A 42,802-nucleotide genomic window follows, 5' to 3' on the forward strand; every position below is an offset into this window, starting at 1 on the left:
AACAAAAACAATAAAACGCAACAATCATTAGGCCGCTGACGGTTGTTATGTAGCCGCTGTACTGAACGCCGACTGCGCTCGGTAGTTGCCCTGTGCATGTGAAGTTTGCGCTTTTTCCTTTATCCGTACCGCTAATTACTGTGGCAGTCGCGTGATGCTTGAGCTTGAGAACGTTATTTGTACTGTATCATCAGCGCCTGCCGATATTGGCAGTGGGTTCTGACCAGACGCTAAACTCCATCTCCTCGGGCTTGAACCCTCCTCTCCACGGCATTATCCTTGTTGTCATAGGCTCGAAACCGCTTGGGTAGGGCGTTATCTTCGTGAATATTATGGGTACACCAACCTCCTGGCAGCGCTAATGGCGGTATTCAGAGCCTCTGAAACTCATCCTTATTGAATATGCCGTTAAACAATGCCCTATGCACATCCCAAACCACAAGGACTGAATTACTCGGTTTCAGTAATTCCCTGAGTACGTCAGGGCTAACCATACATCACCCATAATCAAACCTCGGATTTAAACATTGCCCACTCAATTGCCGTGTGTAGTAAGTTTAATTACTCAATGCGCGGGCAGTAGAGTTACAGGCATGGGCCTGATTGAATGCATAATTGTTAATGCACTGAGGAGGCTTGGCAGGGTGAGCATGGATAGGCTGGCCAAGATAGTATTCCTCATAGATAGGTTGGGGGGATTCGAGGTATTTAATTGGGATAGGATTGACCTGGTCCTAACGAGCCCAGAGTTCATAAGCGTTATTGAGAGACTAACAAAGACGGGTGTTATTAAGACCGTGGGTGACTTCGTAATTCCCCCGGATAATAACTACGACCCAGGGTGCGGCTGGCTCGAGAACTCTGTGAAGTCCGCAATTGAATACGTGATTAATAAGTATGGTGGGTTAAGTGATGGTGAGTTGGATGACGTTATTGACTCAATAATGGAGGGTGTCTATTAATGACGCTGGTGCTTGGCATCGAATCCACGGCACACACCTTCGGCGTTGGGATTGCCAGTGAGGACGGGGTGTTAATCAACATTAACGATACATACACGCCGCCGCAGGGCGTGGGCATACACCCGAGGGTTGCCGCTGACCACCACGTGGTGGTGGGGCCAAGACTACTCAGCGAGGCCCTGAGGAGACTTGGCATTGGTATTAGGGACATTGATGCCGTGGCCTTCTCCATGGGCCCAGGGTTAGGCCCAGCCTTAGGTCGGTGCTACCCTGGCGAGGGCAATAGCCATTAAGTACGGCAAACCACTGGTTCCGGTGCACCACGGCGTTGCGCATGTCGAGGTAGCCAGATGGTCGGTCAGGTTTAGGGACCCGCTGGTCCTACTCGTGTCTGGCGGGCACACAATGGTCATCGCACACTCTGGGAGGACTTACGGGGTTTTTGGTGAGACGATAGACATGGCCGTGGGCAATGCCCTAGATTACTTCGCGAGGAGTGTTGGTCTGCCAAACCCCGGCGTGCCACATCTGGAGGAGTGCGCGGAGAGGGGTAGTAGGTACATACCACTCCCATACACTGTTAAGGGGCAGGACGTATCCTTCTCCGGGCTAGTGGAGGAGGCCCTAAGACTCGTTAGGAGGGGCATCGCGCTGCCCGACGTGTGCCTAAGCCTAATCGAGACCGCGTACTCAATGCTAGGCGAGGTTGTCGAGAGAGGACTAGCACTGACAGGTAAGAAGGAGCTACTACTGGCGGGTGGCGTGGCAAGGAGTAAGAGGCTTAGGTCCATAATGGAGTGGATAGCCAATGAATTTAACGCAAAACTAGGCATAGTACCGCCAGAGTACGCGGGGGACAACGGAGGAATGATAGCATTAACTGGGTTACTAGCTTACAAAAGCGGAATCACCATAGACCCAACCGAAGCAGTGACAAAACAAAGATGGAGACTAGACGAAGTAAAGACACCTTGGTTCGGAAACGAACCCTGGTTCAACAAATAACCACAAAACATCAAAGCGAGAGAACAAATGATAAAGAAAAATAAAGGAATCGAAATTTTAACGAGACCTTTTAAGGCATTAAGCTCATTATGAGCTTGCCGTTACTGTGAATGGGTATGTCTGGCCACTGACCGTAGTTATGTAACCGCTGTATTGAACACCAACCTGGGCGGCTTGATAGCCGCTACATGTTGATGTTAACGACTGTGAAGCACCATTTAGATATACTGCTGATACGCCAGTGAAGTTGCCATTAGCTATACTTAATATTATCTTTACTTGCACTCCCTGTGTACCAGCAGGTATCTGAAGCGGGCTTGAGAATACGCATGATAGGCTTCCAAGTGTGAAACCGTTAATGCCTATGCCGCTGCTCGATGGATTACTAATCAAAAGCGTTAAGTTAGCAGAGGTACCAGAGCTAACGCCAGTAAGGCCAACAGCCTGTACCTGTAGTGTTGCTGTTTTGCTTGCTGAGCCTGCTAGTCCGAAGACCCACACTGCGACTGCCACGGCTAGTGCTATTGCCACGGCTATGAGTATTATTGTTGCTACTACGTTGGAGATACCCTTTCTATTCATTTTTGTTGTCATACGGCATAGCTTCTTTCAACTACTTAATAAGTGCTCACAGGCGTGTGGGTTAATACTTTCTATTCCAGAAAAACTCTTTCTACAGCCATAGAATCACGAAATGCCCAATAAACCAATGTATTGGCTTCACGGGTCTGCCCCTTCTTTGTGTTGATTAATTCATTATTTGGTTTCAATTACTTCTCCCCATTTAATTCAATTTCTTAACTAATATTTAAGGGAATTAATTAGTAACCGGCTCATTGCAGGATTGTGTTGTTAATGCCGTAGAACCCCATCGACGCGGCTATATTACCGACCACAGCCATGAACTTCATGATTATGAAAACCGCCATAAACCACCTGAGCATTGGGAACCTAAGCATTGCCAGGTATATGCTGGCCACCGCGGCTCATAGGCGATGAAGGCTAGGGCTGCCGCCAGGTAATTGCTGAGGTGCATGGCGGTTGCGTAGTAATTGAGTTCTTGAAGCCCGAACAGGGAGAATACCAAGTAACTCGTTGCGAGGTCGAGCGCGTTGGCGAGCGTGGCCATGAGGAATAGCTCTACCTGCCTATCAACATTCATTATCGCATTCTCTTTCTACGCGCGAAATATAAAAGACTTGTTGAGAAGTTATGAGTAATTACGTTGTTAGTTCTTTGTAGAATTGTTGAGAAGAGATAGAAATCATGGAATAGAAAAAGAAACACAGCTAGACCATTTTGGAGCACGCCCAATGCTTAAATCCCTGGCCTAACCACGGGCTTACCAGGTATGTGGGCTGTTGGTTTCGAGAAACATGGAGACCCCGGCGTACTTAAGGTCATGGAGCTTCCAGACCCCAGGCCAGGGCCTAGGGAGGTCATTATTAGGGTTTTGGCGACCTCATTAAATAGGATCGACACCATTGTACGTAGGGGATACCCGGGTATACCCGTTAAGCTACCTCACGTACCCGGCGCCGACATAGTTGGCTACATAGAATCCGTAGGGCCTGACACGGACCTTGGTGAGTTTAGGGTTGGGGACTTGGTCCTGGTTAGTAATGTGTGGGGTTGTGGTTCGTGTAGGTTCTGTAGGGTTGGTATGGAGGACCACTGCCAATCATGGACCATGCCTGGATTCCACGTTTGGGGTGGTTATGGGGAGTTGGTTAGGGTCCCTGTTAGGGCCCTGGTAAGGGCGCCCAAGGAGATGACCATTAATGAATTGGCCGTACTACCGCTGGCCTATGGTGTTTCCTGGAAGGCCCTGAGGGTTGCCAATGTCGGCTCTGGCGACTGGGTGCTGGTGTTGGGAGGCTCGGGTGGTGTTGGTACGGCATTAACGATACTGGCCAAGGCATTGGGTGCCAGGGTAATCGCGGTCACTACAAGGCCCAGCCTACTTAAGTCCCTGGGCGCGACGTGGTCGTCGGCTATGATAGGGAGGAGTTAATGAATGCTGTTAATGAGAATACTGAGGGTGGCGTCGACGTTGCCATAGACAGTATTGGCGATACCCTGCATGGCCTTGGACGCCATTAGGCCGGGGGGTACGGTAGTCACGTTTGGGGTTCTTGGGAGGTCATCCACTCTACAGATCGACATTAGGAAATTCTACCTAAGGCACACGCGGTTGATAGGCATTCACAATGCGGCTAAGTCCTACCTTAGGGAGGCCATTGAATTCATGGTTAGTAGGGGTGTGAAGCCATTCATAAGTAGGGTGGCCACGGTTAAGGAGGCGCCATCACTCCATGAGTTAATGGAGAGCAGGGGTGTGGTTGGTAAGGTGGTGATGATTCATGAATGGGACTAGGGCTAAGACCGTGGTTTACGCAGTGCTACCCCTGGTCCTATGGCCACTTTCCTTCGATGTGTTTAGTAGGTACTTCGTCTATGGCATGGCACTATCAACGTTACTTCTTGGCTCACTGTCCCTTTTCTGGTTCAGGGATAGGCTTCGGTGGTTTAGGATTAACGTTGCAATGGCCATAATCCTCGGCCTCCTCATGTCCGGAATTCTGTACGTAATATTCATCGGCGGTTACGCAATGCTTAGGTACATGGGCCTCGCCGGCTATGTCGTTCTCGTTTATAAAATGGTTAGGGAAATGACCAATGCCTATGCCTTATCCATTGCCCTGGTGCTCATTGGATTCATGGAGGAGGTCTACTGGAGGGGTGGTCTTCAGGAGTTGGCGAGGGGCTTGGGCAGGGTCTTTAATAGGGAGCCCTGGGTAGCATCAATGATTTATTACACGCTGGTCCACATATCCACGCTAAACCCAGCCTTAATCGCCGGGGCATTCGCAGTTGGGTTGGTTAATGGTGTACTCGCCGATAAGGCCGGCCTCGCGACATCAATAATTACGCACATACTTTGGCTCGAGCTAATGATGGTCCTCCTCCCGCTAGTTCCGTAACAAGCAGTTATAGTTATTTTACTTAATATAGAAAATAATGCTTTTAAATAATTAATAATTAAATTGAATATTAATGAATAAGGGCGATATCCTCGGACTCATTAGGCCTGGAGCCTATTAATGACTGTAGCGATATCCCTAGTTGGCATTGGCTATGCTACTACCTTGGGCTTTACCACGGCCTGAGGATCATGTACTCAATATTGGCTGTGACGGGTGTATTACTGCTTCATGCCAGTGTTAACGTGCTTAATGATTACTACGACTTCATGCACGGCGTTGACAGCCCCAATTCACCAACGGCCGTTTATAGGCGTCAGCCGTTGGTCATGGGTACCGTAAGTCCATCATTCGTTAGGAACCTTGGGTTTTCATTAATAATCGCTGGGTCCTCAATCGGCGTGTACCTAACGATAATGGAGGGCTACTTAATATTGGTGCTTGGCCTTCTCGGTGTGTTCCTACTATATGCATACATCGGTCCGCCATTCACGCTTAAGTATAGGGGGCTTGGTGAATTATCCGTGGCACTCACCTGGGGCCCATTACTAGTCAGTGGCTTCTTCGTGGCCGCATCCGGCGGCTCACTACCACCCAGCACGCTCTTAATATCACTGCCGCCACTCTTCATAATGTTCTCGATAATATACGCAAATAATTATAGGGATAGGGAGTACGATGCCAAGGCCGGTATTAAGACACTGGCCATGCTAACGGCTAGGCATGGTTACGGAATTTACCTAGGCTCATTAATAACCGCGTACGTGATCAACGTGGTACTGGTGATCATGGGTGTAATACCATTCACAACGTTGGCCACGTTATTAACCATAGCCCTAATACCAGGGCTCGCCAAGGCGTTCAGGGGCAATGCCCATGACATAGACGCGAAGACAGGACTACTATACACAATATACTGCCTAATATATGGAGTAGCCCTAATGATGCCGAGGTAGGGTAACGAAGCCCAATAAAAACTTAATATATTCCCAAAAATAGTAATCTTCGGCCCGTAGCTCAGCCCGGTAGAGCGGCGGCCTCCGGAGCCGTAGGTCGTGGGTTCAAATCCCACCGGGCCCGCCACTTTCCCATTCAATCTCTAATTAATCATCACCATAATCATTCCCGATACCCATGTCAGCCATTCTCGGAAGACTTAAATACATGCTTGCCAGCCAATGAGTGGCAGGCCCATGGTTGATTGCCAACACATTGCCATTGGGGAAATTAACAACGAGCAGAGGCTATTAATCCTTAATTACTTAATTAACACTAAGGGCGTTAAGCCCGTGACCTCGGCGTCACGCATGACTATATTAGCAAGGTTAGGCGCGGCGCCGCTAGGGTCGGTGATGGCTTATTGTGCTCAATGCTCAAGTTACTAACGATTGAGGAGCTGCAGGCATTGCTCAGGGGCTGGGTACCTGAGAAGAGGGCCACACTCAGTGATGCCCTTAGGGTCATAATAACGGCTAGGGAGGACCCAAGCTTCAGGGAGCAGTTCCTGGCCTTGTTGTCGAGGTATCTTGGCGATTATGTTCAGAGCCTGGGCAAGACTTGGCACGTGACTCAGGATGATGTTGAGGCTTATGTCAAGGCAATGAGGCTCAAGGGAGTCAAGGAGAAGACGCTTCGTGACAGGCTTTACTACATCCAGCGGGCCCTGTCCGAGTTGGATTGGGTCCTTAGCCCCGAGGGTATTCGTGATTACCTTGCCGAGGTTCTCGAGGAGGATGGGCATAACGTGGCCAGGCACATCTCGGCAAGCCTAAAGTCCCTACTGAAGAACGTCCTACAGCCAAAGGACCCAGGACTATTCGGCATCCTCTATAACAGCTTCAAGGTCATTAAGTCCAGGCCCAGTAATAGGGCCAGGCTACCAACAATTGAGGAATTAAGGCAGATACTCCAGGGGATTGAGTCAATTGAGGCTAAGACATACTTCATCATCCTTGCGGAGACTGGACTAAGGCCAGGAGAGCCCTTCTTAGTTACAATGGATGACGTGGATCTTGAGCATGGTAGCTACGCATTGGCAAGGTGACTGAAACTAAGAGGGCTTTCGTGGCATTCCTGAGACCAGAAACCCTCGAGTTCATTAAGGGGCAGTACCTGCAGGCGTGAGCGATTCCTAGGCAGTATTGAGAATGCATGGCGCGCAACGCCATGGATGAATGATGAGCCATAGCCAGGGCAAAGAGCAAGTTCCTACCCTTCGACCAATCAAGCTTAGGAGGGAGATTAAGGAGGCCGCCAAACAAGTCCTTAACAGGGATTTTGAGCTTTACGAGCTGCGTAAGTTCTTCGCAACCTGGATGATAAGCCAGGGAGTGCCCGAGTCGATTGTGAACACCCTGCAGGGAAGGGCACCACCAACCGAGTACCGAGTCCTCATTGAGCACTACTGGTCACCGAGGCATGAGGAGTTGCGCCAGTGGTACCTCAAGCACGCACCATGCCTATTATGCTAGCCTCTTCAGTCCTCGAGGCCAAGCCTCCTCAAGGTCTGCCTCGAGAATGCCCAGTATAAATCACGCTCATCAAAGCACTTGACGCTACCCCTATCCTCAATGGGCTTTACCACCCTAGCCAGCGCCCTAGCCTCCTAAGTCGGGCTTGGTTAATGGCGTTAGCCACTTGAGCCTCAACCTCATCGAGCCATTTCCTAAGTCCCTCAATGTCATTCCTCATGAGGTAATCCCTCACGGTTTTAATAATCGATAGCCTATCCATCATTACCCCATTGGGGCAGTTTTTAATTAGAATGGCTTCCTGAGGGGTAGCCTTGGAGCCTGCCTCTGGGCCCTCGCGACTTCGTACTCATTCCTCGCAATCGCCACAATAGTCTCACGCCACTGCCTAAAGAACTTGTCCTGGGGCACGTCATACTTAATGGCTAGGTCCTTCATGTAGTCAGTAATGTAGTGGACTGCTGGGGAGTAAGGCAATACGTAGGTCCCCCTCATTGGGGCTCCCCGGGACTTCAACTCATTAGCCGTGTTATCACCGGGCAGTGCCTGGCTAACTATTAGGAAGACGTCAGGCGTGGGCACGCCCATTTGGGCTCGTTGGTTAATCACCGCACTCACTAGCTCGAGCACCTCCATTGCCTCGTCCTGGTGCGTCGAGCCAGCCTTAACGACTACATTCACGACCCTAGCCATCATTAGTACTGCCCATGCCAGGGGCTTGAATATCGTGCTTGGCACGTCAATCATGACTAGGCTTGGCATGTAACGGCCTAGCCTGTTAATAATGAGCTCGGCAACATCATTATACAGTGCCCACCCAACCTGTCAGGGTCGTTACCCATTTTCGAGAGTAGGTAGGAGAGTGCCCAGTCAATGCGGTGCGCCTCAATGGTCCCAGAGGGTATTAGGGCTATTTGCTGGACTAGGCTTGGCGTGATGTCAGGGCTCGAGTCCTGGTACGGGTAGTACTTAGCAGTAATGTAATTCCAGAAGCCGTTAGTACGCAGTGGTGGTACGCCGAGGAGTTTTGATAGTGTACTATTGGCTCCATAGGCGAGGTCGATGAGGCCAATAGTCCCGTAGGCACTGCCCGCCTGGCCGAGGCGTAGGCCATATTAGCCGTAACCGTGCTAGTCCCAACCCCACCCTTACCACCGGCCAGGTTCACAATGATTGGAATATTGATCGCCAGCTCCACGGTTGGTCGGCTTGAAGGGCTTTTTAATTAGGGTGGTGGGGAGGAAAAGAAAAGAGGAATTGATTGTTTTTAAGGGGCATGCCCCGCCCTAAAGGGCCTTACCCATTAATATAGCCCGTGAATGACTTGCCACTGGGGCTTGTGGCAATGACCTCATAGGCACTGCCCAAGCCGCAGGTGCCAGTTAGTTGTATTGTGACGGCGCTCCCTGGGTTTATTACCTGCCTACCCCAGCTCGTGAATGAGCCACTGGAGTTGTAAATCGTTAGGGAGCAACCAGTGGGTAGTGTGCCTGGTAGTGCTAGTAGCTTGTTACCGCTTGGGTCGTAGATTGTTACGCTCGTTATCGTCACCGTACCGCCACTGGCCGTTAGTTGTATATTGGCGCCCTGGGTGCCGATTAGGTTACCGCTTATCGTCACCGTACCCATGTTCGCCACGGTCCTCGACATTGGCCCATAGACCAGGAACGCGATTACCAACCCTATAACCACCACTACGACACCGACTATTAACCACAGCATGTTCCCCAGTTCACCAGCCCTCGCCCTATCGACCATATTGGTCGATTACGGAGACCCAAACCCCTTAATTAGGCCCCCTCAATCTTAGTGCCGGCACGACATTCCTAGCGTCAGTGACCGTGAAGGAGCCCCTCAGGGGCTCTAGGTTAAGGGCTAGGCGAGCATAATCAATCACCACCTTCGAGAGGCTCCCCCTCAATTCACCACTCCATTGCCTCGGGTCCTCGGTGGTTAGGCGTACGAAGGCGTACATGTAGGCTAGAACAACCTCGGGCATTATGCCGAGGCTTAAGCCCCACTTGATGGCGTCCTCAATACTATCCTCACTGAAGTAGGGGCTTAATAGCCTAATTAATTCCTCGCAAACGCGCTTATTCTCCCTACCACAGTACTTTGCCAATCGCCTCGTATTAACCCTTACCGGCTTTAGGCGTAGCCTGAGGCTAGTCCTTCTTAACCTACCATTGGCTAGCATGCCGGCGACTTGCTCAATGCCTGTGGCGTATTGGGTGATTACCCGAAGGGCCCTCTCATCAAGCCCCGCCATTGCCGGCAATAGCCGGCAATGCCCTAATTAGGGCTGGTACTTACTCCTGATGACTCTTACCCAGGGGTTGTCCTCAAAGGGCATTGCTTCATTTTGGCTTGGCCTCTGGGGCTCTGGAGTGCCAGAGCCAATTGGCACTGGGGCGCTAGTGGCTTGTGGCGCCGGGCCTCTGGAGGCTAGGTAAGCTTCCAACGCCTCATTAATAATGTCGCTAATCGTCCTACCCTCATTGAGGGACTTTAGTACCAATGCCGTGTAGAGGCTTGGCTTGACATAGACTCGAACAAGCCTGTAGCCGAGCTTTTTATAACCACGCCTGGGCATGCCCTCACCTTGGGCAGGACACTGAGAGGCTCCCGCTTGGAGCCAGGTAGGCTAGGCAGGGCCCGCACTGGTAGACGCCGGACTCATTCGCCGGTGTTATAATATACCCCTGCGGGCACTCCAGAGTATTATTGACTATTGGTGGCGACCAAGACCTAATAGCCGATGCCCAGGCCCTCGCCTGGGCAGTCCCAATGTAAATCATCATCATGTAGGCTAGGAGGGCTATTGTAATGGCTAGGAATACCAAGCCAACAATTAGGGCTAGGCTCGCCATCGCCTGACTAGGGCTTGAGGGCTTTAATTAGTGCCCCGCTAATAGCGGGGCTTAGGTCAGTACACCAACGGGCGGACTTGGAGTATTAACAATATAGATGCAGTACCTATAGGGCGCTGGAACTGTGCCGACACCGCATTGGTACGGGGCTGGTGGTGGTACGGCCTGGCCATTGGCGAGTACAATGGCTTGATGGGTGTTGGAGCCCAAGTCCAGACGACCTCGACATAGTACTCATCACCACTCGTGTGTAGTACGGCAACCATTGTTGTTTCCACCCTAGTCATTGCCAGGACGCCACCAATACTACCACTAATCCCCCTGGCAATCCCAATGAATAGTATCCCAAGGATTATTATTAGGGCCATACTAAGGACTACCCAGGGGATGAACTCGCTAGGCATTTAATCACCTAGTTGAGTTCGTACTATTCACTGCCATTATTAACGCCCTGAGTAGGGCATTATCCTCGTTTAGGGTCTGGTTCACCGCCCTTAATTCCCAAGCCACTTGATTCATTAATTCATTATTCACTACCAAAGTCTGGTTAAGGCTAGTAATGACTTGGCCAGTCTGGTTGAGGGCGTAGGCGTTGATTAGTGTTGCATTCCCAAGCCACTCAATAATGCCCAGAGTCCTATTGGCTAGGGTCGTATAATTCCTTGCCAGGGCATTGTACTGGCTAATACAGAATATTGTGGTAGTCCTGTAGTACATGGCGATATTATAATTCGCGAGGCTTGAGGCCAAGCCTATAATGGCTAGCACCCAGCCTAGGACGGCTATTCCAACCAGGAGCCATGCCCTGGCTCCATAGAGCTCCATACTGATCGTGTTATTGCCGGTAACGACTTAATTAGGCCCGCCATAGCGTGGTCCTCCAGCATTAATGACCTGGCACTGCGCCAGGCACTCGATTGAGCCGGTCTCCACCACACACCTCGTGTCAGCCCACATTCGGGTGATTAGGCTATAGTCATCGGGGTTGATTGCCAACTCCCCTAGGTAGTTCAGGAATAATTCAGGGAGTGGCCTTGTAAAGTCAGCCCTCCTCGGCACGTGAACCTCCACGACCCTCTTATTCTCCATCCTCACTGCAATAATGAACTCCCTAACCAAGTAATCAGCCCTCTTGACGCCAAGCCTCTCGAGCCTATCAATAAGCTCCTCGAGGCTACCAGCGTGTAGGTTCGTAGCCCCACCATGACCACTCGTCACGGCCCTAACCCAGGCTTTAGCATCCCCTGGGTTCAGGACCTCATTCACAAAAATGAACTGGGCCCCAGTCCTCATGGCGTCGGCAATCAACTCGGCTTGGTAATGGCCCTAGCCCCAAGGCCCGTGCTAGCCTAGTATTGAGGACGTTGAACGTCCTGTTTGGCAGTACCCTGAACTCATCAACGTCCTGTACCGCCACTACCCTCACCCAGGGTGGGTAGGTATTCATTATGGCAGCCGTTAGTGTGGTCTTCCCACTACCCATTGGCCCGTAGACTAGCACGCCCCTCGGCTCCCCATCAATCGAGTAGGGCTTCACGCCTAGTGAAGCCAGGAGTATTTTACCGGCGAGCTCGGCATCAATACTGCCACTCGAGATTAGCCTGCCCAAGTGCCAGGCTTCTCCGGGTGCTTCCTGAAGGCCAATGTGTAGCCCGAGACTGGCTTTGCATGCATTGTTACCCTAAGCCTAAGCCCAGCGTCAGTTGCCATTCCCCTTGGATTAAATGCCGTGACTGGAGTCCCAGTCCTCTCGCTAGCCCTATTCATTATGTAGGCATTGAATGTGAGGGCCTCCCCACTGGACTCACTAACCTCCCCAGTGAGGAGGCTTATGATTTTGGCAGGCCTAGTCCTCGCCTCGGCTAATTGGCACTTGTTTGGCGTGATAATTACTGGGTGGTAGCGTCCCCAAAGCCCCTGGCCCTAATGAAGACCCTTGGCAAGCCTCATTATCGGCCTCGTCAATGACTAGGTCCTGTAGTTCATCCCAGGCTAGTAGTGGCGTTATTACACCGTACTCCAGGATGAACCTCCTGGCAATGGCCAGGGCCTCGGTGGTTAATGCCTCAACATCCATGCCCCTCCCCAGCCTTGGGAGTGCCCTCAGTATTAGCCTTGGATTAGCCTCCAGTTTTCGCCAGGTCAAGCCCCTACTGAACCACTCCATGATTTTAGCCAAGTCAAGGCACTCGAGGTATTCTGGGTAGTTTAGGACGTCCCTCAGGTAGAACCTAACACCCTCTGGTTGCTCGATATAGAGTACTTCAGTCGCCACGCCACTTGGCGTGGCGATAGTGCCTAGCTATTAAGCCCCATTACACTGGGCCTATTGATTTTGAAGTCGAATGCCGTGTACATGGTAATCACCCTAAAGCGTGAAGAATGCGTGTAATAAGGACCAGGCGATAATGCCGGTAATGCCGGCTAATAGTGAGGCTGTCCTGTGGTCGAAGAGGCGTAGCCACCTGCAAACCCACTACCAATGATGGCGTAGTAGGCCTGTAGTGGTATGCCAGCGAGGGCCAAGCCGGAGTACTGGCTAGCCATAATGAGGGCTTTACTAGCACCACTCGTTATTATGGTACCATTATGTACCAGGTCAGGAAGCCACTGAAGCCGAGGCTAATACCGAGCATTAGGAGGGCGTAAACCATTACCAACCGCCTAGTACTACTGACAGCCGTTATGTAGAGGCCAACTAGAGTATTAGCCAGGAGACGTACTTCGGGGCACCAAGGCTCTTTGCATCAATCCATAACGGCCTTAGTAGCGCCTCGATTGGGGATAGATTCCTAAGTGGCGTGGGGACGGGCTTTGTGAGGAGCTCATTAAAGCTTGTGATAACCCTCAAGCAACGCTTGAGGCTAGGCGATAGTCACTAATGGTCCTGGGTAGTACGGCCAAGCCGTAGCTAATAAGCCAATTGGGTAGGCGAGGTTTGGGTGGCCGGTATAAGCCATTACCAGGCCAAGCCCGATGCCGAGGATTATGCCGATAATATCGAGTAGTGTGAGGCTTAGCCAGTGGTCTTTCGGCATTAGGAACCAGAGGGCGAAGCTATCAAGCCAAGCCCTAGTATTGTCAATGGGCCTATTTGGGCTAGGCCGAGGCCGGAGAAGACTATGAAGACTATGCTAATCATTGAAATAGCCTCCGCAAGGGCTGGGAGTAGGTCAGTGAATAGCCTAATATTGTGGCTAACAATATTGAAGAGCATTTGGAAGTAGGCATCCGGGCTAGCCCCACCCTCCATTGTCTTGGCGGTCCACACCAGGCTAGCCTCCTAATCGCCCTAGAGAATGCCTTCCCGGGTGGCGCGTTGAGTATTACATCCGCGTACCTCTCGTACTTCGTGCCCCTTGTAGCCTCGTACCAGCCCAGGATTGGGGCTTTTAGGGTGAAGCGTAGGTCATCGACGATGGTTGCCATTGGGTCTTGGTAGATTGGGCTTAGCCTCATTACCTACCACCAGTGGCAATGTCAATGAGTGGCCTGAGCCACTCTGGGCATGAGTCCCTAAGGTCCCTCAGTAGTGCCAAAACAGCCTGCTGGTTACTGGCGTACTTCGTAATGTACTCCAGTGCAATCGCCCTCGGGTCGTTCCCAAGGACTGCCCTGACCACGTGGACTAACTCGTCAATGGCTACTGCTGATTTTACGTACTCCCTATCCTTAGCCTCGCCAATCGCGAGGAGTTGGGCATAGAGCCTGTACCTGGCTACAGTATTATCGCTTATTGCCTCCTCCTGGCTTGGTATTGGCGTTGGCGCTTGGGGCTGGGGCTTCGCCCTGAGCAACTCGCCAAAGCCGGGCCTCTGGTTCGTACCCATTACTCGGCTCGGGGCCTAAGCCTTAATTAGGGCTGACCACGTACGTAATTCACGGACGACCCAAGGCGGTCACCAATTACGCCCCGCCCAGGGCGGGGCTGGGGCCCTCGAGCCACCTCCTAATCTCCTCAATGCCCGGCTCCAGGAGCGCCAGTCCCTTGCCAGGCACCACCTCGTACCTCATGGCCTTCCTGTAGTGATTCGTTAGCCTAGCCTTCTTAATAATCAACCACCTCTGCAACTCCTTAGTCCTCTCCGGCTCCTCAACCCACATGTGTATTATGGCATCAGCAATGTGCTCAGCACCAAAGCCGAAGGTCTCTCCCGTGGTTGGGGCGTATTGGTTGGTCATTATCACCGTGACGTTGGGGCGGTAAAGCCTCTGCCTGAGGCTGTATGTTACTAACCTAGCCATTGCCGGTGCGTGAGCCCACATCGGGGCTAGGGAGTCAATAATCACTAGCACGTCCTTCGTGACCCTACCCTCCTCCGCAATGCCGAGTGCCTCGTAGGCCCTCTCAATCGCTGAAACAACAACCTCGGCGCTCAGGGGTGACTTAGCCCTCCTGGGTCTCTCCTCATCCCCAGCCTGAGTAGTTCCCTATACTCCCTAGCCAACCCAAAGAGGTCTATGACTATGAGGTTCGTCTTCACGTCCTTGACCCTACCAGCAAGGACGTCGGCAAGGCTAACGGCATCGCTCAAGTCAATATTGAATTGACCTGCTTGGAGCATCACATCCCTGAACCTGGTCTCCGTGGAGACGAAGACCACGGGCATAGCACCAACATTGGCGCCGGCGGCCTGCATAGCCAGTATGCTCTTGCCGGTTCCCGCTCCCCAGTCACCAGGAGCCAATTACCCCTCGGCACACCGCCCTGCATCGCCATGTCAAGCCAATCAACGCCCAGGCTAACACGCCTTAACTCCCCAGCTCGCGGATGGCTTAGGCTGAGACTGCTGCGCCATGGGGGTCGGGCTAGGGGCATGGGCACTTAATTAGGTCAATAGGCCCTGGGCACAAGACCGCCTGTGGCTCGACCCCTCCCAACGGGCCTCTCCCTAAGGTACCTCGCAGTCCCGTACCTAATCATGAGCCACCTGGGGAAGTAACCAATGTATAGCTTGACGTCGCCGCCGATCCAGACCGCCTCCACGTTGAGGACTAGGCTTGACCTCTCGCTATGCCTAATGCCGAGTTTGGTTATTAGGCTCTTCGTGTACTCCCTGAGCCAGTTCCCGAAGCCGAGGCCGCGGCCCTAGCCCTAACCCTCACCGCCCTGGGCATGGGCTGTAGTAGCTCGGCACAACGTCATTGAGGACCTCACAGGGGCAGTAGGCCCTGTGCCTGGCCCCATCCCTAACAATGGCGTACTCCCCGAGGGTGGCCACGGCGTTGAAGGGCCTAGCCAGGGTTATCGGCCCCATGGTAGGGACCCAACCCTCAGCGCCATTAGGAACCCCTCAATCACGGTGTTGACCGGGTTCCCCGGCCTAACCGTAAGAACCACGATGCCCCTATGCCTCGTGGGGCTCGGAACCAGTGGCAGGCCGGCCCCACGTAGGAGCCTAACCAACTCACCCTCCCCACCACCCCTTATGCTTACGAGGACCCCCCCGCCACTCCATACGGCCCAGGCCCCTCCAGGGCCTAATTAGGGGTCCCGGCCGGTGGTTTGCGTGCCCGGCGAGTTAATGGTTAGGGTTAGGGAGTTGGGCATTAGGAGGGTGTTGAGTGGTTACCCACCGAGGATTGTCACCAACTACGGCGTTGCAGGGTAAACCCCAATGCCTGGAAGCAATTGAGGAGGTGGGTTGGGGGCAATATTGTTAGTGAGCACGTGAAGGCCAGGCCAGACCTATACGCCTGGCTAAGGCCCTGGAATGGCGAGTTATGGCTCTATAGGGTGCTACCGACGCCTACGTGGACTACCCACCGGGCCGGGTCATCGAGGCTGTACGCCGATTACTACCAAGTGCAGAGCCAATAAGGCTCGGGACATTGTACGGGAGACCGGAGCACATCGAGTTTGGGGCTAGGTATGCGGAGGCGGTCCTCGGCTATGGCGTTGATGGGGTCGTAAAGGGCCTCTGGGTCAGGGCCGGTGATGATGGGTATACTGCCATTAGGGTTAGGCCATTCATAGGCCTTGTTAAGGAGATAAGCGCCATAATCCTGCCGAGTAGGGTCAGTAGGAGGCTTCACATTGAGAGGGAGACGTCAATTGAGGAGCGTTTGAGGATTGACGTCGACGCCTCAATAGCAACATTGAGGGCATTCGACATTGAGGAGCTCACCAAGTACCCAGTCCCATTCACCGTGGTGAATAACATTGCCCGTAAAGTAAGGAACTTCGCCATTTACTGGCGTGAGGTTAGGGGCCTTGGCGAGAATGCCTACGCCCTGGCGATAGCCTCGGTAGGGCGTTAGTGAGTAGCTCTGGCGAGGCCAGGGAGAGGGTTGCGAGGTTGCTTGGGCAGCTGACGAGCGACCCAGCGAGGTTTATCAAGGCGTATAGTGAGGCTAGTAATGCGCCGGTTCAGGGGGATTAAGGCCCCGGCGGTGCCGGGGCCCCTCAACCACGCCCCAAGGCCCTAATTAAGGCCCCTGGGCGCCTCGGCTTATGCCCAGGCTGAGGAGCGGGCCATTGAGTGCGTGGCCAAGCACCTCTTCGGTGGTAATTACGACTTGGTTAGGCGCGTCGGGCTTGTCGGAGCCTACGGATTCATCAACGGCAGGCCAGTTACCCTACTAATCAGGGTTGAGGGGAGTATGAACTTCAACACGGCCAGTGAGTTCAGGCGTGTCTACTCCTTCGCCCAGGCCGGTACCGTGGTCATACTCCTGAGGACCGATTCGTGACCAGCGCAAACTTCGCCAGGGCGCTTGGGGAGGCCGGGTATAGGGTTGTCAGTATTACCATAAGCCTCGACGACGCCCTAGGCCTGGCGCTCTGCGATGATGATAGCCTCAAGCTGGTCCTGCAGGAGATAGGTAATGCCCTGGCGTGAGGGCGGGGCATCGCCCCGCCATTAATTCATGACATGAGGCTGAGCCTGGCTTTGGCTCGTCAATAACAACCGAGCCAACTCCTCAAGCGTCTCCTCAGCTCCCTGGTAGTCATCGTTAATGATCCTCTCCAGGTAATCCCTAAGTAGTAGCCTGGCCCTCTCCAGGGTTAACTCGCAGTTCATCGGTTTAAACGTCTCATTAGGCCTAATTAGTTGCTTCGTGCTGATTAGCCCATGCCCCTCCTGAGGATTAGGGGTGAGGTGCTTAGTATTGAGAAGTTGCTGGGGCTCCTCGGTAGATGATGAGGCGTACGTAAATGGGGATGAGGCATAATACACATGCCGGAGAGGGGACTCGTGATAACCCTCAGCAATGGCGTCATTGAGGTAATCACGGAGTTCGGGAACGCCAGCGAGGCGATCAGGCTACTGAGGGAGTTGAGGGCGTTCAACATCAGGGTTTTGCCGTAAACCCCGCCGTTGGCGGGGCCTACCTACTGACTAATCAATGCCGGGCCCGCCCCCAGGAGTAATAACTGCGATTAGGCTCATTGCCCGAGGAGCCTCCTAATGTACGTGATGAGCTATCCACCGTAAACAGGCCGCCAATCCCGGCGCCGGCGATTATGAATATGGTCGCGAGGAACCTCTGTACGTAGTCCCCGAGGTCCCTGAAGCCGTTAATCGCCCTCACGAGATTTACGACGCTGAGCCAGTAGCTGAGTAGCCAATCGGCGTGGCTGGGCTCCAGGCATTATTCAACACGCCGTAGAGCCTCACTAGACATGCTATATTACGCCTAGTACCATTAATGGTAATACTCCCTGGCGTGACGTTGATCACCAACTCCCTATAACCCACTGGGGTGGGGCTTGGTAGGCTGTAATTAATGCCCAGGCCACTCATGAACTGTGCTAGGGGCTGTATCGTATTGGTAAAGCCCGTGATGTTAACGGGCTCAAGCCAATTACTCGGCTTTACCGTGGCGTTGCAGGCGGTTACTGACTCATTCCCAACCCTAAGGAGGCTCGTGTTAGTACTGAAGCCACTGCCCCAGAGCCATATTGTGGTTGGCTCGGTAATGAGGGCGACGGCAGTCCCATTACCGAGGTTCACGGCTTGGACGCCGTAGTAGGCACCACAAACGCCGTTGGGGCACGTTATTGGGCTTAGGGCGGGGCTTGTGGTGATTGTGTAGACCTCAACGTGGACGAGGTCAAGGGCTCCGGTGGGGAGTATTACCGGCATGAGTGGTGTGGTGTAATTACTAACTGTATTATTGAGCCTGAGCCAGAGCCAGTAGGTGGTCGCATTACGCACTGGCTGTTCAAGGACTACTATCGTGGGTGTGAATCCAAAGCCCCACTGAGTGGTCACTAGGACGCCCGGCCTGTCGGCGGTGAATAGGGCTATTGAGTATATGCTGGGCATGTTGAGGGGGTAGGCGGTGGTGACTACGTGGAGCGAGGCGATTATTGGCTGTGCAACGCCCACCAACAGCCCCGAGGCTATCCCAATGTAGGCTATTAGGTAGGCCGCGTCCCCATCCCTGAGGCTAATGAGGAGGCTGGCCATGATGAGGACTGGGTAGTACTGATACATCACGTAGGCCACCTGGTAAATGGCTAGTACGAGCCAGAGGGCATTGTTAATTTTGAGCAGTAAATCCGCGAGTGCCCCAATGGCGTTGGTGCCTGCCCAGCCCATGCCAGTGGCAACCCCATTAATTATTTCGAGTGTGAGGCTCGTGCTCGTTACCGCCAGGGATATTGACTCGTACCCACCCGTGGGTGGCGGTGGTGGGTTCCCCGGCATGAGTGGTGCGGTGATGCCTATCACAATGCCTATTGCGATCAGGCCTGCAAACCGCCCAGGCTGAACCTGCGGGTGGTCAGCATGGCAAGTGCGGTAAGACCAACGGCCATCGCCAACAGCCCCCACTCAGGGGTTGGGGGTTGGCCCATGCCGGCTGGCCCGAGCCCACGCATCCCTAATTAGGGCGTGTTGCCAAGCCCGTCGATGACCGTGTCCGCGGATTGGCTCTACATCATCGCCTCAATCGCAGGCGCGGAGGTGCTCTACCTCGGCATTAGGTACCAATACTCGGGGCCTAGGTTCAGGCAGGAGGTTTGGGAGTGGGTTTGGTCCTACGTATTGGCTTGGGTCGCGGTGATCGGCGTCCTGGGCGCCTACCAGGGGGCGCCCGTCATGAGCCGGGTCATCGCCCAGGGGCTTGGGCTTCAGGCCCTACAACCGAGCCTAGGCACCATCGAGGGCTACATGGAGTGCACGGGCATGTCCTGGGCCTCTGGTACGCCGTCGTCACGGCGATGAGGGCCATTGGCAGTGTCGAGGTTGCTGGGCTTAGGCTCGGCATCTTCTCGGCGCTGGCTAGCTACCTCAGTACGATGACGAGCCTCCAGTGGGATGCCTATGAGGGCTTCGTGATCGACCTGTCAATACTCTACGTATTGACCGTGTTCTGGACGTACATGAACAGGTACGGCATCTGGATAATAACCACAAGCCTATTGATCCCACGCTCAACCAGGGGCTTGGGGGCCACATTCACAGCCTACTACCTGGTCCTCACGGTAATGCTCCCCGTAATGTACGGCATACTCAACGCGGAGTTACCCTACGTCCAGGTAATACCCTACTGCCAGGGGGCGGGCCTCTGCGACCCACTCCAGTACCTCCGTAGTGTTCCCGACCTCGTAAACCCAACGGTTTGGGGTGAGGTTGGGCAGTGCCTACTCCGTGACCTAGGCGCCGTAGGCTCCAGGGGCTTGGGAATGCGATGGGCATGAGCCCAGTCAGCGCCTTCCACGCCTTCACCTGGGACCTGTGGCTAGCCCTCTCCTACGCAATCACCTTCGCCATAGCCTCTACCTCGCCAGGCTCATTGACGCCGGCGCCTTCAGGCTACTGGAGGCCATAACCTAACCAGGGCCTGGGCTTGTCTACCTACCGCGCCATGGGCCAGTCCATTACCTGCGCATCACTAATTTAGTGCCGTTGGCGAGGCCTGGCGATGAGTGTACGGGCCCATCAACGAAGGGGTACTAGGCACCCAATTTGGCTTGTCGCTTGGGTCACTACGTTAGGCGTGCTCCTGGCCCTGGCCGTGTTCACAAGCCACAGTTGGCTTGGCCTGGCGAGGCACGTGACCTACGCCCTCATAGACTCGGTCATGGCCGCCCTCGCACTCCTGGTGGTACTCAGGGAGTGGAGGGGAGCGCTGGCGCTGGGTGTGGTGCTCCTGGTAATCGCCATGGCCGGCGCAGGCCTCAACACCGTAATTAGGCCATTATCATGGCTCCTAAGCCTCACCGAGTCAGTGCCGAGGTTATTCCAACCCACTGGCTAATTAAGTCCGTTCAACCCTAATCGACGACCGAGCATGAAGCTTGGGGAGCGCGCAATAGGACTGCTGGTAATGGCTTAGTACTGGCAATAACACTGGTAGTACTACTGCCAATAGGTGGGAGGCCAATAATGCCGAAGCCAGCACCACACGAGTTGGTGCCAATGATTGTTGGTGTACCAATCAGCGGTGGCCCGCCAATTTGGCTATGCCAACCAAGCCCGTTCGTAATGTGCCCAATGTAATACCATAATGCCCAGGTTCAAAGGTTAAAACCTCCGTGTTTTTCTATTCTATTCCACAATAAGGGCTAATTAGGCGGTACCGTGACTGGGGAATTGACCACATATGAAGCCAATAAGGACAATGGGGCTAGTTGGGATAGTACTAACGCTGGTACTAGCCGTAATAGCCAAGCCTGGCTTGGCAATGCTCTACTGGCGCTGGGGCGGTGTACCACACGTGGTTTTCGGCACGACTCCTACACCACGCCAACAAGTGGCTTGACAATAGTTTACCAGCAGAACCCAAGTGGCTTTGCTGGGCATGGCACTGCTTATAGGCCAAGCACTGGCGCCTACACGACCAGTGTTAATGCGCCGGTGAATACGTATGTAATCACGAGGACTATAACGAGGACGCAGGAAATAGTGTACCACACGTACACTATAATCACTAGGTACTACTACCCAGTCATAAGCTACATCACCCAGTACCTAATGACCTGGCAAACGCCACAGGGCATGTGCCAGAATGGGCTTTGTGGCGTGAACCCAAGCCTCCTAATACCAACCAGTGGCTTCACAATAAAGAGTAGTAACAGCCCTAACCAATGGGGCCACTACACATACATACCGGCAATAACGGCAGTATTCAACTACACGGGCTTTGGTTTACAAGTCATTGTAGCCTACAAACCCGTTATCACGGGCTGGAGCACAGGCACCTCAAGCTCAAGCTATACAACGGCAAGTACAAGCACCTTCACGACCTACAGCCAGCAGGTTAATACCTACACCCAGTACATCACCCAAACAACCACCACAACACCAACAGGCACACCACCCACCATTAACACTCAATTCATAAGCTACAATGGTGGTGGAGGCAATACACCGCAACCAGGGTCAAATGCTACTGTTTACTACCCAGTGTATAGTACTAGCCTCAACCTCTGGACTACTGCCCAGAAGGCACTACTCTTCACTGGGGCCTCGGTTGAGGACGCCATTGGCGATGCCCTGGGCTACATCGGCAGTGGCTTGTCCAGTGCCGGTACTTGGCTGGAGAGTACTAACAACCCAATTGGCCAAGCCCTTGGTGGCTTCCTCCAGTGGTTTGGTAATGGATTGGCCAGCATTGGTTATGACCTGGCGTCAGCGGGCAAGCTCGTTGGCCAGTACGCCCAGTGGCTGGGCACGAGTGGCAGTTGGGAGTCACTGCAAGTGAGCCCGGGGCAGAGCTACAATATTAGCCCGACCTATAGTACCACTTATAATGGCTGGGGTAGCCACTATTTAGTGGGCCCTTCAACATCTACCCAACGCCACAGCCAATAAGCCTCGGTTGGCCGTAAAGCCCCTGGGCTAGCCAGGGGCCCTCAAAATCAAAAACTCCTTTTCCCTCCTTTATCCTCACGTCAAGTGCTTGGTTGGCCGGCAAAAGGCATTTAAAGTAGTCCTGTAGAGGGAGTATGGCGGGGTGGGCTGGCCCCCTTGGCCTGCATACCCTGTCATCACTGTTCAGCACCGAGAGGTTAGCCCATCGGGCCTAGCCCCACCCCGCTCATCATAATGAGGCATTGCCTAGGGAGTAAAGCCTGGCGATGGGGCAAGGGGCGTTTCATTAACTGGCTCTGGCCAGGAGACGACTGCCCTACCATCGTCCCAATAAACCCAGGCATTGCTGACCCACTCACCAGTACCACCGCCAACACCAAAGCTCGGGCTGGTAGCCAGGCCGAGCCATTCCAGTAGTAGAGGGCTAGTATGATGTTTGCATTGGTGAAGTTCACGCCCTCCCAATTGCCATAACCACCAACCACTAGGGTTGTGTCACTACCAATTATTGTAGCATTACCCACTGGGTACTGGTAGTACCAATGGACGTTGAGGCCGTCAAGGCTGTAGCCGAAGTAGGCGATGCCATTGGCTATCCTTATGATGAGCCACCCGCAGGTGGCTCCATAAACAACAACACTATAGAGGGATACTGGGTTTGATTGGCATGATATTACACCATTACTCATAGTAGTGCATACAGGTGGTGACCAAGTGGCTTCAATGAAGCCTGGCTCCCCAACCCCATTCACCTCATACGCCTTTGTCGAGTATACGTCCTGTATCCAGTAGCCGTTGCTCAACTTGGCGTTGAGTTGTATTGAGTAGGTGTTTGGTATTGCCGTGTTCACGCAGTAGTAGCCCGCGAGGCAGTCGTGTTTGGCCCAATGTAGGCAATGCCGGCTGCCTGGTTTGTTACCCTCATCAAGCCCTGGGTTGGTTGTGGCTTTGGTGGTTGTGGGCTTGTTTGATTAGTGGCTTGGGTTTGGTGCGTGTGGGTTAGTAGGAGTATTATGCCTGCCCCAATGACTAGGGCTAGGGTGAGTAGGAATAGTCCGAGGAACACCAGGCCGATCACCCTCAGGACGCCCATTGACCGCCCTGAGTTTCGGCATTAATAACTCATATTAATAATTAACGGAATCACTAATTAGGTTTGTGCTGGGCTTAACCACGTGTCTGTTGAGTGCCTTGCGCAGGCCCTCTATGGTTTGCTCCACGGCTCGAGGGCAAGCACCTGGCTCTGGCCTGGCAGGGTGGTGAGGTTCATGGGCGTGTGTGGGGCGGGTAGCACAAGGCGCGTTAACTCACTGCTTGTGAGGCTCGCTGACATGGGCCTAATAACCAGGGTTGGGAGGCGTGGTGGGAGAGTCATGTACTGGTGCCCAGGGACTCGGAGCTCGCGGTCATGGCGAGGAGGCTGGAATTGAGCGAGTTCATCAGGTTCATGACCGAGTTACTGAGCGATGGTGACTAGGCCCCGGCAATGCCGGGGCTCAGGAACCCGAGGACATCACCCGGGGACTTGGCAATAATGGCTTTACCAGCCTCGATATAGGGCTTGACCCAGTCATAATAATCAGCCGGCTCTAGGATTATCAGCCTAGTCCTCTCGAAGGCCCTACTAACCAAATCCATACTAACATCAGGGTCAATGGCGTCAGTAATTATTATCGACTCACCATCGAGCTTACTAGCCAATTCAAGGGCCTTAACGATTGACGTGCCACCATCGGCAGTAAGCCTCAATAACGCCTCAATGGTAATTGAACCACTACCCAGGTCATGGACATCAACATCGAAGGCGTAGGCGTGGACATCACCATACCTAAGGATTAGCTGATGGCTAGGGCAGTGGCCACGCTGACCTTCTCCATGCCCGTGCCCGGCATAGGCTCACCCATTGAGCCCGAGCGGTCAATAATCACGTTGAATTTACGGCCACTAACACGCTCGAGGCCGTAATGAATAGTGGCTAGGCGTAAAGTCCTAACTGGCTCTGGAAGCATCAAGTCCTTCACAGTGAAGTCACTAATCCTCTGGCTAAGCCATAGGCGCTTGGGTAGCCAATGCCCTTAATATGGCCCTCACTGAGCCTCTCGACAAACTCATCAACTAGCCTAGCCACATTAGACAGTATCCTAGCCATGCGCCTAAGCTCCTCGGGGCTAGTGAATAGGATGCTTGACTCCTCAAGCCCCCTGGAGTGGCTTGGTTGAAGCTGGGCGTTTGGGTACCTAGCTCAATTGATTGAGGGCGTTATCAAACTCTGCCCTAGTCTCCACGGCATTGAGGACCTGCTTGGCAATGGCCTGTACTAGTAATTGTATTGTGGCTTTTTGAGTATTATCAAGGGCATTGGCTGGGGCCATTAATAATGACTTGGCGCCAGTACGGGCTTACCGCCGAACTGCTTCATGTTCTCAAGCCCCATTTTAGCCAAGTCCGCCCACTCCTCACTCTTCGCCAATTCCCTGAAGTTCCTAAGGACTAGCCTTAGGAACCAGGTGCCAGCGTAGAAGCTTAGGCTCTGGCTACCTGTGGTGTACGCCCTAATGACCCTTAACTCCCTACTCCTCCTATACTCCTCCATTACCAAGTGCCACACGAGCTCTGGCTGTGTCCTAAACCTCATGACCTCGATGCTCAGGTCGTGGATGCCGTACGCGTCAGCCGTCATGAATAGTCTGGGCCACATGCTATTGCCATCCCTGTAGCGATCCCTGAAGTACTCAATCATTGATTGCAGGACGTCGTATGGTGGTGGCACCACCCACTTGATGTAGCCGAACCTCTCAATCGAGCCCTTCTCCTCACTACCACCACTGGGCATGATTAGCATGCCCGTTAAGGCCCTAATTAGCTAATTAGCCCCAATGCCAGCAATGGGGCATGCCGATTAAGGTTATTGAGGCCAATGGTAGGGAGTACGCCATTGTTTACGCTGTAATTGATGGTAAGTTGGTCGTAATCGACATTGGCGAGGTTCACCACGCCCCTGGCGAGGCGTATATAGTACCCACGAGCCCGAGTGAACGTGAACTGGCCTATAGGGCTTGGCTTAGTAGATTCGCAAGCCTAAGGGATAGAATCAAGCCCCGCCCAAGGCGGGGCTAGGCATAAGCCATTAAGCCCCGCCAGATTGGGCACGCTGGGGCAAAACGGCATGGGCACTTGGCCTTGATGACAAGGCTGGGCTTTTCACCATTCCATGAATCAAGGACTTGCTTGACGGCATATAGGTAGTCAAGTCCCTGCCTGGCCAGGGGCTGTAGGTCTTTGCCATTATAGGGTATAATGCGTCGTAGGTCACGAGCCAGCCTTGGCAATATTATAGTAATCCCTCAATAACCAGTAGTAGAGGCTAGTTGCAACTCATGGGTTGGGTGTGGGTGGCTTGACTTTACCTCAACAAGGTGCCACTCACCATCACGCCCAAGCAGTATGTCCGGGCTGAAGCCAATGATTAGTTCAGCCCCGTTATGCGTGATGATTGTTTGATAACTCACACCCACCTGTATTGCCCAACCCGGGTTGTTGGCTGTGACGGCGTTTATGTAGGCTTCATGGATGGCTAAGCCCATGGCGATGTCCCTAATATCATCAAGGCCCCTACCCGTGACCGAGCCATTCACGACCCTCACCTGCCAACAATGGCCCCGCGCAACCTACACCTCAGGCTGAGGCCACTGGCACGCGTCATTAACCATTGACGGGCCGAGGAGGCAATCACCACCATCACTCCTAATTAGGGCGTAGCCGTCACGCAGTTCGAGCCTAGACACGACGTCGCCAAGGTGCTTGGGCAGTAATTCATCCCTGGCTATGGAGAAGACCGCCTTCAAAGGCGGTAGGTTTGGAAGCCTCATCCTCGGCCCATGGGCGGCTTTGGCGCATCCTAATTAGGGCCTGAAGGCCGTAAAGGCCGTATGGACCGCGGCGACCGTGGTGGTAGGGGCTTGGTGATTAACCACCTGGGGAAGGAGTTGAGGGTGAATAGGAGGGAGGGCAGGGTCTACCTGACGATGAGCGATAGCGATAAGTCGGTGACGATGGCATTACCACCCGAGGAGGCGCTGACGCTCGGTACATACCTACAGGTGAATGCGCAGGCTATAATCTCGAGCATGGGCGCGGTGATCGGTTCCAAGAGGGGTAGGGACTCCTCGGCAAAGGCGGCGACGGCCCCGAGGCAGAGGGAGTCTGAGGAGGTGGGGATTGGGGATGAGGACGTTAGTGAGGAATAGCCCCGCCTCAGGCGGGGCATTACGCCACCAACTCCTGAACTAGCGAGCTTGGCGGAGTTCTCCTCAGCCCTTTTCGAGAGCCAACTCATACGCCACTCCAGCGTGTCCACTAGGAATGAGTACCAGCGTTGGTACCTTAGAACCTCCTCAATATCATTAATAGTATTCTCGAAGCCAGCTAGGTCAATTGCCTCCATTGCGAGCACCTTAGCCTCATAACGCATAAACGTCCTAATTGCTGAGACCAACGCCAGGAAGTCATTCCTAGCCATCCTGAGGCTCTCCCTGGCCGAGTCCTCAGGGCTAGCCCTATACTCCTCTGGCATTTGTACATTACCAATGACCCAGGGCATTGTGAGGAATGCAGTGTATGTGGTACAACCCCTTTGGCTTGGCGGGCACTCTAGGAGCGCCATTAGTGAGGCTATTACCCTGGGTAATTTAGCGAAGAGTGTCCTATCCGAAACCCTAGCCCCAAACTCCCTAAGCCCCGAAAGCCCCTTGGCAATAGTCAAGTACTCACTCCTAAACTCCTCACTAGCCATGTACTCCCTAGCCAATTGCCTCAATTCATCAATCTCCTCCCTCGCAATCAAGCCACTGGGTGGCTCCTGGGAATCATTACTAACGTTGTAGGCGTCCTCGTAGAACTCTGGCGAGACGTAATCAACACTGACCTTTATTGGGAACCTATCGGCAAAGGCAATCAACTCCTGCGACTGTGGTATGTAGTTGCTAGCGCCGTAAATGGCAAATGCCTGACGGGCATTACCTCGCCAGTGAATGGGTCGAATATGACGCGCTCATTAAGCATTGAGTTGAGGGCGTTGAGTAGGAATGGTGGGGCGTTGAAGACCTCGTCGAGGTAGATAATATCGGCAGTGATTATTGGCGACCAATTCCTGACCAAGCGCCCATCCTGCAAGGCCCTAATGTTGTAGGGGCCGAATATCTCCACGTCAGTCATGTACCTATGAAGCTGGGCGATGTACGCTTGGCACTGACCATCCTCGCCAGGCTAGTCACTAGCAAGGTCTTACCCGTGCCGGGCGGCCCTATCAAAAGGACTGGCTCGCCATGTATTAGGCCGGTTAGCACAGCCAAGCCAGCCTCGTACTGGCCAGGAAGTCTCCTGAACAACCACCTATAGGCTAGTCTCACGCCCCCGGTGGGCATGAGGTGAGGGGGCCAAACCACCTAATTAGTGGTGTGTGGGGGTTGAGCATTGCCTTTTAATACTCCTGCGCATTGCATGCCCCGTGTCCAGTAAAGTCATTAGTAGGGAGGGCCCCGGCGATGCCGGGCTGGTAGGTACGGCCTGGTCAAGACCAGGGTGTGCCTCGATGACGTGGTGAGGAATCCGGGTGACGACACCGTCGAGGTACAACTACCCACTGGGGAGTGGGTTGTGGAGCCAGGCGAGCTCTACAATATTGAGGAGAGGCATGGAAGGGCGGTACTCGCTGGTTACGAGGATGGTTGCCTAGTACTGACTAGAGCCGTACCAAGGGAGTACCTCAGGGGCTTTGAGGGCTACGTCATTGAGTGGGTTGATGAGTTGCCCGAGAAGCCGATTAGGGTCCTTAACGGCGCGAGGATGGTGATTACCAGGGATGGGCGCGGTGGGTTGATAGTCAGGGTTGAGGATTTGTAGGGGCCCAATGGGCCCCGCTGGCCCCAGCCTCCCGGGGCTGGTCACTGGCTGAGGTTTAGGAACTCCTTGAGCACTTCATCAATCTCGCCTATTATTGGCTCAAGCAACTCCTCATCAAATACCGTCCAACCACCCCTATCCGCGTATGGCTCGAGCACCGCCTCAACCCAAGCCCTTATACGGCTTGCCCTCCTGCCATCAATTAAAAGGCCGGTGGGGACCTCGGGCGTGTAGGCTATGACCTGGGCCTCCGTGTATAGCCTAGCTCCGGCGCCGCGAAGGCGAATTTCCTGGGCGTACTTCCTACCCCTAAACACCTCAATCACCAACCCCCTACTGGGCACCACAATCTTTACGTAGCCCCTACTGAAGACCCCTGCCACGCGTGGGTTGCCCGCCATGTGGGTCCGCATGTCGTGGTTGGTAGGCCTTAATTAGCCCGCACGGGCGTGGATTAAGGGCGAGCTTATTAACCCGCAGGCCCCGGTTATTGCGAGGTCGCGGGCAGGGGCTGACCCGTGATGCCCCTGCCACGCGTCACGCTTCGAAACCACACCAACGCTTAGTCGGGTCCCCCAAGCCCAATGGCCCTGTCGTTGAGGATGCCATGACAATGAGTGGGTTATTTGGGGGTCTCCTCGCCGTTTACGGGCTCGATGCGTACTACCCTGACTGTATCGAGGGGCTTAATGCCGAACCCCTCCCTAACATGCCTAGGTATTGTGAATTGCCTACTGTCCGTGTGCCTAGGCCTTAGGAGCCTAGCCCTGAAGGTTATTGGGAATCCCCTGTACTCAATGGTTATGATGGCGTGCCTATAGTGGTTAATGCCCAGGGCACGGCTTAGGCTCGCCGGTATCAGGACTTGGTTGTTAATGTACACCACAGCCTCGTAGGGGAGGCCCACGACCCTAATGCCCCTCCTCGGCATGCCCATCACCCGAATATTGCGTGGGCCATGTTGAAGATGGGCTGGAGCAGTAGGTCCCTAATTATTGCGAGTAGTAGCGCGGCCTGGCTTGGGTAGCCAGTGCTAACCCCTGCGTAGTTTGCCATGCCCCAAATCACGAAGACTATGATCACGAGGGCTATGAAGATCCCGAGTACGGCCTTTATGTTTTCCGTAACCCTATCAATGAATTCCTCAAGGGCCCTGGACCTCATGCCCGGCGTGGCCCCCAGGAAGTACCTAATCAACGGGACCAGGAGTAGGAATAGGAATGCCCAGAAGGCCAGGGCGTAGGCGTAGACTAGGCCGTTGATGACGTCGCCAAGCCACGTATTCGGCCCAATCAACTGCTGTAGCCACGCCGGTGGCTGACCACTTATTAACCCACCCTGTAGCAACACCCCCAGTGCGATCATACGTGACCTAAAAGCCAAGCACTTAATTAGCCCGTCCGCAAAACCCCATCCTCAAGCCTGACGAACACGTGCCTAGGCGTTGGCGGGACGTATAATACGCCCATCGAGTAACCACCAAGCACCCTAGGCGTTAATGACTTCCTCAACCACTCCACATCACTCTGGCTAAGCCCAAAATACGGCTTCACCTCCTCAATATAGGCATCAGGCCCGGCCAATACTAGGGCAAAGCCAATGTTCTGGAGCATGCTGGGTGGCGCATCCCTAACGCTTTGGGTGGCGAACCAGAGGGCGAGGCCCCTCTTCCTACCAGCCCTAATTAATTGCCAAATGGCCCTGGAGCCGAGGACGAGGTAAGCCTCATCGGCAATAATAACATTAGTCACCAACTCGCTTGGTGATTTCCTGGCTAGGAATGCCTGAAGGCTCTGTAATGAGTAGCTCCATTATGAAGGCAACATACCTATCATCCTGCCTTAGAGTACGCCCGCTAGCCCTATCAGTGAATTTAATAACCACATTATAATTGAGTAGGTCATCCAAGCCAATTATTTGCCTCGGTAGTAAGCCCCTCACAATGCGCCAGTACCTGGAGTACTGGCTATTGGCTAGTAACCAATCAATCGCCTCAGTAAGCCCCCGGTACGGCATATTATAGAGCCTATAAATCGCCTCATCCTCAACCCCAAAGCCGTGCCTAAAGGCTCAGCCACGTCACTAGCCTTCACCACGGCCTCCTCGTGAGCCGGCATGAGGAAGTCAATGTAGGCGTCCCCAGCGTAGAGGCAGTGGAAGCCCAACGAGGCTAAGGCACTACAGTACTCGTCCTCGGGGTCGAGGACTAGGAACTTAACGCCAGCCCCGAGGAGCCTAGCCACTAGGCTCATCGTGGTCTTCGTCTTACCCATGCCAGTGGGGCCGACAATAATCCCGTGGCTCGAGGATAGGGCATCAAAATCGAGGTAGACTGGGTTATTATACCTATCAAGCCGACCTCAACAACCGCCCTACCGAGCCCGCTCGTGACCTGGGCACCGTGGAAGATGGGCATTACGGTAACATCCCTAGTGAGGGCCGGTAGCCAGGGCGCCCAGAGCCAGTTCCTGGCATTACTAATCCTCGTGTTTGGGATTGGATTACCATCAGCATCAAGCCAAACCCCGATGCGGTATGTGCGCTCGCCACTATTCAAGCGTTGGACAGCATTCCAAAGCCTCTCACTCCTCACCTCATAACGGCCCTTAACCCTAGTCACTGCCTTCTCACGACTCGAGCGTAAGCCCTCTCTATGGCGCCCCTCAGGATTGGGTCCTCCCTAACGACAATGCCCCAGGCGGGGAGTTGGGCTACGCTCATGGCGTAGGTATAGGCGTCATTATTAGTGAAGGTGGAGTATAACAAGTCACTAGAGGCTATGCTGGCTCGGAACTTGACTGGCGACCTATTAATCACTAATAAACGGCTTCCCCTTAGGTAGCCTATTACGAAGCCCATGAGGACTGCCAAGCCGTAGTACCAATTATAGGCTAGTGGGGCTCCAGTGAGTAGGAATAGTAGGGCACCAAGCCCGAGCCAGTACATTGGCACGGGCTCTATAATGCCAATTAGTTGGTTGATGATGTTTTGTGGCAACTCCTCAAGCCTGAAGTACTGGGTTAGTAGGGGCTTGATAGCTCGAATTCACCCCTATCCCTATAACCAACCCTCAAGACCTTGAGGGTTTGCCCGGCGAGGCTTAGCTTGAAGAAGCCCAGCTCAATATTGGCTAGGTTGAGCCTATTCAAGAGCTCGGTTAGTACGTCGATTGCCTTGGCGCCGGCTGTCGAAATGTCCTCGAGGGGCTCGAACCTGTAGAACTCGAGCCACATGCCGTCAAATCGCCTTACCGCCCTCCTAAAGCCACCAGTGGCTGAAACCCTCGGGGCTAGGGAGTCCCCGTAAATTAGGCTCAAGAGCCAAACAACCCAGTCTGGGATTAGGGCTAGGGCTATTGCCAGGATTGGGGCCAGTGGCCTGTAGCTATTGCCCCTATTAGGAGTACGCCAATCACCACCTTCTTGGCTAGGTTAATGTCCACGTTCCCAAGCCGTGGACATGCCTAATTAGGCCTTGGCAAGGACAGCCTTACCCGCGAGGCAGTCCCAGAGCTCTGGGTAATCACCCAAGTCCCTAATCCTATCAACCCACCTACCCCCAACCCTGGCCTTGTAGTAAATATAACGCTTCCTAATCGAGTCATTAAGCCCAGCCCTCCTGAGGCACTCAAACCAATCAACGCCACTCCTCCTGAGGCTGTTGAGGGCATTAACATCGACCTCCACCCAGTCCCTCAGGACTGGCTCCTCATCAGCCCTAGTAACCCTAGCAAGCCTAGCCAACCCGGGCTCGGTAACGAAGACCTCAACCAACGCCCTCCTGGGCGTTGAGGACTTCCTAAAATTCACGACAGCCTTGAAGACATCAAGGAGCCTCTCAGGAATGGCCTTCTCGTTTTGCGTGATGGCGATGAATAGGTAGCCGTAATTACGGGCTAGCCTCACGGCCTCCTCAAGCGGGCTGATGCCCTCGACGCCAGCGAAGTACTGGGCCTCATCAACAACCACAAAGCGCCAGCCACTCGCCTCAACCTCGCGCCTAGCCATTATAGTCAATAACGTGGTCACGTAGAGTAGGACTTGCTTGAGGCTGAAGCCCCTAAGCCTAACCCCAACCTGGCGTTTAATTGGCCATCAAGCCAAGCCCTAAGGATTGGGTGCGTCCTTCGGGCGAAGAGTACATTATTCGCCAGCTCATTGAGCCTGCGCCTAGCACCCCTAAGCGCCGCCAATTCATCGGCGTTCCTGAAGTAGCCCGGGCCCTCGTTAAACAGCCACTGTAGGGCGTGGGGTATGCTATAGGTGGCCTCACCCTCCTCCTCATCCCCAGGCACTGCGGACTCATCAAACGCCGTTAGTAGTACCTCCTCCATTGCCGGGCTCATGGCGTTGGAGTAGCCGTAGGCACTAGTATGACTTTGGCTAAAGCGTCAATGAAGTCCTGGGGAGTGATGAACTCGAAGGGGTTTATGGGGTAGACCCCGTAGTAATCCACAAAGCCCCTGTAATTACCAACGTAATCAAAGACTAAAGCCGGCACCCTATTCTGGGCTAGGGCTATCCTTACGAGGCTCGTTTTACCGGCCCCGGGCCTACCAATGACTAGGGCGTGGGACTCATTCTTAATCATTATGTCGAGGAGTTCGCCAGGCTTCATACGCCTCACTGGACTATAATATTGTGATTCCCGAGTCTCTCCAGGACTTGGTTGATAATTAGTGCCGATGCCTGGCAGGCGTGCTTCCTATAGCCCAGGAGGCCCCTCAATAACTTGCCAACCTAATGGGCTCCCCGCCCTCCCTGGCGACCACACGAGGACTGGCCTCGTGTAGTGAGCCTCATAATCCCTATGGCTCAAGCCCAGCTTGAGTGGGTCTATGGCCGGCTTCTTGAGGCGATGGACTATGACCATCCCACCGGCGTTTATGGCGTCCACAAGCTCATTGACTACTGTCTCCGAGTCACTGAGTAAGCCATAGGGGCAGTTGAGACGTTCAATCACGGCATTAATGACGTCACCTGCCCCGTGGATTTCGGCGACGTTATTCGTAATGACCAGGAAACCATCCCCAGGCACTAGGTACTTAACACCAACACCCACACCTACGGTGTGGACCACCCACTAATTAGTGCCAATTGACCGGTTGATGCCTAGCCCCAGGGTAACGCCGGCGTTAATAACCGCGGCCTCAATCCTCCTTTGGTCTTTAACCCTACGCATTACGTACTAGGTAGTGTGATAAAGTAATTGCGAGTATTGGTATTAGTATTGCCGCCGCAGCCTTTATCCATAATACGTTTAGCTTCACGCTCTCAAGTATTACGAGGGTTACCCCGGAGATCACCAACATTAGTATTGATGCCATGATCGTCCCCTGGAGCCACCTATAGTGTATTAGTGATTCCTTGGGTATTACGATATACCCACTGAGTAGCATCACGGAGAGGGTTGTCGCGAGCACCGCGATCACGTCCGGTATTAGGCCTGTTAATAACGCGATTGAGAGGGCCATGATGCCGATCGCCGATATGGACATAAGCTGCGTAAGTATTTTATAGAATGGGCTTAGGGTAACCGCGTAATACAGCGTCGTAATGTATGAGCCCCGGATTTCATAAACGGATACCCTATCCTTCTCGTGATTAATGATGAAGTGTGATGACCCCTCCGCCTCCCTTCTCCCGCTAAGTCCTGTAAATTCCATACTCTCATTATCAAGTAAGTACTGCACGTAATGCCTCTGCCCCGTAATCCCAATGGTACTACTGTTAATGGCTACAATATTAGCCTAATCACTGCGTCGAAGTAGGGCCTAAATACCTTGATCAGCTTCACGCCCTCACCCTCCATGCGTATGAGTGGGTTGGGCTTGCGTAGTTTAAACGTGATTGTGTAAACACCATTGGGCTGTAACCTCTCACCCAACTTAACGCATATGTATTTGTCGGATTCGCCGGTCATGCCGTACTCACGCAAGTCCTCAGGTCCCAGGATAATCAGCGCCTCATTCCTCGGCCCATAAACCCCCTCAATGAGGCGTAGTCACCATTTGGCTGTGCGAGGTACGTGCCGACCCTATCATTATCAATTTCAATGTACCTTTCGAAGCACGCCACGTCAATACCATTCACGCAATACTGAGGCAACCTGAACGTTAGGGTTACCTCCTCAACCACCTCATGTATGTTTAGTATTCTCACAAACCTTTGTGCGCGCTCGACTATTGGCACCACGCATTGACCCGACCTTGACATGGCTCACACGCTGGCTCCAAGCCCCGCGATATCCTCAACGAACTTCTCCGCCTTTCTATAAAGCTTCCCGTACTTATGTAGGAAGTACTCATAGGCTAGTCTCTCCTGCTCATTACCGTTCTGCCACGAATTAATCACCTCTAGGTACTGCTTAACGGCCTTCACATTACGACTATTTAACGCATCACTTAACCCCTTAAGAACCACAACAACACCAGTATACGCATCCCCAGCATACTCATTGGGGCCGACCCTAACCAACGCACTCTCACTCTTCCTCCTCAACTCGGTGGATTCAGTGGGCATAGGGTAAGGAACCACTGGAGACTAATAAGTCTGAGTTTTACTATAGTTAATGCATAGTGCGGGGAAACTTTCATGTAAGTCCCGGCTCTAACGGGCTTGGTCCTTGGACTTGAGGTAGTGTGGTATAAGGCCGAGTAATTGCCAGGTTATGAGCCTATTCCTACCAACCTCCATCTCCATTAATTATTATTGGCACGCCACTCACACCCGCCTAATCCTCGGGTACCTCATTACGTACTTAATGACCAAAAAGGCCTCCTGAAGTTGAGACCCTTAATGCCGCGCACGGCATTAACGACCCACCCAGTAATTGACTGGGCTTTGGTTAGCCGGCCCTGCTCGAGCATTTTACGCATTACGATTACTTCTCCCAACCTCACGAGGGTGACGCCGATTAAACCCCGGTATGGTGGGGCCTCGCAACGCCTGGGAAGTGCATCGCAGCCTCATTATTCATGCCTATCCTTCAAAGGCCTGGTCACTGCCATGGCCTCTAATTCTACTGCGCACCCACTCACCCGGTTCCAGAGCCTGCATGTGAACCCCACGTGGCTTGCCCACGCACCCTAGGGCTGATTCATAGGGGGAGGGGCAGTAGAACCAGTAGTTAGTAGAATGTGGCTGGGTTGGGTCACGGCGTTCTACTGGCTACTGGGTTCTACTATGGTAGAGCGTCGTCGCGTCCTCGAAATTCATCTGTGAGGCTCACCGCGGGTTAGCCGTGAACTGCAGGCCCGGTGCTTCGGTGGGCGCAGTAGAATGCGCTCACTGGGTCTTACCGCCCTGCCCCTCCTCCTCCTCGGGTGGTTGGTGGAATATCCCTATGAACTCGTCTAGGTCAAGGACGTAGTACCTAACCCCCCTGTAGGGCATTCCAGCCCTACCCATCCACTGCCTCCAACCGCCGGGAACCACGCCCAGGGCGTAGGGCGCAATATACACCTTAACCCTACCCTCCTGGAGTGCCCTAGCCACTGAATTGGGCACCTTCGGGCTTGTGGTGAAGTCCTCGTTAGGCCCAACGCCGAGGAGTTTAAGAACCCTCTCCTGTATTGCCGTGACCTCGTCAGAGTACTTCGCCCTATGAAGCTCGATGCCCGATGATGGGTTGTTTATGAGGGCATCCACGACGTCCATCCAGGACCTGACCTGGATGCCCAGTTTCCTCGCGAATTCATAGGCCGCGTTCCTGAACTCCTCGGCATCGGTCATGAATAGCCTCGGCCTCTCCAACTCGTACTCCCTAGCCACCTCCTCCAGTGCCTTAACGTAGTCCTCAATCACGGCTTTCTCCTTATCAGTTCGTGCGTACTCACGGCCGAGGGCGATAATGAGCTTCCTGGAGAGCTCAATCAAGTCCCTCGAACCAATCAACTCATCCCTGTACCTCCTAAATACGTTATTCAATGCCCCAAGGATTGGCTTCACGGTGGTAGGTCATTGAAGGCCCCTGGGCTTACGGCCTCGTGAACCCAGTTAATGACTAGGACCCTCCTCACGAGGGCGGCGTCACTAGTGTCTGGCAGGGCTCCCTGAGGAACCTGCTGAAGGTCACGTTGGTGTTCACGAGGACGCCCCTAAAGTTCACGAACTTAGCCCCAATCCCGAGGCCGTAACGACTAGCGTGGACCCCAATCGTGCCTAGGCCCACCGCGGTGGCTATTATCATCCCGCGTTCTCCCTCAGGCTCCTCAGGTCCTGCTCATCGAGGATGAGGGGCAACCTATGCAGGCTGATCAAATTCCTGAACTGGGTGTCCCTCTTCACGGGGCCCTTTACGACGACGTACTCATTAACACCGCTAATCCCCAGCAATGGGGTTAGTACGTACTCCACCAGCGTGGTCTTACCCTCACCACCACGCCCGTAGTTCCACACGACGTAGTCAATGAACGTCCTAACGCGCCTCCTGGCGATGGGGCTCACGACCTTCGCCATGGCGAGGCCAACGTTCGCCAACGCCCTCACCGCATTGCCACCGTAGTATTTAATAATCCATTCGTGGGCATTCACGAGGCCGTCAATCCCGTAATCCGCCAGGTCAAGCTCCCCGTGGGGGTCCACAATACCCTCCTCGGTAATGCCGGGCGTAGGTAGCCCCTGACCCTCTCGGCGAGGGCCTCAATGCCTAGTTGGACCTCCCTATCCAGCCTCTCGATTATGAAGCCCCTGTTCCTGAGGGCGTTGATGAACTCGTCAATGCCTCCGGCGACCACGAGTAACCTACCATTAACGTACGCGGTGTAGAACTCCTGCCCGAGGAACTCGTCATGCACAATCCTAATATCAGCGGGCAACCTAGCCAGGAAGGCCCTCTCCACGCCGTTCTTCCTCTCCCTCTCCAGCCACAGCTCGACCACGTCCCCCAACTCCCTCACGGTGAGGGATTCCGTGCAGTACTCCTCATCACCACCCTCTAGCCATCGAAGGCACGCGACCTGCCTGTACGGGCTCAGGAGCCTCCTCAGGAGGCTCATTAACTCCACCGCGAGGCCCTCGGGAATGTTGAGCACTGCCTTGATGTCATTAACCTCGTTAATGTGGACGGTACCCTCCCTCCACTCCCCAGTCGTGGGGTTGAAGAGGCACACATGAGCTAAATCCCCAGCCTCCGCCCTGGCCCTCACGACGTAGTCCCCGAGCCTAGCCTCCCTATCACCGCAGTTGGCGAGGCATAATTGGCTCGCGAGGGCGAGCCTGGTCCCGTGGACTTCACCAGTGACTGTGTCCACGGCCTTCAAGCCGCAATCAACGTCTTTATAGGCCAGGACGTAAGTGCCGTCGCCAGCCTCGACCCTAATCACGGGGCCGAGCCTTGCGAGTAATTCCTTATTATTAATTCTAGTAATTATTACATTACCGCGGGAGGCCACGGTGCCATTAACGAGTAGGCCGGCGTCCTCAAGGGCCTCCCTCGCCTCGTCCTCATCCTTAACGCCCGCCAGTAGGGCGTGGAGTAGCGCCTCACTCCCCGCCAGCATTCCTCAACACCTCGCAGGCTCCCTCACGAGCCTGACCTTGGAGTTCGAGAGAGCGAATGCCCAGTCGCGATAGATTATTGTTAGTGCTGCATTGTTTATGCATGACTCCGCATCCACGCCCTCCCTGAGGCACCTACCGTAGACCTCCATCACGGTGCCGTAGGCCCTCAGGAGGCCCTCCCTCACGGGCTGGGGCAGGTCTGAGTACATGACCCTCCTCACGAATTCCGAGGGGTCCCTCAGGACGTGCCTCACGAACCTGAGGGAACCACACCAGGCGGCTAGGAATAGGACCTGCTCCTTAATCCTTGGGTCCACGGCTATGACCCAGGAGGAGTTCGAGCCATCACTCCCCTCGGCCATGATTATGAGGCCCCTGGTCTCCACCGCCCTCATTACGTCGGTAACCTTCAACTCCTCACACCACTTGGACACCCGCGTGAGTTGCCTCCGCAGCTGTGGGGTCTTTATGTGGTAGATTGGTAGCCGTAAACATTATATATGAACTCGCCGAGGTCTATGTCCCCGAGGCACCTCTTACTCCTCTCGTTAATTGTCAGTAATTGTGTCATTAATAGTATCAGAAACTGTCAGTAGTATTTAACTCTTTCCCTTAAAATGACTAGAACAGTTTTTGAACCAGCTATAGTAACTAAATCAGTATGGCCGCGAGGAGGATAAGCAACGAGACTTGGAATGAGGTTGGCCTAGCGGGGCTGAAGATACTCATGGGCCTGGCGCTGATTGGCGGTGTCGGTGGTTGGATGGACGTGGTTGGCCTGACGAGGGTTGGCAGGGCTCGTGGGATAAGGCCAGGGAGGTCCTCACTAAGTATGGCCTCGCCACCGAGGAGCAGCGCGGTAGGGAGGTTCAACTGCGACTAACGGAGAGGGGCTGGGCGGTGGCTAGGCTACTGCTTGAGGTTGACTCACTACTCAGCTCCTCAACACCGAGCACCACAACCTCATCGAGTGGTTGAACGCCGTAGGCCCGCCTCACGGAGGCGGGCAGGCGAACAACCCTGGAATTCCCATCCCTAAACACCCTGGCCACGAACTTAACGACCTCATTACTCCCCAGCAGTAGGATTGTGACCCTGACCAGGGAGCCCTCCCTAACGCCGTTGCCTAGCGTTATTAGGAACCTCCTCGAGACCCTGAGGACCCTCGCCCTCCTCATCATGGCCGAGGCCCAGTGGGTTGCTAATTAGCTCGCCGCAGACAATCCTCCTAACCTCCTCGAGGGGGCCCTCGTAATACACGTCACTACCCACCTCAATGTAGACGTCCCTACCTGGCAGTTTATAGAGCTCCACGACTGCGCTTCCGCAATTGACCAAGACCCTCTCGAGCCTCCCCATCAAGAATAGTATTCCACTAGGCTTAATTAGGCAATATGAGTAGGGTGCGCTCTGGGCGGTTCGACATAGCCAAACACGGGACCAGGCAAATACCTAATGAGGCCCGCCAACGGCGAGCCTCACCCCTCAGCCCATAAGTTAGAAAGCCTCGCCTTTTAAGGCGAGGAGTTTATTTAATGCCCAATATAAGGGGACTTTGTCTCTCTCTTCTTCAAACCCGCACTTTTTGCAAGTCATTAATCTAAGATTCCTTGTTTTCATTTTTAAGTCTAGCTTCTCTCCACAGCGTGGGCACACCGTGCTGTAAAGCCTGGCTTCCTCAAAATATATACCGTACCACGATAATATATTCTCAAAATACTTCGCAAAAGATAGTAATGTCCTCTGTAATGAGGTACCTCTTAAACTTTCATCATCCGGCACGTCTATCATTACCAGGGGCTCTTTTCCATGCCTTTTCGCTATTCTTCTTACTCTCCTAACTATTTTATCCACCGTCTGCTGAATCCAACTTTTCATGCTCCCACTTAGTGTTTCTCTAATAATGGCGGAGTACTTGTTTATCTGTTGTTGCGTTATGCACCCTTGATTATATAGGACATCTCTGAGCTTCATTAAATGCTTGACGTTATGCCATGCCGCGCTTCTATTAGGCGGTTTATATTTCTCAGTCTTAATCAATCCTCCGTCCCAATAATGAACAACTATTCCATGAGAACTGTTTAAGTCTACCACAACCAAGAGGGGGTTATTAGGTAGAGCCACAACGTTCTTTTTGTGTAGAATTATCTGTGCCACAAGCTTTCCACCTCTTTCAAATACTCTTACTGTCTTCTTATCCGGATTTTCGGCGAAGCGTTTATTCAGCCAGTCCAGGGCTCTTTTCGGTATTGGTACCTCAACCTTCTTGTTAAGTCTCAACACTAGCTTTCCATCATGTATAAAAGCTCCCTTCCTCTCATGCAACGCATCCACTAGAGGGAGTCTTATGATGGTGGAATAGGGCCTAGGCGTTTTTTTTCGATTCCCTTAAATAGGTACATTGGGTCGTCCTCATCGATAACGTGCCACTTCCAATAACTCTTAATTTCGTTATCTATCTTACTGAGTACTGTCTCTGAAGGTTCTATCCCAAGCCTTTTCGACCAATATAGATGCGATGCTAGGGCTTGATATTTCTTAATGAATTCTATAACGTCGGCATCTACTTCAGCTTCTAACGTTAAGACCCTGAACCCTTCCTCAACCTTCTGTCGCAACAATGACAATCACCTCCTTATCTTGTTCATAAAGTTGCTTGGCTTTTTCCCTGACTTCCTTAGGTATGTAAATTATGTATCTACCTCCCCCGTGGCTCGAGATTTTACTCCTAAAGATGAACTCCACACCCATCATATGGAGAATAAGAGCAAAAGCTTTATAAAGCTTTTGCTCAATTAGGGTTATAGAGTTGGGTTGGGGCGACTCTAGCAGAGGATGAGCCCCAGCCTCCCCGGAGCTGACGGCGGGGACTGAGCACTGATGTCTCCCCAGTGAGGGGCGCCCGAGGATGAGGGACACCCCAGGGGAAGAACCCCCGCCCTTCAGGGCGGGGAGCCGTCAGTCGATGGGCGTTATGAGGGCGTTGAGTGGCTTGTTCCCCAGCCAGTACTCCTCGAGTAGTGCACTAATCCTCCTCGGCATGTATATCACGGGCCTCCCGCGGAGTTGGGAGACCCTGGCAATGAAGCTGATTGGCGTCCGTAGGGCTCATCATCAGAGCCCGCTATCGTTGCATTTACCATGGCTCCAATGAGGCTATTCAGGACTTTCGTACTAGTCTCATCAATTGGGACTCCGAGGTACTGGTGGCCGTTTCGGATGAGCCTCATCACGACGAGTTGGTGACGGCCTAGTAACTCCCTAATGCCCGTGGTCATTAACCCACCAGTGGCTGGGTTTTAATTAGCCATTCCCGTGGGCTTATAACGAGCGTGGTTGGCCGGCAATACATTAATGCCTTGTAATTCAATTACTCATTGATTGTAGTACTCATTCCCGATACCTCGATTGTGTGGTTCCCGTTTAATGCATTCTCCGGAGCCGTAGGTCGTGGGTTCAAATCCCACCGGGCCCGCCACGTTCTTTATTGTCATGGAGTTAGTTTTTGCTTTATTTGTGGGGGTATGGTTGGGTTTTGTTTTTGTTTAGGCCCGTGGGTTTTGGGTGGGGCAGTTTAGTTTTGTCATTGCCTTGGCTATCCTCTAAGCACTCTCGACCTTACCCTCGCTGATTGCTTCCTCGGGCATTCTCCTCAGCACCTCGCAGACTCCTCTCAACGCTTCAGCCTGCGGTGGCAATCAGTTTTTCACATACCTCGGCCTCCTCATTGATTCTTATTGAGGTAAGCTAGGTTTGGGGAATTATATTCAAGGTGTGTTTTTAATATGGGCGGATTTTAAGTGTTGGTTGGTGGCTGTGTCGTTGTGTGGGTGTGTTGGGTGGTGCTTTCTTGGCGTGCACCCTAGGCCCGTGTTGTGGTGTTTTGTTGTTTATTGGCTTATTCGTAATGCGTGCGACCCCTTCAATTGCCTGCTTAGGCCTATTCAGCACTGGCTCGGCAGTGATTTATTAATCTCGTTGGGAACCAATCAATGGATGTCTTCATGGCTCTAAAAATATGCTGGGGCGTGAGGGTCAAGGGCTCCAAACGACTAATGTGCGGTGAATCCGTTAACGATCCAAGGATTGTTGAGGAGGTTATGAAACTAATCAATGAGTTCATTAGGAGGGTAGAAAAGCACAGAAGCGCGTTGTTGAGTGATTTAAACGCTCCATTTGACAATGCCATCAACTCGCTCAATGAATGGCTACGCATGATCGAGGCTAAGGTCAAGGAGGGCAACAATGACGAGAGTATAGCCAACCTAAGGAGGGCAATGCTCGACATTGGCAAGGAAATGCTGAGGCTACTAAAGCGGGCAAGGGAGAGGTGGCTAAGCACGTATAAGCCAGAGCTTGAGGAGTTAATCAACGAACTAGGGAGTGGAGGAGCAAGGTTAATCATTAGCGGTGAGCCGTTCAATAAGGACAAGTCTTTCGTGGCGCATTTATACACGGAGAACCTGGTGGTTGTAATTGCCAGGGTCGCTAAGATGGGGAGCATAACGGTAAATATATCGCTTATTGGTCTCGAGGGCGCTCGCGTTGTTACACCCAAGCTCCTCGGCGGCAATAGGCTCAGGCTATGCAGTGTGGGCTACTATTGACAGACGGCACATTTAATAGTGGTTACCCAGTGATGGGCACTACACAGCTCTGGCAGGTCATTGCCTGGCTGATTGCTTGGCCTAGGAAGAGCTACATGCGCATAGATGGCTTGGGCCTCAATGATGGCGATATAGGCGTCATGTGGCATTTAAGGGCTATTGACCACAGAGATGTGTTCAAGGACAAAGCCGATGTTGCAGAGGATGCTAGCAGGCTCGGCGATGAGGAGTTCCCAATATTCACGCTTTACGCAGTGCTCGGCGATGGCGATGTGGACGTTAAGGAGAAGTCGGTTAGGCTCACAATGGGCCATTCAAAGCTCGGGTTGTGGGATTGTATAATCGATAGGTTGAAGGATCTTGGGTTTGGGGTGGACAGCGATTATGGGTGTGCCGTAGCCTACGCAGTTTGGACTTCCAAAGCTGTCAAGCTGGCTAGGGAAATGTTCAGCGATGGGATAGTTAAGGCTTTGATCGAGGACTTGGCTCAATTGCCCGATGCCGAGAAGTTAAGGCGATTAATTGAGTTGACCGGCATGGAGGTCAAGCCCCTGGGCAGGTCAATGGTTGAGATTGCGGGGATAAGGATAAGCGTCGTTGTGTATAATGATGGCCACGTAGAACTGAGGGCTTGGCGTAAGAGACTTGAGGATGCCAGGGCTGTCTTGAAGAGGTTGAGGGATGCGAGGTATGAGGTTGAGCTGAGTAGGCGGGGCGATAGGTACGTGGTC

88 protein-coding genes, 1 tRNA gene and 2 pseudogenes are annotated in these 42,802 nt (G+C 53.4%); 25 read left to right on the forward strand and 66 right to left on the reverse strand.

The features are described 5' to 3' along the window. The first annotated feature begins 593 nt into the window (after nt 1-593). The gene (locus JCM16161_RS12435) at nt 594-962 is read left to right on the forward strand and encodes a hypothetical protein (protein ID WP_054856053.1); all 369 of its coding nucleotides are present in this window, start codon (nt 594-596) and stop codon (nt 960-962) included. Continuing rightward, a pseudogene (kae1, locus tag JCM16161_RS12440) lies at nt 962-1,967 on the forward strand (N(6)-L-threonylcarbamoyladenine synthase Kae1). Before JCM16161_RS12435 ends, kae1 begins: the two are co-directional and overlap by 1 nt. A gap of 87 nt (nt 1,968-2,054) precedes the next feature. Here the strand turns inward: kae1 and JCM16161_RS12445 are convergent. Both JCM16161_RS12445 and JCM16161_RS18975 read right to left on the reverse strand, forming a co-directional pair. Beyond that, on the reverse strand, nt 2,055-2,561 hold the full coding sequence (locus tag JCM16161_RS12445) for a type IV pilin (protein WP_243671642.1): 507 nt from the start codon (nt 2,559-2,561) through the stop codon (nt 2,055-2,057). 319 nt (nt 2,562-2,880) lie between these two features. Beyond that, nucleotides 2,881-3,129 (reverse strand): hypothetical protein, encoded by a 249-nt coding sequence (locus tag JCM16161_RS18975; protein WP_243671643.1) that lies wholly within the window; start codon nt 3,127-3,129, stop codon nt 2,881-2,883. Between the two features lie 189 nt (nt 3,130-3,318). Here JCM16161_RS18975 and JCM16161_RS18980 point away from each other — a divergent pair, with 189 nt between their 5' ends. The 7 genes from JCM16161_RS18980 to JCM16161_RS12480 all read left to right on the forward strand — a co-directional run bounded on the left by JCM16161_RS18980 (nt 3,319) and on the right by JCM16161_RS12480 (nt 7,422). Further along, nucleotides 3,319-3,981: an alcohol dehydrogenase catalytic domain-containing protein gene (locus tag JCM16161_RS18980; RefSeq protein ID WP_243671644.1), complete on the forward strand. Its 663-nt coding sequence runs from the start codon at nt 3,319-3,321 to the stop codon at nt 3,979-3,981. Between the two features lie 69 nt (nt 3,982-4,050). Further along, nucleotides 4,051-4,344, forward strand: a complete 294-nt coding sequence (locus tag JCM16161_RS18985; protein WP_243671645.1) for a zinc-binding dehydrogenase — start codon at nt 4,051-4,053, stop codon at nt 4,342-4,344. Next, nucleotides 4,331-4,951 (forward strand): CPBP family glutamic-type intramembrane protease, encoded by a 621-nt coding sequence (locus JCM16161_RS12455; RefSeq protein ID WP_054856054.1) that lies wholly within the window; start codon nt 4,331-4,333, stop codon nt 4,949-4,951. The genes JCM16161_RS18985 and JCM16161_RS12455 overlap by 14 nt, the downstream gene beginning before the upstream one ends. 191 nt (nt 4,952-5,142) lie before the next feature. Further along, entirely contained in the window at nt 5,143-5,907 is a 765-nt protein-coding gene (locus JCM16161_RS12460) for a prenyltransferase (RefSeq protein WP_243671646.1), read from the forward strand. Nucleotides 5,908-5,957: 50 nt separating this feature from the next. Continuing rightward, nucleotides 5,958-6,034, forward strand: a tRNA-Arg gene (locus JCM16161_RS12465). Between the two features lie 286 nt (nt 6,035-6,320). Continuing rightward, nucleotides 6,321-6,995 carry a hypothetical protein gene (locus JCM16161_RS12475; RefSeq protein ID WP_054856056.1) on the forward strand — a complete coding sequence of 225 codons (675 nt, stop codon included), beginning with the start codon at nt 6,321-6,323 and terminating at the stop codon, nt 6,993-6,995. A gap of 130 nt (nt 6,996-7,125) precedes the next feature. After that, a complete protein-coding gene (locus tag JCM16161_RS12480; RefSeq protein WP_054856057.1) occupies nt 7,126-7,422 on the forward strand; it encodes a hypothetical protein in 297 nt (98 codons plus the stop codon). Between the two features lie 106 nt (nt 7,423-7,528). Here the strand turns inward: JCM16161_RS12480 and JCM16161_RS18990 are convergent, their stop codons facing one another. The 22 genes from JCM16161_RS18990 to JCM16161_RS19020 form a co-directional block, all read right to left on the reverse strand. Further along, nucleotides 7,529-7,687 carry a hypothetical protein gene (locus tag JCM16161_RS18990; protein ID WP_243671647.1) on the reverse strand — a complete coding sequence of 53 codons (159 nt, stop codon included), beginning with the start codon at nt 7,685-7,687 and terminating at the stop codon, nt 7,529-7,531. A gap of 23 nt (nt 7,688-7,710) precedes the next feature. Beyond that, entirely contained in the window at nt 7,711-8,184 is a 474-nt protein-coding gene (locus JCM16161_RS12485) for a hypothetical protein (protein WP_054856058.1), read from the reverse strand. Nucleotides 8,185-8,344: 160 nt separating this feature from the next. Next, on the reverse strand, nt 8,345-8,620 hold the full coding sequence (locus JCM16161_RS12490; protein WP_054856059.1) for a hypothetical protein: 276 nt from the start codon (nt 8,618-8,620) through the stop codon (nt 8,345-8,347). Between the two features lie 98 nt (nt 8,621-8,718). Beyond that, on the reverse strand, nt 8,719-9,180 hold the full coding sequence (locus JCM16161_RS12495) for a hypothetical protein (RefSeq protein ID WP_054856060.1): 462 nt from the start codon (nt 9,178-9,180) through the stop codon (nt 8,719-8,721). 28 nt (nt 9,181-9,208) lie between these two features. After that, complete coding sequence (locus JCM16161_RS12500) at nt 9,209-9,691, reverse strand: hypothetical protein (RefSeq protein ID WP_054856061.1); 483 nt, start codon at nt 9,689-9,691, stop codon at nt 9,209-9,211. Nucleotides 9,692-9,718: 27 nt separating this feature from the next. Then, nucleotides 9,719-10,015, reverse strand: a complete 297-nt coding sequence (locus JCM16161_RS12505) for a hypothetical protein (protein WP_054856062.1) — start codon at nt 10,013-10,015, stop codon at nt 9,719-9,721. A gap of 4 nt (nt 10,016-10,019) precedes the next feature. Then, nucleotides 10,020-10,292 carry a hypothetical protein gene (locus JCM16161_RS12510; protein ID WP_054856063.1) on the reverse strand — a complete coding sequence of 91 codons (273 nt, stop codon included), beginning with the start codon at nt 10,290-10,292 and terminating at the stop codon, nt 10,020-10,022. Between the two features lie 56 nt (nt 10,293-10,348). Continuing rightward, on the reverse strand, nt 10,349-10,696 hold the full coding sequence (locus tag JCM16161_RS12515) for a hypothetical protein (RefSeq protein ID WP_054856064.1): 348 nt from the start codon (nt 10,694-10,696) through the stop codon (nt 10,349-10,351). A 4-nt stretch (nt 10,697-10,700) separates the two neighbouring features. Beyond that, nucleotides 10,701-11,117, reverse strand: coding sequence for a hypothetical protein (locus JCM16161_RS12520; protein ID WP_054856065.1), 417 nt, complete (start codon nt 11,115-11,117; stop codon nt 10,701-10,703). 27 nt (nt 11,118-11,144) lie between these two features. Then, entirely contained in the window at nt 11,145-11,585 is a 441-nt protein-coding gene (gene tadA / locus JCM16161_RS12525; RefSeq protein ID WP_243671648.1) for a Flp pilus assembly complex ATPase component TadA, read from the reverse strand. Beyond that, complete coding sequence (locus JCM16161_RS12530) at nt 11,551-11,901, reverse strand: hypothetical protein (RefSeq protein WP_054856067.1); 351 nt, start codon at nt 11,899-11,901, stop codon at nt 11,551-11,553. The genes tadA and JCM16161_RS12530 overlap by 35 nt, the downstream gene beginning before the upstream one ends. Then, nucleotides 11,889-12,059, reverse strand: coding sequence for a hypothetical protein (locus JCM16161_RS18995; protein ID WP_243671649.1), 171 nt, complete (start codon nt 12,057-12,059; stop codon nt 11,889-11,891). The genes JCM16161_RS12530 and JCM16161_RS18995 overlap by 13 nt, the downstream gene beginning before the upstream one ends. Before the next feature lie 79 nt (nt 12,060-12,138). Then, on the reverse strand, nt 12,139-12,567 hold the full coding sequence (locus JCM16161_RS12535) for a hypothetical protein (protein WP_054856068.1): 429 nt from the start codon (nt 12,565-12,567) through the stop codon (nt 12,139-12,141). A gap of 423 nt (nt 12,568-12,990) precedes the next feature. Next, nucleotides 12,991-13,143 carry a hypothetical protein gene (locus tag JCM16161_RS19000; protein WP_243671650.1) on the reverse strand — a complete coding sequence of 51 codons (153 nt, stop codon included), beginning with the start codon at nt 13,141-13,143 and terminating at the stop codon, nt 12,991-12,993. Between the two features lie 13 nt (nt 13,144-13,156). Beyond that, nucleotides 13,157-13,330, reverse strand: coding sequence for a hypothetical protein (locus tag JCM16161_RS19005; protein WP_243671651.1), 174 nt, complete (start codon nt 13,328-13,330; stop codon nt 13,157-13,159). After that, nucleotides 13,330-13,563 (reverse strand): hypothetical protein, encoded by a 234-nt coding sequence (locus JCM16161_RS12540; protein ID WP_054856069.1) that lies wholly within the window; start codon nt 13,561-13,563, stop codon nt 13,330-13,332. The genes JCM16161_RS19005 and JCM16161_RS12540 overlap by 1 nt, the downstream gene beginning before the upstream one ends. Before the next feature lie 187 nt (nt 13,564-13,750). After that, nucleotides 13,751-14,122 carry a hypothetical protein gene (locus tag JCM16161_RS12545; RefSeq protein ID WP_054856070.1) on the reverse strand — a complete coding sequence of 124 codons (372 nt, stop codon included), beginning with the start codon at nt 14,120-14,122 and terminating at the stop codon, nt 13,751-13,753. 76 nt (nt 14,123-14,198) lie between these two features. After that, complete coding sequence (locus JCM16161_RS12550) at nt 14,199-14,588, reverse strand: hypothetical protein (protein WP_243671652.1); 390 nt, start codon at nt 14,586-14,588, stop codon at nt 14,199-14,201. Nucleotides 14,589-14,668: 80 nt separating this feature from the next. Continuing rightward, complete coding sequence (locus tag JCM16161_RS12555) at nt 14,669-14,980, reverse strand: hypothetical protein (RefSeq protein ID WP_054856072.1); 312 nt, start codon at nt 14,978-14,980, stop codon at nt 14,669-14,671. A gap of 146 nt (nt 14,981-15,126) precedes the next feature. Further along, complete coding sequence (locus JCM16161_RS19010; RefSeq protein WP_243671653.1) at nt 15,127-15,279, reverse strand: hypothetical protein; 153 nt, start codon at nt 15,277-15,279, stop codon at nt 15,127-15,129. Between the two features lie 115 nt (nt 15,280-15,394). Then, nucleotides 15,395-15,550 carry a hypothetical protein gene (locus JCM16161_RS19015; RefSeq protein WP_243671654.1) on the reverse strand — a complete coding sequence of 52 codons (156 nt, stop codon included), beginning with the start codon at nt 15,548-15,550 and terminating at the stop codon, nt 15,395-15,397. Next, nucleotides 15,538-15,699, reverse strand: coding sequence for a hypothetical protein (locus JCM16161_RS19020; RefSeq protein WP_243671655.1), 162 nt, complete (start codon nt 15,697-15,699; stop codon nt 15,538-15,540). Before JCM16161_RS19020 ends, JCM16161_RS19015 begins: the two co-directional genes overlap by 13 nt. Nucleotides 15,700-15,924: 225 nt before the next feature. Here JCM16161_RS19020 and JCM16161_RS12560 point away from each other — a divergent pair, with 225 nt between their 5' ends. The 4 genes from JCM16161_RS12560 to JCM16161_RS19025 all read left to right on the forward strand — a co-directional run bounded on the left by JCM16161_RS12560 (nt 15,925) and on the right by JCM16161_RS19025 (nt 17,134). Beyond that, entirely contained in the window at nt 15,925-16,113 is a 189-nt protein-coding gene (locus JCM16161_RS12560) for a hypothetical protein (RefSeq protein ID WP_054856073.1), read from the forward strand. 11 nt (nt 16,114-16,124) lie between these two features. After that, complete coding sequence (locus tag JCM16161_RS12565) at nt 16,125-16,553, forward strand: hypothetical protein (protein WP_054856074.1); 429 nt, start codon at nt 16,125-16,127, stop codon at nt 16,551-16,553. Between the two features lie 225 nt (nt 16,554-16,778). Continuing rightward, nucleotides 16,779-16,985 (forward strand): hypothetical protein, encoded by a 207-nt coding sequence (locus tag JCM16161_RS12570; protein ID WP_054856075.1) that lies wholly within the window; start codon nt 16,779-16,781, stop codon nt 16,983-16,985. Next, nucleotides 16,982-17,134: a hypothetical protein gene (locus tag JCM16161_RS19025; RefSeq protein ID WP_243671656.1), complete on the forward strand. Its 153-nt coding sequence runs from the start codon at nt 16,982-16,984 to the stop codon at nt 17,132-17,134. The genes JCM16161_RS12570 and JCM16161_RS19025 overlap by 4 nt, the downstream gene beginning before the upstream one ends. 21 nt (nt 17,135-17,155) lie before the next feature. On the opposite strand, the gene JCM16161_RS19030 is transcribed toward JCM16161_RS19025, so the two are convergent. The 3 genes from JCM16161_RS19030 to JCM16161_RS12585 form a co-directional block, all read right to left on the reverse strand. Further along, nucleotides 17,156-17,317 (reverse strand): hypothetical protein, encoded by a 162-nt coding sequence (locus tag JCM16161_RS19030; protein ID WP_243671657.1) that lies wholly within the window; start codon nt 17,315-17,317, stop codon nt 17,156-17,158. A gap of 322 nt (nt 17,318-17,639) precedes the next feature. Further along, nucleotides 17,640-17,828 (reverse strand): hypothetical protein, encoded by a 189-nt coding sequence (locus JCM16161_RS12580; RefSeq protein ID WP_054856077.1) that lies wholly within the window; start codon nt 17,826-17,828, stop codon nt 17,640-17,642. 5 nt (nt 17,829-17,833) lie between these two features. Further along, nucleotides 17,834-19,075 (reverse strand): hypothetical protein, encoded by a 1,242-nt coding sequence (locus JCM16161_RS12585; protein WP_243671658.1) that lies wholly within the window; start codon nt 19,073-19,075, stop codon nt 17,834-17,836. A gap of 78 nt (nt 19,076-19,153) precedes the next feature. On the opposite strand from JCM16161_RS12585, the gene JCM16161_RS12590 reads away from it, so the two are divergent. From JCM16161_RS12590 to JCM16161_RS12605, 6 genes are all read left to right on the forward strand, one after another. Continuing rightward, nucleotides 19,154-19,468 (forward strand): hypothetical protein, encoded by a 315-nt coding sequence (locus tag JCM16161_RS12590; RefSeq protein WP_054856079.1) that lies wholly within the window; start codon nt 19,154-19,156, stop codon nt 19,466-19,468. Further along, nucleotides 19,420-19,944: a hypothetical protein gene (locus JCM16161_RS12595; protein WP_243671659.1), complete on the forward strand. Its 525-nt coding sequence runs from the start codon at nt 19,420-19,422 to the stop codon at nt 19,942-19,944. The genes JCM16161_RS12590 and JCM16161_RS12595 overlap by 49 nt, the downstream gene beginning before the upstream one ends. Then, entirely contained in the window at nt 19,935-20,075 is a 141-nt protein-coding gene (locus tag JCM16161_RS19035) for a hypothetical protein (protein WP_243671660.1), read from the forward strand. Before JCM16161_RS12595 ends, JCM16161_RS19035 begins: the two co-directional genes overlap by 10 nt. Before the next feature lie 93 nt (nt 20,076-20,168). Next, nucleotides 20,169-20,504, forward strand: a complete 336-nt coding sequence (locus JCM16161_RS12600; protein ID WP_054856081.1) for a hypothetical protein — start codon at nt 20,169-20,171, stop codon at nt 20,502-20,504. Between the two features lie 345 nt (nt 20,505-20,849). Next, the gene (locus JCM16161_RS19040) at nt 20,850-21,008 is read left to right on the forward strand and encodes a hypothetical protein (protein ID WP_243671661.1); all 159 of its coding nucleotides are present in this window, start codon (nt 20,850-20,852) and stop codon (nt 21,006-21,008) included. Beyond that, nucleotides 21,005-22,060 (forward strand): hypothetical protein, encoded by a 1,056-nt coding sequence (locus JCM16161_RS12605; protein WP_054856082.1) that lies wholly within the window; start codon nt 21,005-21,007, stop codon nt 22,058-22,060. The genes JCM16161_RS19040 and JCM16161_RS12605 overlap by 4 nt, the downstream gene beginning before the upstream one ends. A gap of 197 nt (nt 22,061-22,257) precedes the next feature. On the opposite strand, the gene JCM16161_RS12610 is transcribed toward JCM16161_RS12605, so the two are convergent. Both JCM16161_RS12610 and JCM16161_RS12615 read right to left on the reverse strand, forming a co-directional pair. Next, nucleotides 22,258-22,911 (reverse strand): thermopsin family protease, encoded by a 654-nt coding sequence (locus tag JCM16161_RS12610; protein ID WP_054856083.1) that lies wholly within the window; start codon nt 22,909-22,911, stop codon nt 22,258-22,260. Continuing rightward, complete coding sequence (locus JCM16161_RS12615) at nt 22,908-23,153, reverse strand: hypothetical protein (protein WP_054856084.1); 246 nt, start codon at nt 23,151-23,153, stop codon at nt 22,908-22,910. Before JCM16161_RS12615 ends, JCM16161_RS12610 begins: the two co-directional genes overlap by 4 nt. 82 nt (nt 23,154-23,235) lie before the next feature. Here JCM16161_RS12615 and JCM16161_RS12620 point away from each other — a divergent pair, with 82 nt between their 5' ends. Continuing rightward, nucleotides 23,236-23,490 carry a hypothetical protein gene (locus tag JCM16161_RS12620; RefSeq protein WP_054856085.1) on the forward strand — a complete coding sequence of 85 codons (255 nt, stop codon included), beginning with the start codon at nt 23,236-23,238 and terminating at the stop codon, nt 23,488-23,490. Nucleotides 23,491-23,533: 43 nt separating this feature from the next. Here JCM16161_RS12620 and JCM16161_RS12625 read toward each other — a convergent pair whose 3' ends face one another. The 3 genes from JCM16161_RS12625 to JCM16161_RS12635 all read right to left on the reverse strand — a co-directional run bounded on the left by JCM16161_RS12625 (nt 23,534) and on the right by JCM16161_RS12635 (nt 24,893). Continuing rightward, the gene (locus JCM16161_RS12625; protein WP_054856086.1) at nt 23,534-23,809 is read right to left on the reverse strand and encodes a hypothetical protein; all 276 of its coding nucleotides are present in this window, start codon (nt 23,807-23,809) and stop codon (nt 23,534-23,536) included. Nucleotides 23,810-23,895: 86 nt separating this feature from the next. Then, nucleotides 23,896-24,081, reverse strand: coding sequence for a hypothetical protein (locus tag JCM16161_RS12630; protein WP_054856087.1), 186 nt, complete (start codon nt 24,079-24,081; stop codon nt 23,896-23,898). Nucleotides 24,082-24,431: 350 nt separating this feature from the next. After that, nucleotides 24,432-24,893 (reverse strand): hypothetical protein, encoded by a 462-nt coding sequence (locus tag JCM16161_RS12635; RefSeq protein WP_243671662.1) that lies wholly within the window; start codon nt 24,891-24,893, stop codon nt 24,432-24,434. Between the two features lie 59 nt (nt 24,894-24,952). Here JCM16161_RS12635 and JCM16161_RS12640 point away from each other — a divergent pair, with 59 nt between their 5' ends. After that, a complete protein-coding gene (locus JCM16161_RS12640; RefSeq protein WP_054856089.1) occupies nt 24,953-25,177 on the forward strand; it encodes a hypothetical protein in 225 nt (74 codons plus the stop codon). Here JCM16161_RS12640 and JCM16161_RS19045 read toward each other — a convergent pair. The 6 genes from JCM16161_RS19045 to JCM16161_RS12665 all read right to left on the reverse strand — a co-directional run bounded on the left by JCM16161_RS19045 (nt 25,174) and on the right by JCM16161_RS12665 (nt 27,483). After that, nucleotides 25,174-25,389, reverse strand: coding sequence for a hypothetical protein (locus JCM16161_RS19045; RefSeq protein WP_243671663.1), 216 nt, complete (start codon nt 25,387-25,389; stop codon nt 25,174-25,176). The genes JCM16161_RS12640 and JCM16161_RS19045 overlap by 4 nt on opposite strands. A 15-nt stretch (nt 25,390-25,404) precedes the next feature. After that, nucleotides 25,405-25,704: a hypothetical protein gene (locus tag JCM16161_RS12645; protein ID WP_054856090.1), complete on the reverse strand. Its 300-nt coding sequence runs from the start codon at nt 25,702-25,704 to the stop codon at nt 25,405-25,407. A gap of 24 nt (nt 25,705-25,728) precedes the next feature. Continuing rightward, nucleotides 25,729-25,929 (reverse strand): hypothetical protein, encoded by a 201-nt coding sequence (locus JCM16161_RS12650; protein ID WP_054856091.1) that lies wholly within the window; start codon nt 25,927-25,929, stop codon nt 25,729-25,731. 146 nt (nt 25,930-26,075) lie between these two features. After that, complete coding sequence (locus JCM16161_RS12655; protein ID WP_054856092.1) at nt 26,076-27,017, reverse strand: hypothetical protein; 942 nt, start codon at nt 27,015-27,017, stop codon at nt 26,076-26,078. Beyond that, nucleotides 27,014-27,274 (reverse strand): AAA family ATPase, encoded by a 261-nt coding sequence (locus JCM16161_RS12660; protein WP_054856093.1) that lies wholly within the window; start codon nt 27,272-27,274, stop codon nt 27,014-27,016. The genes JCM16161_RS12655 and JCM16161_RS12660 overlap by 4 nt, the downstream gene beginning before the upstream one ends. Continuing rightward, nucleotides 27,271-27,483, reverse strand: coding sequence for an AAA family ATPase (locus tag JCM16161_RS12665; protein ID WP_054856094.1), 213 nt, complete (start codon nt 27,481-27,483; stop codon nt 27,271-27,273). The genes JCM16161_RS12660 and JCM16161_RS12665 overlap by 4 nt, the downstream gene beginning before the upstream one ends. 172 nt (nt 27,484-27,655) lie before the next feature. Here JCM16161_RS12665 and JCM16161_RS12670 point away from each other — a divergent pair, with 172 nt between their 5' ends. After that, on the forward strand, nt 27,656-27,961 hold the full coding sequence (locus JCM16161_RS12670; RefSeq protein WP_243671664.1) for a hypothetical protein: 306 nt from the start codon (nt 27,656-27,658) through the stop codon (nt 27,959-27,961). A 41-nt stretch (nt 27,962-28,002) separates the two neighbouring features. Here JCM16161_RS12670 and JCM16161_RS12675 read toward each other — a convergent pair whose 3' ends face one another. From JCM16161_RS12675 to JCM16161_RS12775, 22 genes are all read right to left on the reverse strand, one after another. Continuing rightward, on the reverse strand, nt 28,003-28,362 hold the full coding sequence (locus tag JCM16161_RS12675) for a hypothetical protein (protein ID WP_054856096.1): 360 nt from the start codon (nt 28,360-28,362) through the stop codon (nt 28,003-28,005). Between the two features lie 221 nt (nt 28,363-28,583). Continuing rightward, nucleotides 28,584-28,892: an AbrB/MazE/SpoVT family DNA-binding domain-containing protein gene (locus JCM16161_RS12680; protein ID WP_243671665.1), complete on the reverse strand. Its 309-nt coding sequence runs from the start codon at nt 28,890-28,892 to the stop codon at nt 28,584-28,586. A 5-nt stretch (nt 28,893-28,897) separates the two neighbouring features. Then, complete coding sequence (locus tag JCM16161_RS12685; RefSeq protein WP_054856098.1) at nt 28,898-29,326, reverse strand: hypothetical protein; 429 nt, start codon at nt 29,324-29,326, stop codon at nt 28,898-28,900. Between the two features lie 26 nt (nt 29,327-29,352). Then, nucleotides 29,353-29,712, reverse strand: a complete 360-nt coding sequence (locus tag JCM16161_RS12690; RefSeq protein WP_054856099.1) for a hypothetical protein — start codon at nt 29,710-29,712, stop codon at nt 29,353-29,355. Continuing rightward, nucleotides 29,705-29,977, reverse strand: a complete 273-nt coding sequence (locus JCM16161_RS12695) for a hypothetical protein (protein WP_243671666.1) — start codon at nt 29,975-29,977, stop codon at nt 29,705-29,707. Before JCM16161_RS12695 ends, JCM16161_RS12690 begins: the two co-directional genes overlap by 8 nt. After that, the gene (locus JCM16161_RS12700; RefSeq protein WP_243671676.1) at nt 29,935-30,252 is read right to left on the reverse strand and encodes an ATP-binding protein; all 318 of its coding nucleotides are present in this window, start codon (nt 30,250-30,252) and stop codon (nt 29,935-29,937) included. The genes JCM16161_RS12695 and JCM16161_RS12700 overlap by 43 nt, the downstream gene beginning before the upstream one ends. Further along, on the reverse strand, nt 30,210-30,581 hold the full coding sequence (locus JCM16161_RS12705) for a hypothetical protein (RefSeq protein WP_054856102.1): 372 nt from the start codon (nt 30,579-30,581) through the stop codon (nt 30,210-30,212). Before JCM16161_RS12705 ends, JCM16161_RS12700 begins: the two co-directional genes overlap by 43 nt. Further along, a complete protein-coding gene (locus JCM16161_RS12710; RefSeq protein ID WP_054856103.1) occupies nt 30,578-30,958 on the reverse strand; it encodes a hypothetical protein in 381 nt (126 codons plus the stop codon). The genes JCM16161_RS12705 and JCM16161_RS12710 overlap by 4 nt, the downstream gene beginning before the upstream one ends. A 23-nt stretch (nt 30,959-30,981) precedes the next feature. Beyond that, nucleotides 30,982-31,278, reverse strand: a complete 297-nt coding sequence (locus JCM16161_RS12715) for a hypothetical protein (protein WP_054856104.1) — start codon at nt 31,276-31,278, stop codon at nt 30,982-30,984. 150 nt (nt 31,279-31,428) lie between these two features. Continuing rightward, nucleotides 31,429-31,989 (reverse strand): hypothetical protein, encoded by a 561-nt coding sequence (locus JCM16161_RS12720; RefSeq protein ID WP_054856105.1) that lies wholly within the window; start codon nt 31,987-31,989, stop codon nt 31,429-31,431. Beyond that, complete coding sequence (locus JCM16161_RS12725) at nt 31,986-32,306, reverse strand: hypothetical protein (RefSeq protein ID WP_054856106.1); 321 nt, start codon at nt 32,304-32,306, stop codon at nt 31,986-31,988. The genes JCM16161_RS12720 and JCM16161_RS12725 overlap by 4 nt, the downstream gene beginning before the upstream one ends. After that, nucleotides 32,303-32,578 (reverse strand): hypothetical protein, encoded by a 276-nt coding sequence (locus JCM16161_RS12730; protein WP_054856107.1) that lies wholly within the window; start codon nt 32,576-32,578, stop codon nt 32,303-32,305. Before JCM16161_RS12730 ends, JCM16161_RS12725 begins: the two co-directional genes overlap by 4 nt. Nucleotides 32,579-32,665: 87 nt before the next feature. Continuing rightward, on the reverse strand, nt 32,666-33,022 hold the full coding sequence (locus JCM16161_RS12735) for a hypothetical protein (RefSeq protein WP_054856108.1): 357 nt from the start codon (nt 33,020-33,022) through the stop codon (nt 32,666-32,668). A 112-nt stretch (nt 33,023-33,134) separates the two neighbouring features. After that, on the reverse strand, nt 33,135-33,653 hold the full coding sequence (locus JCM16161_RS12740) for a hypothetical protein (protein WP_054856109.1): 519 nt from the start codon (nt 33,651-33,653) through the stop codon (nt 33,135-33,137). 44 nt (nt 33,654-33,697) lie between these two features. After that, nucleotides 33,698-33,898 carry a hypothetical protein gene (locus tag JCM16161_RS12745; protein WP_054856110.1) on the reverse strand — a complete coding sequence of 67 codons (201 nt, stop codon included), beginning with the start codon at nt 33,896-33,898 and terminating at the stop codon, nt 33,698-33,700. Nucleotides 33,899-33,918: 20 nt separating this feature from the next. Next, complete coding sequence (locus JCM16161_RS12750; RefSeq protein WP_054856111.1) at nt 33,919-34,176, reverse strand: hypothetical protein; 258 nt, start codon at nt 34,174-34,176, stop codon at nt 33,919-33,921. A 3-nt stretch (nt 34,177-34,179) separates the two neighbouring features. After that, the gene (locus tag JCM16161_RS12755) at nt 34,180-34,482 is read right to left on the reverse strand and encodes a hypothetical protein (protein WP_243671667.1); all 303 of its coding nucleotides are present in this window, start codon (nt 34,480-34,482) and stop codon (nt 34,180-34,182) included. Between the two features lie 765 nt (nt 34,483-35,247). After that, nucleotides 35,248-35,910: a hypothetical protein gene (locus tag JCM16161_RS12760; RefSeq protein WP_054856113.1), complete on the reverse strand. Its 663-nt coding sequence runs from the start codon at nt 35,908-35,910 to the stop codon at nt 35,248-35,250. Between the two features lie 67 nt (nt 35,911-35,977). Beyond that, nucleotides 35,978-36,151, reverse strand: a complete 174-nt coding sequence (locus tag JCM16161_RS19050) for a hypothetical protein (protein WP_243671668.1) — start codon at nt 36,149-36,151, stop codon at nt 35,978-35,980. Beyond that, entirely contained in the window at nt 36,148-36,546 is a 399-nt protein-coding gene (locus JCM16161_RS12765) for a hypothetical protein (protein ID WP_243671669.1), read from the reverse strand. Before JCM16161_RS12765 ends, JCM16161_RS19050 begins: the two co-directional genes overlap by 4 nt. Beyond that, nucleotides 36,492-37,463, reverse strand: a complete 972-nt coding sequence (locus tag JCM16161_RS12770) for a hypothetical protein (protein ID WP_054856115.1) — start codon at nt 37,461-37,463, stop codon at nt 36,492-36,494. Before JCM16161_RS12770 ends, JCM16161_RS12765 begins: the two co-directional genes overlap by 55 nt. 3 nt (nt 37,464-37,466) lie before the next feature. After that, nucleotides 37,467-37,877, reverse strand: a complete 411-nt coding sequence (locus JCM16161_RS12775; RefSeq protein WP_243671670.1) for a hypothetical protein — start codon at nt 37,875-37,877, stop codon at nt 37,467-37,469. Between the two features lie 248 nt (nt 37,878-38,125). On the opposite strand from JCM16161_RS12775, the gene JCM16161_RS12780 reads away from it, so the two are divergent. Beyond that, nucleotides 38,126-38,347 (forward strand): hypothetical protein, encoded by a 222-nt coding sequence (locus JCM16161_RS12780; RefSeq protein WP_054856117.1) that lies wholly within the window; start codon nt 38,126-38,128, stop codon nt 38,345-38,347. Here the strand turns inward: JCM16161_RS12780 and JCM16161_RS12785 are convergent. The 6 genes from JCM16161_RS12785 to JCM16161_RS12810 form a co-directional block, all read right to left on the reverse strand. Beyond that, the gene (locus tag JCM16161_RS12785; RefSeq protein ID WP_243671671.1) at nt 38,334-38,645 is read right to left on the reverse strand and encodes a hypothetical protein; all 312 of its coding nucleotides are present in this window, start codon (nt 38,643-38,645) and stop codon (nt 38,334-38,336) included. The two genes, JCM16161_RS12780 and JCM16161_RS12785, sit on opposite strands and share 14 nt — an antisense overlap. Continuing rightward, complete coding sequence (locus JCM16161_RS12790) at nt 38,578-38,823, reverse strand: hypothetical protein (protein WP_054856119.1); 246 nt, start codon at nt 38,821-38,823, stop codon at nt 38,578-38,580. The genes JCM16161_RS12785 and JCM16161_RS12790 overlap by 68 nt, the downstream gene beginning before the upstream one ends. Nucleotides 38,824-38,961: 138 nt before the next feature. Further along, nucleotides 38,962-39,789, reverse strand: a complete 828-nt coding sequence (locus JCM16161_RS12795; RefSeq protein WP_243671672.1) for a transposase — start codon at nt 39,787-39,789, stop codon at nt 38,962-38,964. A gap of 20 nt (nt 39,790-39,809) precedes the next feature. Continuing rightward, entirely contained in the window at nt 39,810-40,085 is a 276-nt protein-coding gene (locus tag JCM16161_RS12800) for a hypothetical protein (protein WP_243671673.1), read from the reverse strand. Further along, nucleotides 40,066-40,218, reverse strand: coding sequence for a hypothetical protein (locus JCM16161_RS19055; protein ID WP_243671674.1), 153 nt, complete (start codon nt 40,216-40,218; stop codon nt 40,066-40,068). Before JCM16161_RS19055 ends, JCM16161_RS12800 begins: the two co-directional genes overlap by 20 nt. A gap of 293 nt (nt 40,219-40,511) precedes the next feature. Further along, nucleotides 40,512-40,742 carry a hypothetical protein gene (locus JCM16161_RS12810; RefSeq protein ID WP_054856123.1) on the reverse strand — a complete coding sequence of 77 codons (231 nt, stop codon included), beginning with the start codon at nt 40,740-40,742 and terminating at the stop codon, nt 40,512-40,514. Between the two features lie 726 nt (nt 40,743-41,468). On the opposite strand from JCM16161_RS12810, the gene JCM16161_RS12815 reads away from it, so the two are divergent. After that, nucleotides 41,469-42,071, forward strand: coding sequence for a hypothetical protein (locus tag JCM16161_RS12815; RefSeq protein ID WP_243671675.1), 603 nt, complete (start codon nt 41,469-41,471; stop codon nt 42,069-42,071). Next, a pseudogene (locus JCM16161_RS12820) lies at nt 42,050-42,802 on the forward strand (hypothetical protein); the annotation flags it as partial. The gene JCM16161_RS12815 and the pseudogene JCM16161_RS12820, both read left to right, overlap by 22 nt.

This window comes from Vulcanisaeta sp. JCM 16161 (genome assembly GCF_001316285.1).

What these genes read in the sequence shown, in the direction of transcription:
- JCM16161_RS12435 (WP_054856053.1), top strand. Translation starts at nt 594, where the DNA reads ATGGGCCTGATTGAATGCATAATTGTTAATGCACTGAGGAGGCTTGGC.
- JCM16161_RS12445 (WP_243671642.1), bottom strand. Translation starts at nt 2,561, where the DNA reads ATGACAACAAAAATGAATAGAAAGGGTATCTCCAACGTAGTAGCAACA.
- JCM16161_RS18975 (WP_243671643.1), bottom strand. Translation starts at nt 3,129, where the DNA reads ATGAATGTTGATAGGCAGGTAGAGCTATTCCTCATGGCCACGCTCGCC.
- JCM16161_RS18980 (WP_243671644.1), top strand. Translation starts at nt 3,319, where the DNA reads ATGTGGGCTGTTGGTTTCGAGAAACATGGAGACCCCGGCGTACTTAAG.
- JCM16161_RS18985 (WP_243671645.1), top strand. Translation starts at nt 4,051, where the DNA reads ATGGCCTTGGACGCCATTAGGCCGGGGGGTACGGTAGTCACGTTTGGG.
- JCM16161_RS12455 (WP_054856054.1), top strand. Translation starts at nt 4,331, where the DNA reads ATGAATGGGACTAGGGCTAAGACCGTGGTTTACGCAGTGCTACCCCTG.
- JCM16161_RS12460 (WP_243671646.1), top strand. Translation starts at nt 5,143, where the DNA reads ATGTACTCAATATTGGCTGTGACGGGTGTATTACTGCTTCATGCCAGT.
- JCM16161_RS12475 (WP_054856056.1), top strand. Translation starts at nt 6,321, where the DNA reads ATGCTCAAGTTACTAACGATTGAGGAGCTGCAGGCATTGCTCAGGGGC.
- JCM16161_RS12480 (WP_054856057.1), top strand. Translation starts at nt 7,126, where the DNA reads ATGATGAGCCATAGCCAGGGCAAAGAGCAAGTTCCTACCCTTCGACCA.
- JCM16161_RS18990 (WP_243671647.1), bottom strand. Translation starts at nt 7,687, where the DNA reads ATGATGGATAGGCTATCGATTATTAAAACCGTGAGGGATTACCTCATG.
- JCM16161_RS12485 (WP_054856058.1), bottom strand. Translation starts at nt 8,184, where the DNA reads ATGCCAAGCCTAGTCATGATTGACGTGCCAAGCACGATATTCAAGCCC.
- JCM16161_RS12495 (WP_054856060.1), bottom strand. Translation starts at nt 9,180, where the DNA reads ATGGTCGATAGGGCGAGGGCTGGTGAACTGGGGAACATGCTGTGGTTA.
- JCM16161_RS12500 (WP_054856061.1), bottom strand. Translation starts at nt 9,691, where the DNA reads ATGGCGGGGCTTGATGAGAGGGCCCTTCGGGTAATCACCCAATACGCC.
- JCM16161_RS12505 (WP_054856062.1), bottom strand. Translation starts at nt 10,015, where the DNA reads ATGCCCAGGCGTGGTTATAAAAAGCTCGGCTACAGGCTTGTTCGAGTC.
- JCM16161_RS12510 (WP_054856063.1), bottom strand. Translation starts at nt 10,292, where the DNA reads ATGGCGAGCCTAGCCCTAATTGTTGGCTTGGTATTCCTAGCCATTACA.
- JCM16161_RS12515 (WP_054856064.1), bottom strand. Translation starts at nt 10,696, where the DNA reads ATGCCTAGCGAGTTCATCCCCTGGGTAGTCCTTAGTATGGCCCTAATA.
- JCM16161_RS12520 (WP_054856065.1), bottom strand. Translation starts at nt 11,117, where the DNA reads ATGGAGCTCTATGGAGCCAGGGCATGGCTCCTGGTTGGAATAGCCGTC.
- tadA (WP_243671648.1), bottom strand. Translation starts at nt 11,585, where the DNA reads ATGAGGACTGGGGCCCAGTTCATTTTTGTGAATGAGGTCCTGAACCCA.
- JCM16161_RS18995 (WP_243671649.1), bottom strand. Translation starts at nt 12,059, where the DNA reads ATGAATAGGGCTAGCGAGAGGACTGGGACTCCAGTCACGGCATTTAAT.
- JCM16161_RS19005 (WP_243671651.1), bottom strand. Translation starts at nt 13,330, where the DNA reads ATGCCGAAAGACCACTGGCTAAGCCTCACACTACTCGATATTATCGGC.
- JCM16161_RS12545 (WP_054856070.1), bottom strand. Translation starts at nt 14,122, where the DNA reads ATGGGTACGAACCAGAGGCCCGGCTTTGGCGAGTTGCTCAGGGCGAAG.
- JCM16161_RS19015 (WP_243671654.1), bottom strand. Translation starts at nt 15,550, where the DNA reads ATGGGGCCGATAACCCTGGCTAGGCCCTTCAACGCCGTGGCCACCCTC.
- JCM16161_RS19030 (WP_243671657.1), bottom strand. Translation starts at nt 17,317, where the DNA reads ATGAACTGCGAGTTAACCCTGGAGAGGGCCAGGCTACTACTTAGGGAT.
- JCM16161_RS12590 (WP_054856079.1), top strand. Translation starts at nt 19,154, where the DNA reads ATGACCGTGTCCGCGGATTGGCTCTACATCATCGCCTCAATCGCAGGC.
- JCM16161_RS19035 (WP_243671660.1), top strand. Translation starts at nt 19,935, where the DNA reads ATGGGCATGAGCCCAGTCAGCGCCTTCCACGCCTTCACCTGGGACCTG.
- JCM16161_RS12600 (WP_054856081.1), top strand. Translation starts at nt 20,169, where the DNA reads ATGAGTGTACGGGCCCATCAACGAAGGGGTACTAGGCACCCAATTTGG.
- JCM16161_RS19040 (WP_243671661.1), top strand. Translation starts at nt 20,850, where the DNA reads ATGAAGCCAATAAGGACAATGGGGCTAGTTGGGATAGTACTAACGCTG.
- JCM16161_RS12615 (WP_054856084.1), bottom strand. Translation starts at nt 23,153, where the DNA reads ATGGGCGTCCTGAGGGTGATCGGCCTGGTGTTCCTCGGACTATTCCTA.
- JCM16161_RS12635 (WP_243671662.1), bottom strand. Translation starts at nt 24,893, where the DNA reads ATGCCCAGTGGTGGTAGTGAGGAGAAGGGCTCGATTGAGAGGTTCGGC.
- JCM16161_RS12640 (WP_054856089.1), top strand. Translation starts at nt 24,953, where the DNA reads ATGCCGATTAAGGTTATTGAGGCCAATGGTAGGGAGTACGCCATTGTT.
- JCM16161_RS12650 (WP_054856091.1), bottom strand. Translation starts at nt 25,929, where the DNA reads ATGAGGCTTCCAAACCTACCGCCTTTGAAGGCGGTCTTCTCCATAGCC.
- JCM16161_RS12660 (WP_054856093.1), bottom strand. Translation starts at nt 27,274, where the DNA reads ATGACTGACGTGGAGATATTCGGCCCCTACAACATTAGGGCCTTGCAG.
- JCM16161_RS12665 (WP_054856094.1), bottom strand. Translation starts at nt 27,483, where the DNA reads ATGCCCACCGGGGGCGTGAGACTAGCCTATAGGTGGTTGTTCAGGAGA.
- JCM16161_RS12675 (WP_054856096.1), bottom strand. Translation starts at nt 28,362, where the DNA reads ATGGCGGGCAACCCACGCGTGGCAGGGGTCTTCAGTAGGGGCTACGTA.
- JCM16161_RS12680 (WP_243671665.1), bottom strand. Translation starts at nt 28,892, where the DNA reads ATGCCGAGGAGGGGCATTAGGGTCGTGGGCCTCCCCTACGAGGCTGTG.
- JCM16161_RS12685 (WP_054856098.1), bottom strand. Translation starts at nt 29,326, where the DNA reads ATGATCGCACTGGGGGTGTTGCTACAGGGTGGGTTAATAAGTGGTCAG.
- JCM16161_RS12695 (WP_243671666.1), bottom strand. Translation starts at nt 29,977, where the DNA reads ATGCCGTACCGGGGGCTTACTGAGGCGATTGATTGGTTACTAGCCAAT.
- JCM16161_RS12725 (WP_054856106.1), bottom strand. Translation starts at nt 32,306, where the DNA reads ATGAGCCCGGCAATGGAGGAGGTACTACTAACGGCGTTTGATGAGTCC.
- JCM16161_RS12730 (WP_054856107.1), bottom strand. Translation starts at nt 32,578, where the DNA reads ATGAAGCCTGGCGAACTCCTCGACATAATGATTAAGAATGAGTCCCAC.
- JCM16161_RS12750 (WP_054856111.1), bottom strand. Translation starts at nt 34,176, where the DNA reads ATGTCAAGGTCGGGTCAATGCGTGGTGCCAATAGTCGAGCGCGCACAA.
- JCM16161_RS12755 (WP_243671667.1), bottom strand. Translation starts at nt 34,482, where the DNA reads ATGCCCACTGAATCCACCGAGTTGAGGAGGAAGAGTGAGAGTGCGTTG.
- JCM16161_RS19050 (WP_243671668.1), bottom strand. Translation starts at nt 36,151, where the DNA reads ATGATAATAGCCACCGCGGTGGGCCTAGGCACGATTGGGGTCCACGCT.
- JCM16161_RS12770 (WP_054856115.1), bottom strand. Translation starts at nt 37,463, where the DNA reads ATGCTGGCGGGGAGTGAGGCGCTACTCCACGCCCTACTGGCGGGCGTT.
- JCM16161_RS12780 (WP_054856117.1), top strand. Translation starts at nt 38,126, where the DNA reads ATGGCCGCGAGGAGGATAAGCAACGAGACTTGGAATGAGGTTGGCCTA.
- JCM16161_RS12785 (WP_243671671.1), bottom strand. Translation starts at nt 38,645, where the DNA reads ATGATGAGGAGGGCGAGGGTCCTCAGGGTCTCGAGGAGGTTCCTAATA.
- JCM16161_RS12790 (WP_054856119.1), bottom strand. Translation starts at nt 38,823, where the DNA reads ATGGGGAGGCTCGAGAGGGTCTTGGTCAATTGCGGAAGCGCAGTCGTG.
- JCM16161_RS19055 (WP_243671674.1), bottom strand. Translation starts at nt 40,218, where the DNA reads ATGATGGGTGTGGAGTTCATCTTTAGGAGTAAAATCTCGAGCCACGGG.
- JCM16161_RS12810 (WP_054856123.1), bottom strand. Translation starts at nt 40,742, where the DNA reads ATGACCACGGGCATTAGGGAGTTACTAGGCCGTCACCAACTCGTCGTG.
- JCM16161_RS12815 (WP_243671675.1), top strand. Translation starts at nt 41,469, where the DNA reads ATGGCTCTAAAAATATGCTGGGGCGTGAGGGTCAAGGGCTCCAAACGA.